This window comes from Bradyrhizobium sp. 33ap4 (assembly GCF_032654765.1).
Taxonomy (GTDB): Bacteria; Pseudomonadota; Alphaproteobacteria; order Rhizobiales; family Xanthobacteraceae; genus Bradyrhizobium; species Bradyrhizobium australafricanum.
Genome location: NZ_JAUMTJ010000055.1, coordinates 1 through 54,445, shown reverse-complemented (window position 1 = coordinate 54,445; position 54,445 = coordinate 1). Strand labels below are relative to the sequence as shown.

At 64.8% G+C, this 54,445-nt stretch carries 54 protein-coding genes, 2 tRNA genes and 3 pseudogenes (1 of these 59 cut by a window edge); 19 read left to right on the top strand and 40 right to left on the bottom strand.

From position 1 onward, the window contains the following. Together Q2M23_RS33190 and pdhA are read right to left on the bottom strand one after the other, a co-directional pair. Positions 1 to 666: the 5' portion of an alpha-ketoacid dehydrogenase subunit beta gene (locus Q2M23_RS33190; protein ID WP_316398310.1), read on the bottom strand. It extends 315 nt beyond the left edge of the window; 666 of the gene's 981 nt are visible here — the first part of the coding sequence; its start codon is at positions 664 to 666; the stop codon falls past the left edge of the window. Beyond that, positions 659 to 1,705: a pyruvate dehydrogenase (acetyl-transferring) E1 component subunit alpha gene (pdhA, locus tag Q2M23_RS33185; RefSeq protein WP_082653940.1), complete on the bottom strand. Its 1,047-nt coding sequence runs from the start codon at positions 1,703 to 1,705 to the stop codon at positions 659 to 661. Before pdhA ends, Q2M23_RS33190 begins: the two co-directional genes overlap by 8 nt. Before the next feature lie 221 nt (positions 1,706 to 1,926). Here pdhA and Q2M23_RS33180 point away from each other — a divergent pair, with 221 nt between their 5' ends. Together Q2M23_RS33180 and Q2M23_RS33175 are read left to right on the top strand one after the other, a co-directional pair. After that, the gene (locus Q2M23_RS33180; RefSeq protein ID WP_057019099.1) at positions 1,927 to 2,145 is read left to right on the top strand and encodes a hypothetical protein; all 219 of its coding nucleotides are present in this window, start codon (positions 1,927 to 1,929) and stop codon (positions 2,143 to 2,145) included. 352 nt (positions 2,146 to 2,497) lie between these two features. After that, the gene (locus tag Q2M23_RS33175) at positions 2,498 to 2,791 is read left to right on the top strand and encodes a GYD domain-containing protein (RefSeq protein WP_026192964.1); all 294 of its coding nucleotides are present in this window, start codon (positions 2,498 to 2,500) and stop codon (positions 2,789 to 2,791) included. A gap of 188 nt (positions 2,792 to 2,979) precedes the next feature. Here the strand turns inward: Q2M23_RS33175 and Q2M23_RS33170 are convergent, their stop codons facing one another. Next, positions 2,980 to 4,506: an ABC transporter substrate-binding protein gene (locus tag Q2M23_RS33170; RefSeq protein WP_316398309.1), complete on the bottom strand. Its 1,527-nt coding sequence runs from the start codon at positions 4,504 to 4,506 to the stop codon at positions 2,980 to 2,982. A 369-nt stretch (positions 4,507 to 4,875) separates the two neighbouring features. Here Q2M23_RS33170 and Q2M23_RS33165 point away from each other — a divergent pair, with 369 nt between their 5' ends. After that, on the top strand, positions 4,876 to 5,637 hold the full coding sequence (locus tag Q2M23_RS33165) for a hypothetical protein (protein ID WP_057019101.1): 762 nt from the start codon (positions 4,876 to 4,878) through the stop codon (positions 5,635 to 5,637). A 12-nt stretch (positions 5,638 to 5,649) separates the two neighbouring features. Continuing rightward, positions 5,650 to 6,411, top strand: coding sequence for an SDR family oxidoreductase (locus Q2M23_RS33160; protein ID WP_316398308.1), 762 nt, complete (start codon positions 5,650 to 5,652; stop codon positions 6,409 to 6,411). 345 nt (positions 6,412 to 6,756) lie between these two features. On the opposite strand, the gene Q2M23_RS33155 is transcribed toward Q2M23_RS33160, so the two are convergent. Continuing rightward, positions 6,757 to 7,980: an MFS transporter gene (locus Q2M23_RS33155; RefSeq protein WP_316398307.1), complete on the bottom strand. Its 1,224-nt coding sequence runs from the start codon at positions 7,978 to 7,980 to the stop codon at positions 6,757 to 6,759. 116 nt (positions 7,981 to 8,096) lie between these two features. On the opposite strand from Q2M23_RS33155, the gene Q2M23_RS33150 reads away from it, so the two are divergent. Beyond that, positions 8,097 to 9,353, top strand: coding sequence for a NupC/NupG family nucleoside CNT transporter (locus Q2M23_RS33150; protein ID WP_316398311.1), 1,257 nt, complete (start codon positions 8,097 to 8,099; stop codon positions 9,351 to 9,353). A gap of 107 nt (positions 9,354 to 9,460) precedes the next feature. Here Q2M23_RS33150 and Q2M23_RS44170 read toward each other — a convergent pair whose 3' ends face one another. Then, positions 9,461 to 9,691 carry an MGMT family protein gene (locus Q2M23_RS44170; RefSeq protein ID WP_076830218.1) on the bottom strand — a complete coding sequence of 77 codons (231 nt, stop codon included), beginning with the start codon at positions 9,689 to 9,691 and terminating at the stop codon, positions 9,461 to 9,463. Between the two features lie 348 nt (positions 9,692 to 10,039). Here Q2M23_RS44170 and Q2M23_RS33145 point away from each other — a divergent pair, with 348 nt between their 5' ends. Next, positions 10,040 to 10,312 carry a hypothetical protein gene (locus Q2M23_RS33145; RefSeq protein WP_316398306.1) on the top strand — a complete coding sequence of 91 codons (273 nt, stop codon included), beginning with the start codon at positions 10,040 to 10,042 and terminating at the stop codon, positions 10,310 to 10,312. A gap of 48 nt (positions 10,313 to 10,360) precedes the next feature. On the opposite strand, the gene Q2M23_RS33140 is transcribed toward Q2M23_RS33145, so the two are convergent. Next, positions 10,361 to 10,771, bottom strand: a complete 411-nt coding sequence (locus Q2M23_RS33140; RefSeq protein ID WP_316398305.1) for a response regulator — start codon at positions 10,769 to 10,771, stop codon at positions 10,361 to 10,363. Between the two features lie 5 nt (positions 10,772 to 10,776). Next, entirely contained in the window at positions 10,777 to 11,166 is a 390-nt protein-coding gene (locus Q2M23_RS33135) for a response regulator (RefSeq protein ID WP_316398304.1), read from the bottom strand. Positions 11,167 to 11,555: 389 nt separating this feature from the next. Between Q2M23_RS33135 and Q2M23_RS33130 the strand changes: the two genes are divergently transcribed. Continuing rightward, positions 11,556 to 12,518, top strand: coding sequence for an HWE histidine kinase domain-containing protein (locus Q2M23_RS33130; RefSeq protein ID WP_316398303.1), 963 nt, complete (start codon positions 11,556 to 11,558; stop codon positions 12,516 to 12,518). A 314-nt stretch (positions 12,519 to 12,832) separates the two neighbouring features. On the opposite strand, the gene Q2M23_RS33125 is transcribed toward Q2M23_RS33130, so the two are convergent. Together Q2M23_RS33125 and Q2M23_RS33120 are read right to left on the bottom strand one after the other, a co-directional pair. After that, the gene (locus tag Q2M23_RS33125) at positions 12,833 to 13,399 is read right to left on the bottom strand and encodes a cupin domain-containing protein (RefSeq protein WP_057019108.1); all 567 of its coding nucleotides are present in this window, start codon (positions 13,397 to 13,399) and stop codon (positions 12,833 to 12,835) included. A 99-nt stretch (positions 13,400 to 13,498) separates the two neighbouring features. Beyond that, positions 13,499 to 13,789: an usg protein gene (locus tag Q2M23_RS33120; RefSeq protein WP_026192965.1), complete on the bottom strand. Its 291-nt coding sequence runs from the start codon at positions 13,787 to 13,789 to the stop codon at positions 13,499 to 13,501. A gap of 395 nt (positions 13,790 to 14,184) precedes the next feature. On the opposite strand from Q2M23_RS33120, the gene groES reads away from it, so the two are divergent. Both groES and groL read left to right on the top strand, forming a co-directional pair. Further along, on the top strand, positions 14,185 to 14,499 hold the full coding sequence (gene groES, locus Q2M23_RS33115) for a co-chaperone GroES (protein ID WP_021077770.1): 315 nt from the start codon (positions 14,185 to 14,187) through the stop codon (positions 14,497 to 14,499). A 45-nt stretch (positions 14,500 to 14,544) separates the two neighbouring features. Continuing rightward, positions 14,545 to 16,185 (top strand): chaperonin GroEL, encoded by a 1,641-nt coding sequence (groL, locus tag Q2M23_RS33110; RefSeq protein ID WP_076830236.1) that lies wholly within the window; start codon positions 14,545 to 14,547, stop codon positions 16,183 to 16,185. Between the two features lie 135 nt (positions 16,186 to 16,320). Here groL and Q2M23_RS33105 read toward each other — a convergent pair whose 3' ends face one another. Further along, positions 16,321 to 16,746 carry a hypothetical protein gene (locus Q2M23_RS33105; RefSeq protein WP_316398302.1) on the bottom strand — a complete coding sequence of 142 codons (426 nt, stop codon included), beginning with the start codon at positions 16,744 to 16,746 and terminating at the stop codon, positions 16,321 to 16,323. Between the two features lie 151 nt (positions 16,747 to 16,897). Between Q2M23_RS33105 and Q2M23_RS33100 the strand changes: the two genes are divergently transcribed. Continuing rightward, complete coding sequence (locus tag Q2M23_RS33100) at positions 16,898 to 17,113, top strand: hypothetical protein (RefSeq protein ID WP_028352345.1); 216 nt, start codon at positions 16,898 to 16,900, stop codon at positions 17,111 to 17,113. Between the two features lie 39 nt (positions 17,114 to 17,152). Next, positions 17,153 to 17,350 carry a hypothetical protein gene (locus Q2M23_RS33095; protein WP_057018449.1) on the top strand — a complete coding sequence of 66 codons (198 nt, stop codon included), beginning with the start codon at positions 17,153 to 17,155 and terminating at the stop codon, positions 17,348 to 17,350. An 18-nt stretch (positions 17,351 to 17,368) separates the two neighbouring features. Here Q2M23_RS33095 and Q2M23_RS33090 read toward each other — a convergent pair whose 3' ends face one another. The 6 genes from Q2M23_RS33090 to Q2M23_RS33065 form a co-directional block, all read right to left on the bottom strand. Continuing rightward, complete coding sequence (locus Q2M23_RS33090) at positions 17,369 to 18,106, bottom strand: Crp/Fnr family transcriptional regulator (protein ID WP_410469802.1); 738 nt, start codon at positions 18,104 to 18,106, stop codon at positions 17,369 to 17,371. 337 nt (positions 18,107 to 18,443) lie between these two features. Next, positions 18,444 to 21,806 (bottom strand): adenylate/guanylate cyclase domain-containing protein, encoded by a 3,363-nt coding sequence (locus Q2M23_RS33085; protein WP_316398300.1) that lies wholly within the window; start codon positions 21,804 to 21,806, stop codon positions 18,444 to 18,446. Positions 21,807 to 22,031: 225 nt separating this feature from the next. Beyond that, on the bottom strand, positions 22,032 to 23,183 hold the full coding sequence (locus tag Q2M23_RS33080; RefSeq protein WP_076828543.1) for a slipin family protein: 1,152 nt from the start codon (positions 23,181 to 23,183) through the stop codon (positions 22,032 to 22,034). 338 nt (positions 23,184 to 23,521) lie between these two features. Then, a tRNA-Ile gene (locus tag Q2M23_RS33075) sits at positions 23,522 to 23,588 on the bottom strand. Positions 23,589 to 23,590: 2 nt separating this feature from the next. Beyond that, positions 23,591 to 23,662: transfer RNA gene (locus Q2M23_RS33070), tRNA-Phe, on the bottom strand. Between the two features lie 204 nt (positions 23,663 to 23,866). Continuing rightward, positions 23,867 to 24,706, bottom strand: coding sequence for a LysR family transcriptional regulator (locus Q2M23_RS33065; protein ID WP_316398299.1), 840 nt, complete (start codon positions 24,704 to 24,706; stop codon positions 23,867 to 23,869). 123 nt (positions 24,707 to 24,829) lie between these two features. On the opposite strand from Q2M23_RS33065, the gene Q2M23_RS33060 reads away from it, so the two are divergent. Beyond that, on the top strand, positions 24,830 to 25,423 hold the full coding sequence (locus Q2M23_RS33060) for a cysteine hydrolase family protein (RefSeq protein WP_316398298.1): 594 nt from the start codon (positions 24,830 to 24,832) through the stop codon (positions 25,421 to 25,423). A gap of 23 nt (positions 25,424 to 25,446) precedes the next feature. On the opposite strand, the pseudogene Q2M23_RS33055 reads toward Q2M23_RS33060, so the two are convergent. The 7 genes and pseudogenes from Q2M23_RS33055 to Q2M23_RS33025 all read right to left on the bottom strand — a co-directional run bounded on the left by Q2M23_RS33055 (position 25,447) and on the right by Q2M23_RS33025 (position 32,955). Continuing rightward, positions 25,447 to 26,951: pseudogene (locus tag Q2M23_RS33055) on the bottom strand (AMP nucleosidase). 123 nt (positions 26,952 to 27,074) lie between these two features. Further along, positions 27,075 to 28,217: a DUF2778 domain-containing protein gene (locus Q2M23_RS33050; RefSeq protein WP_316398297.1), complete on the bottom strand. Its 1,143-nt coding sequence runs from the start codon at positions 28,215 to 28,217 to the stop codon at positions 27,075 to 27,077. Between the two features lie 426 nt (positions 28,218 to 28,643). After that, positions 28,644 to 29,339: a DUF899 family protein gene (locus tag Q2M23_RS33045; protein WP_229160358.1), complete on the bottom strand. Its 696-nt coding sequence runs from the start codon at positions 29,337 to 29,339 to the stop codon at positions 28,644 to 28,646. Positions 29,340 to 29,417: 78 nt separating this feature from the next. Continuing rightward, a complete protein-coding gene (locus tag Q2M23_RS33040) occupies positions 29,418 to 30,920 on the bottom strand; it encodes a glycosyltransferase family 39 protein (protein ID WP_316398296.1) in 1,503 nt (500 codons plus the stop codon). 7 nt (positions 30,921 to 30,927) lie between these two features. After that, the gene (locus tag Q2M23_RS33035) at positions 30,928 to 32,061 is read right to left on the bottom strand and encodes a glycosyltransferase family 2 protein (RefSeq protein ID WP_316398295.1); all 1,134 of its coding nucleotides are present in this window, start codon (positions 32,059 to 32,061) and stop codon (positions 30,928 to 30,930) included. Between the two features lie 248 nt (positions 32,062 to 32,309). Beyond that, positions 32,310 to 32,516, bottom strand: a complete 207-nt coding sequence (locus Q2M23_RS33030) for a hypothetical protein (RefSeq protein ID WP_057018442.1) — start codon at positions 32,514 to 32,516, stop codon at positions 32,310 to 32,312. Positions 32,517 to 32,583: 67 nt separating this feature from the next. Further along, positions 32,584 to 32,955: a hypothetical protein gene (locus Q2M23_RS33025; protein WP_028339943.1), complete on the bottom strand. Its 372-nt coding sequence runs from the start codon at positions 32,953 to 32,955 to the stop codon at positions 32,584 to 32,586. A gap of 139 nt (positions 32,956 to 33,094) precedes the next feature. On the opposite strand from Q2M23_RS33025, the gene Q2M23_RS33020 reads away from it, so the two are divergent. Then, positions 33,095 to 33,943, top strand: a complete 849-nt coding sequence (locus Q2M23_RS33020; protein WP_316398294.1) for a DUF72 domain-containing protein — start codon at positions 33,095 to 33,097, stop codon at positions 33,941 to 33,943. Between the two features lie 10 nt (positions 33,944 to 33,953). After that, entirely contained in the window at positions 33,954 to 34,415 is a 462-nt protein-coding gene (locus tag Q2M23_RS33015; protein ID WP_316398293.1) for a DUF488 domain-containing protein, read from the top strand. Here Q2M23_RS33015 and Q2M23_RS33010 read toward each other — a convergent pair. From Q2M23_RS33010 to Q2M23_RS32980, 7 genes and pseudogenes are all read right to left on the bottom strand, one after another. Beyond that, a pseudogene (locus Q2M23_RS33010) lies at positions 34,412 to 34,645 on the bottom strand (PhzF family phenazine biosynthesis protein); the annotation flags it as partial. The gene Q2M23_RS33015 and the pseudogene Q2M23_RS33010 sit on opposite strands and share 4 nt — an antisense overlap. Positions 34,646 to 34,802: 157 nt before the next feature. Continuing rightward, a pseudogene (locus Q2M23_RS33005) lies at positions 34,803 to 35,349 on the bottom strand (PhzF family phenazine biosynthesis protein); the annotation flags it as partial. A gap of 164 nt (positions 35,350 to 35,513) precedes the next feature. Further along, the gene (locus Q2M23_RS33000) at positions 35,514 to 36,827 is read right to left on the bottom strand and encodes an adenylate/guanylate cyclase domain-containing protein (protein WP_316398292.1); all 1,314 of its coding nucleotides are present in this window, start codon (positions 36,825 to 36,827) and stop codon (positions 35,514 to 35,516) included. Positions 36,828 to 36,940: 113 nt separating this feature from the next. After that, the gene (locus Q2M23_RS32995; protein ID WP_316398291.1) at positions 36,941 to 38,104 is read right to left on the bottom strand and encodes an ABC transporter permease; all 1,164 of its coding nucleotides are present in this window, start codon (positions 38,102 to 38,104) and stop codon (positions 36,941 to 36,943) included. A 31-nt stretch (positions 38,105 to 38,135) separates the two neighbouring features. Further along, the gene (locus Q2M23_RS32990) at positions 38,136 to 39,095 is read right to left on the bottom strand and encodes an ABC transporter ATP-binding protein (protein ID WP_316398290.1); all 960 of its coding nucleotides are present in this window, start codon (positions 39,093 to 39,095) and stop codon (positions 38,136 to 38,138) included. Further along, the gene (locus tag Q2M23_RS32985) at positions 39,092 to 39,877 is read right to left on the bottom strand and encodes an HlyD family secretion protein (RefSeq protein WP_038388292.1); all 786 of its coding nucleotides are present in this window, start codon (positions 39,875 to 39,877) and stop codon (positions 39,092 to 39,094) included. Before Q2M23_RS32985 ends, Q2M23_RS32990 begins: the two co-directional genes overlap by 4 nt. Beyond that, complete coding sequence (locus Q2M23_RS32980) at positions 39,874 to 40,608, bottom strand: TetR/AcrR family transcriptional regulator (RefSeq protein WP_316398289.1); 735 nt, start codon at positions 40,606 to 40,608, stop codon at positions 39,874 to 39,876. The genes Q2M23_RS32985 and Q2M23_RS32980 overlap by 4 nt, the downstream gene beginning before the upstream one ends. A gap of 502 nt (positions 40,609 to 41,110) precedes the next feature. Between Q2M23_RS32980 and Q2M23_RS32975 the strand changes: the two genes are divergently transcribed. Further along, positions 41,111 to 41,749, top strand: coding sequence for a DUF4239 domain-containing protein (locus tag Q2M23_RS32975; RefSeq protein WP_316398288.1), 639 nt, complete (start codon positions 41,111 to 41,113; stop codon positions 41,747 to 41,749). Between the two features lie 28 nt (positions 41,750 to 41,777). On the opposite strand, the gene Q2M23_RS32970 is transcribed toward Q2M23_RS32975, so the two are convergent. Further along, positions 41,778 to 42,188, bottom strand: a complete 411-nt coding sequence (locus Q2M23_RS32970) for a DUF2000 family protein (protein ID WP_057018434.1) — start codon at positions 42,186 to 42,188, stop codon at positions 41,778 to 41,780. Positions 42,189 to 42,498: 310 nt separating this feature from the next. Here Q2M23_RS32970 and Q2M23_RS32965 point away from each other — a divergent pair, with 310 nt between their 5' ends. Next, positions 42,499 to 43,716: an FAD-binding oxidoreductase gene (locus tag Q2M23_RS32965; protein WP_316398287.1), complete on the top strand. Its 1,218-nt coding sequence runs from the start codon at positions 42,499 to 42,501 to the stop codon at positions 43,714 to 43,716. A gap of 45 nt (positions 43,717 to 43,761) precedes the next feature. Here Q2M23_RS32965 and Q2M23_RS32960 read toward each other — a convergent pair whose 3' ends face one another. The 9 genes from Q2M23_RS32960 to Q2M23_RS32920 form a co-directional block, all read right to left on the bottom strand. After that, the gene (locus tag Q2M23_RS32960; RefSeq protein ID WP_371852140.1) at positions 43,762 to 44,112 is read right to left on the bottom strand and encodes a DUF4189 domain-containing protein; all 351 of its coding nucleotides are present in this window, start codon (positions 44,110 to 44,112) and stop codon (positions 43,762 to 43,764) included. 278 nt (positions 44,113 to 44,390) lie between these two features. Next, entirely contained in the window at positions 44,391 to 45,995 is a 1,605-nt protein-coding gene (locus tag Q2M23_RS32955) for an NTP transferase domain-containing protein (protein ID WP_076828520.1), read from the bottom strand. Further along, complete coding sequence (locus tag Q2M23_RS32950) at positions 45,992 to 46,693, bottom strand: XdhC family protein (protein ID WP_316398286.1); 702 nt, start codon at positions 46,691 to 46,693, stop codon at positions 45,992 to 45,994. Before Q2M23_RS32950 ends, Q2M23_RS32955 begins: the two co-directional genes overlap by 4 nt. A gap of 2 nt (positions 46,694 to 46,695) precedes the next feature. Beyond that, positions 46,696 to 47,019 carry an XdhC family protein gene (locus Q2M23_RS32945; RefSeq protein ID WP_018272401.1) on the bottom strand — a complete coding sequence of 108 codons (324 nt, stop codon included), beginning with the start codon at positions 47,017 to 47,019 and terminating at the stop codon, positions 46,696 to 46,698. Positions 47,020 to 47,031: 12 nt separating this feature from the next. Continuing rightward, positions 47,032 to 48,234 carry a vWA domain-containing protein gene (locus tag Q2M23_RS32940; protein ID WP_028336802.1) on the bottom strand — a complete coding sequence of 401 codons (1,203 nt, stop codon included), beginning with the start codon at positions 48,232 to 48,234 and terminating at the stop codon, positions 47,032 to 47,034. 105 nt (positions 48,235 to 48,339) lie between these two features. After that, positions 48,340 to 49,245, bottom strand: coding sequence for an AAA family ATPase (locus tag Q2M23_RS32935; protein WP_076828515.1), 906 nt, complete (start codon positions 49,243 to 49,245; stop codon positions 48,340 to 48,342). A 48-nt stretch (positions 49,246 to 49,293) separates the two neighbouring features. Continuing rightward, entirely contained in the window at positions 49,294 to 50,100 is an 807-nt protein-coding gene (locus Q2M23_RS32930) for a xanthine dehydrogenase family protein subunit M (protein WP_316398285.1), read from the bottom strand. A 36-nt stretch (positions 50,101 to 50,136) separates the two neighbouring features. Then, positions 50,137 to 50,622, bottom strand: a complete 486-nt coding sequence (locus tag Q2M23_RS32925; RefSeq protein WP_028336799.1) for a (2Fe-2S)-binding protein — start codon at positions 50,620 to 50,622, stop codon at positions 50,137 to 50,139. A gap of 155 nt (positions 50,623 to 50,777) precedes the next feature. Further along, positions 50,778 to 51,224, bottom strand: coding sequence for an SRPBCC family protein (locus tag Q2M23_RS32920; RefSeq protein WP_016840413.1), 447 nt, complete (start codon positions 51,222 to 51,224; stop codon positions 50,778 to 50,780). A gap of 210 nt (positions 51,225 to 51,434) precedes the next feature. Between Q2M23_RS32920 and Q2M23_RS32915 the strand changes: the two genes are divergently transcribed. The 3 genes from Q2M23_RS32915 to Q2M23_RS32905 all read left to right on the top strand — a co-directional run bounded on the left by Q2M23_RS32915 (position 51,435) and on the right by Q2M23_RS32905 (position 54,293). After that, positions 51,435 to 52,790 (top strand): 3-carboxy-cis,cis-muconate cycloisomerase, encoded by a 1,356-nt coding sequence (locus Q2M23_RS32915; protein WP_316398284.1) that lies wholly within the window; start codon positions 51,435 to 51,437, stop codon positions 52,788 to 52,790. Positions 52,791 to 52,873: 83 nt separating this feature from the next. Then, on the top strand, positions 52,874 to 53,656 hold the full coding sequence (pcaD, locus tag Q2M23_RS32910) for a 3-oxoadipate enol-lactonase (protein WP_092090128.1): 783 nt from the start codon (positions 52,874 to 52,876) through the stop codon (positions 53,654 to 53,656). A gap of 253 nt (positions 53,657 to 53,909) precedes the next feature. Continuing rightward, complete coding sequence (locus Q2M23_RS32905; protein WP_028336796.1) at positions 53,910 to 54,293, top strand: carboxymuconolactone decarboxylase family protein; 384 nt, start codon at positions 53,910 to 53,912, stop codon at positions 54,291 to 54,293. Positions 54,294 to 54,445: the final 152 nt, after the last annotated feature.

Sequence of the window (54,445 nt, the reverse complement as noted above, 5' to 3'; positions counted from 1 at the left end):
GTCCGCTGCGGCCATCGTTTCCTTCAGCATCGCACCCCAGCTGATCAGCGTGACGTCGCGACCTTCCCTCTCGACAAAGGCGCGATCCATCGGCAAGGCTTCGCCGTTGTCCTCGACCTCGCCTTTCACGGCGCGGTACAACCGCGTCGGCTCCAGGAACACCACCGGATCGGGATCGCGGATCGCGGCGAGGAGAAGTCCATAGGCGCGCTCCGGCGACGAAGGCACCACGACACGCAAGCCCGGAATGTGGGCCAGCATCGCCTCGGTGCTTTCGGAATGATGCTCGGGCGCGCGAATGCCGGCACCATGCGGCGTCCGCAGGACCATCGGACAAGTGAGCCGTCCCTGGGTACGGTTGCGCAGCCGTGATGCGTGGTTCACCAGCTGATCGAGACAGGGATAAATAAATCCCATGAACTGGATTTCGCCCACGGGCTTCAGTCCCTGCGCGGCCATACCGACGCAAAGCCCGCTGATCAGGAGTTCGGCAAGCGGCGTATCGAGGACGCGCTCCGGACCGAAGCGCTCCTGCAAGCCGACGGTCGCGCGGAAGACGCCGCCATTGACGCCGACATCCTCGCCGAGCACGACCACATCGGGATCATCCGCCATCGCGCGGCCGAGCGCCAGATTGATGGCTTCGACCAACGTGAGTTCAAGCATCGTCCTCTCCTGCAAGTTCGCGACGCTGCGCGGCATACGCCTCGGGCAGATCGGCATAGAGGTTGTCGAACATGGTTTCTGCTCGGCGTGGCGGCGTCTTCAGATAGCGCTCCACCGCCGCCTCGATGCGCTCATGGCACTCGGCGGCAAGCCGCTCCTCATCCGCCTTGGTCCACATCTTCTGACCCACAAGATAGGACCGGAGGCGCGCGATCGGCTCTTCCTTCCAATGCGCCTGGACTTCTTCGGCCGAACGATAGCGCAATGCATCATCTGACGTCGTGTGATCGCCGAGCCGATAGGTGACCGCTTCGATGAAGTGAGGGCCCTTGCCGTCGCGGGCAGTGGCAATGGCCTCCTCGGCCGCGGCACGCATCGCCACCACGTCACTCCCGTCCACCTGCTCGCCGCTGAACCCGGCGCCGATGGCCTTCTGCGCCAGCGTCTCGGAACCCGTCTGCAGACGCAACGGCACCGATATGGCCCATTGATTGTTGGTGGCGACGAACACGAGCGGCAATTTGTGAACGCCGGCGAAATTCATGGCCTCGTAGACATCGCCTTTCGAGGTGGCGCCGTCGCCGAACATGCAGACGGCCACGCGCGGCTCCTTGCGCAACTTCAGGGCGTAGGCAACGCCGGCGGCATGCGGCGCCTGTGATCCGACGGGAACGCAGAACGGGAAATCGTGCACCGGACCGGAGAATTGATTGCCGCGTTCATCGCCGCCCCAGAACAGCAGGATCTCCTCCAGCGCGACGCCACGCCAGAGCAACGCGCCGTTGTCGCGATAGGAGGGCAACAGAACGTCATCCTCCCGCATCGCACTCGCAATCCCGACCGACACCGCCTCCTGGCCGAGCGAAATGGCATAGGTTCCCAGCCGACCGGTGCGCTGCAATGCAACAGCCTTTCGGTCGAACAGACGCAAGAGCACCATCGACCGGTAAAGTTCGACCAGCAGCTTGGCATCGGTGGCGAAGGCAGGAAGCGGCCGCTCTATCGAGCCATCGGGCGCGAGGTAATTGCGGCGGCGCACCTCAAAGCGCGCAATGACGGGGAGCTCTTCGTTTGCTCTTTTGCTGGCCACGCGCTCATTCCTGGAGCGGTTCTGCCTCCCACATTCAGTTATTTGGTGTTAGGGCCGCGACGATGCAATACCGTGGCAGCATCGCTCTTGGCGCACGCGTCAGCGGCCGGGTCGTGATGATCGATCGACAGGATCCGTGGAACGGCGCCGCGACTGCGGTATAAGAGAGCATGGCAAATGGTCAGGTTGTCCTCGTAACAACTGCGCCGTTGGACGGCGGCCCGCCTGTTCGCTCGGTCTTCTTCGTGGCTGAAGGAGACGCGGCAAAGGCCACGGCAATTATTGCGGACATGATGGCCCCGAATGAAACGGTCGAAGCGTGGGGGCCGCTTCCCGAAGCAGCTGTCAAGGCGCTCGGGTTGAAACCCGGTGACTACACCCACAGCTGACTTGCATCGGATAGCTGCCCGGCGCGCGAAGGTCTGCGGCCGCATCCTTGCGCAGAGGGTGTGATCTTGACGCGGCGCCCTCGCTTACGCGAGGCCACCGCGGTCCCGATCACAACGCGGGGAGCCCTCTTTCTCGAGCAAGGGACATGGCGTAATCTGCAGCGAGCTGCCCTTGGACGGGACGGGCCGACGTCGCCGTTTGAAGGAACGGGCAGCGGTCAGGCCGTCGGCAGGCATCGCAGTCTGAAAGCAGCGCCTGCCTTATGTGGCGCTCCCTCAACTTCAACATGAAGCAGGTTGGCCTGCCGCGCGCGCGGCAGACAAGGGCAGTGCTCAACCCTTGGAGGACGACATGGCGACATTCATATTGAGGATCGACTGGACCGACCAGGGAATTCGTAATGTCAAGGAAGCTCCCAAGCGCAGCCGAGCGGCGAAAGAACTCGCCAAGACTCTCGGTGTCGAAATCAAGGAGGTCTATCTCACCTCCGGCGAGCATGACATCCTTCTCCTCGCCGAAGCACCGCTCGGCGACAACATCACAAAGCTCGCGCTTGCCCTCAGCTCTCTGGGAAACATACGCACTTGCACCTCACGGGCCTGGCCGGAGGCGGAGTGGACCAAGCTGATATCCGAGCTCCCGTAGCTACGTCGGATATCCCGATGGATCTCTGCGCGGCCTGACTGACGGGCGCCGTCGCAGACTTGCCCCGGCGATCGGCGCGGGAGTGCGCGCATGCGCAGGACCAGCCGCGGCTTTGGTCGTGTGAATAAATAAGGATACGAAGCGCACGAGGGCAACGGCACACGTCGTCGCCGGCGGGCCACCACGCGCTACTTATCCAGCCAGACATCCTCGAAGCGCAGATTGTTGTACTGGCTGTTGTCGTGCGGATGGAAATTCTTCACGTAGGGCTGCCAGCAATTGCCGGCCGATGAGTGCAGGATAACCGGCCGCGCGGCGTCGTCGACCAGCAGGTGCTCGATGTCGAACACGATCTTGCGGCGCTTGTCCTTGTCGACCTCGCGCGACTGCGCCGCCAGCAGCTTGTCGACCTCGGCGTTGCAATACTGGGTGTAGTTGCGCTCGGAGTTGCAGGAATAGTTCTCGACCAGATTGCCGTCGGGATCGTCGACGCTGACGCCGGTGACATTGAGGCCGATGGTGTAGTCCTTGCGCTGCAGCCGCGAGTACCAGCGCGGCGTGTCCAGAATGTCGAGCTCGGCCGTGATATAGATCTTCTTGAGCTGGTCGGCGAGGATCACCGCCGGGTCGCGATAGGTCGGCAGGTTCCGGGTCTGGATCTTGATCGACAGCGGCTTGGCGTCGCTGTAGCCGAGCTTCTGCATGATCGCCTGCGCCTCGGCGAGGTTCTTCCCGGTATCGGGACCGTAACCCATCAGCGTCGACAGGATCTCCGGCGGCATGCCCCACTCGCCTTCGGGCTTGGCCTGCATCGCGCCCCCGAGCCGCCCGCTGCCTTCGAACAGGATGCTGTTGAAGGCCTTCCGATCCAGCGCCAGCGACATCGCCTTGCGGATATCCGGATTGTCGAACGGCGGATTGACGCGGTTGACCAGAAGATTGATCTGCAGATTGGTCGACGTCATCTCGCAGATCGCGTTCGGCGCCCGCGCCTTGACGTCCTTCATCAGGGGAATGCTGACGTCGGACGGAAACGTGATGTCGTAGTCGCCGGTCGCGAACGCCAGCATGCGGGTGGCGCGGCTATCGATCGAGCGCACCGTGATCTCGTCGAGATACGGCCGGTCCTTCTTGAAGTAATCGGGGTTACGGACCAGACGGATAGAGTCGCCGCGCCGGAACTCGACGAACTTGAACGGCCCGGTGCCGACCGGCTTGGTGCGCATCACCTGCTGCGGCACGTGGCAGGGATAGACAACCGAGAAGGCGCTGGCGAGCAGCGCCAGCAGGCCGGGCTGCGGCTCGGTCAGCTCGAAGGTCGCCTCATCGTCGCCATTGATGCTGACATCCCTCAGCTTCGAGTACCAGACCTTGCGCGGATTGCGCTTGAAGTCCGGTGTTTTGACGTCTTGGGTCTCGCTCTTGCCGATCAGCATCCGCCAGGTGCACTGCACGTCCCTGGCCGTGAACGGCTGACCGTCATGCCACTTCACGCCGTGCCGCAGCTTGAAGGTAAGCTTTGTGTTGGTCTGGTCCCACGACCAGCTCTCGGCGAGATCGGGGATCACGGTGTCGATGCTTTCGTGCACCTTGGCCGGATCGAACACCACGAGGTTGTTGAAGACGGCCGCGAACGGCATCACCGAGGCGATGGTGGATTCCTCGAGCAGCGAGGTCGAGGGCGGGTTGTCGTTGTGAAGTCGGATCGTAGCCATGTCGTTCTGTGAGCCAAGGAGTTGAGTGTTATAGTTGTCTTCCTAAGACCGCTTGGCCTCCGACTTCATTCCCGCCTCCCGAAATTTCTTGTTGTCGTCGGTTGCAGGCAGTCGAGCACAACACCCCGCCCCCCGCAACGACGCAAGGCGAAGATCATTGCCGGCTGCGCGCCACGCAGAGCGAGACCGGAATGCTCGCGACCTCGATGGCCGGAACAGGGCACCCGGACGGACCACCGCCGGGACCGGCGGCCCCGACCCGTGCGACCGGCCATCGCACGTCCCGTCACGGGGAATTGGGGTTGGATGCATCCCCGAAATTGGCTACTAGTTTCCCGCCGAGAAACTCGGACCGTCTGAGGGCTTTAAATGACCTATTGCTGCGGAATTCTGGTGCGCGACGGGCTCGTCATGATCGCCGATACCCGCACCAATGCCGGCCTCGACAACGTCTCGACCTTCCGCAAGCTGCACATCTTCGAAAAGCCTGGCGACCGCATCATGGCGATCGCCAGCGCCGGGAATCTCGCGATCAGCCAGTCGGTGCTGTCGACCCTGACCGAGGGCATGGAAAATCCGGACACCGGCGAGCTCGAGACGCTGATGAACGCCCCGACCATGTTCCAGGCGGCGCAGCGGATCGGCCGCGCCATCCGCTCCGTGCACGCCACCGAGGGCGACGCGCTGCGCGCCGAGGACATCTCCTTCGACGTCTCGTTCCTGTTCGGCGGCCAGATCAAGGGCTCGCGGATGCGCCTGTTCATGGTCTACACCGCCGGCAACTTCATCGAGTGCACCACCGACACGCCGTACCTGCAGATCGGCGAGCACAAATACGGCAAGCCGGTGCTCGACCGCGCCATGCATTACGACGTCGAGCTCTACGAGGCGCTGAAGACCGGGCTGATCTCGATGGATTCGACGATGCGCTCCAACCTCGGCGTCGGCCTGCCGATCGACGTGCTGGTGGTGCGCACGGACGCCTGCGAGGCCGACCTCAACCACCGCATCGAGGCCGGCGAGCCCTATTTCCACGACCTGCGCTCACGCTGGTCGGCGGCGCTGCGCGCGGCGCACCAGAACATTCCACGGCCCCCCTACAAGAACGAAACCGAAGCAAAAACCAAGTAAGAGGAAACTCGGATGACTGAGGCAACCAGCAAGATCGCACTCGTGACCGGCGCCGGCACCGGCGTCGGACGCGCCGCGTCGCTCGCTTTGATGGACAAGGGCTACACCGTGGTGCTCGCCGGGCGCCGCATGGAGATGCTGGAAGAGACCGCCAAGCTCGGCCCCGCCGGCAAGAGCCTGTGCGTTTCGGCCGACATGGCCCATCCGGCCGCGATCGCAGCCCTGTTCGACAAGGTGAAGGCGACCTATGGCCGGCTCGACGTTCTCTTCAACAACGCCGGCATGGGCGCGCCGCCGGTGAACTTCGAGGATCTGCCGCTCGAGCAGTGGCAGGCGGTGGTCAACACCAACCTCACCGCGCCGTTCCTGTGCACCCAGCACGCCTTCCGCATCATGAAGGACCAGAAGCCGCGCGGCGGCCGCATCATCAACAACGGCTCGATCTCGGCGCATGCGCCGCGGCCGTTCTCGGCCGCCTACACCTCGACCAAGCACGCCATCACCGGCCTCACCAAGTCGTCCAACCTCGACGGCCGCATGTATGACATCGCGGTCGGCCAGGTCGATATCGGCAATGCCGCGACCCCGATGACCGACCGCATGGTCAACGGCCCCGGCGTGCTGCAGCCGGACGGCACCACCAAGCACGAGCCGCGCATGGACGCCAAGGCGGTCGGCGACGCCGTGGCCTACATGGCCGGCCTGCCGCTCGACGCCAACGTGTTGTTCATGACGGTCATGGCGACCAAGATGCCGTTCGTCGGCCGGGGCTGATCTTCTCCTCCCTGCTTGCGGCAGGACCCTCACGACGCCCGGCCGGGCTTGTCCCGGCCGGCCGTCGCCGGGCGCGCCGCCAAATTATCGAAAACAACCCCATGCAAAGGAGCCGGCAGCTGCCGGCGTTCGACACGGCAACTTGACACGTCGGGCAAATCAGCGATACTTTTCCATTATTCCGAAATCCTGCAAGTGGCCTCGCTCCGGGGGCTATCACATCCGTTGCAGCCGGAGCCGATTCCGTCATTGCGAGGAGCGTCAGCGACGAAGCAATCCATATCTCGGCATGCGGTGAGATGGATTGCTTCGCTTCGCTCGCAATGACGGGTGGAGCGAAAGCCCCTACTCCAGCTTCTCGACGTCCCGCAGCGTCGGGAACAGCTTCATCCAGAGCAGCGCGACCGCGACCGTGGCGACGCCGCCAAGCACGGCCGACGGCACGGTGCCGAGCAGCGCCGCGGTGACGCCGCTCTCGAACTGCCCGAGCTGGTTGGACGCGTTGATGAACAGGAAGTTCACCGCGCCGACGCGGCCGCGCATCTCATCGGGGGTGGCGAGCTGCACCAGCGAGAAGCGGATCACGACGCTGATCGTGTCCGCAGCGCCGAGCACCGCGAGCGCCAGCGCCGACAGCCACAGCCAGTGCGACAGCGCGAACACCACCGTCGCGACGCCGAACACGATCACCGCCTGGAACATGCGCATGCCGACGCGGCGGTTGATGGTGTGCCGCGCCAGCACCATCGTCATGAGCAGCGCACCGACCGCGGGCGCGGCGCGCAGGATGCCGAGGCCGAGCGGGCCGGCTTGCAGGATATCGCGCGCATAGATCGGCAGCAGCGCGGTGACGCCGCCGAACAGCACCGCGAACAGGTCGAGCGAGATGGTGCCGAGGATCGCCGGATTGCTGCGAACGAAGGTAACGCCGGCAAACAGGTCGTCCGACGCCCCGCCGTTCTTCACCGGCGCCTGCTGCAGCCGGCCGATGCCGCCGGTGAGCAGCGCGCCGAACAGCCAGAACACCATCATGATGCCGTAGGGCGCGCCCGGCATCAGGGCATAGGCGAAGCCGCCGAGCGCGGGTCCGGTGATGGTCGCGACCTGCGCCGCGCCGCTCGAGATCGCGGTCGCCCGCTGCAGCGAGCCTTGCGGCGCGATCAGCGGCAACAGCGCGGCGGTGGCCGGACTCTCGAACGCGCCGGCGATCCCGAGCACAAAGGTCGCGACGAAGATCTGGATCTCGGAGATGGTACCGGCAAAGGTGCTTCCGGCGAGAAACAATGCGGTCAGCGCCTCCGCGATCCGGCAGGCCTGCACCACGCGCTTGCGCTCGAAGCGGTCGGCGGCGTGGCCGGCGACGAACACCAAGAGTGCCGTCGGCAGAAACTGCACCAGTCCGACCATGCCGAGGTCGAACGCGCTGCCGGTCAGATCATAGATCTGCCAGCCGATCGCCACCGCGCCGATCTGGCTGGAGAAGCGCGACAGGCTGCGCGACGACAAGAAGAACAGGAAGGGTCTGTGGCCGAGCAGATCGCGGGCGCCGGCCGGCGTGGCGGAGGACATGGATGATTGCGTGGCCGAGCGCCTGCAACTTGTCAATGGATACGAGATGAACGCGCAACAGCATTGCGCTGCGCGAGGCCCCTGCCCATAATCCCGCGAGAGTTCTTGGGGGCATGATGCTGCAGTTGCAATCGGCGTTCGGCGTGGTGGCGTTGCTCTTGATCGCCTGGGCGCTGAGCGAGAATCGCCTGAAGGTGTCGCTGCGCCAGGCGGCGATCGGGCTTGTCGTCACGATCGTCACGGCTCTGGTGCTGATCAAGGTGCCGCTGGTGACGCAGGCCTTCGGCGCGATCAATGACGCCGTCGGCACCATCGCCGCCGCGACGCGCGCCGGCACTGCCTTCGTGTTCGGCTATGTCGGCGGCGGCCCGGCGCCGTTCGATCCCAAGGCGCCCGGCTCGGATTTCATCCTCGCCTTCCAGGCGCTGCCGATCGTGCTTGTGATGAGCGTGCTGACGACGCTGTTGTTCTATTGGCGCGTGCTGCCGCCTGTCGTGCGCGGCATGGCCTGGATCCTGGAGCGCACGCTCGGCGTCGGCGGCGCGGTCGGGCTCTCGACCGCGGCCAATATCTTCCTCGGCATGGTGGAAGCGCCGCTCTTCATCCGCCCCTATCTCGCACAGCTGACGCGCTCCGAATTGTTTCTGGTGATGACCGGCGGCATGGCCGGGATCGCCGGCACGGTGCTGGTGCTGTATGCCACGCTGCTCGCGCCGCTGATCCCGGATGCGGCCGCGCATTTCGTCATCGCCTCGGTGCTCGGCGCGCCGGCCGCAATTTTGGTGAGCCTGATCATGGTGCCGGAGACGTTGGACAAGCGCACCGGCGGATCGCTCGACAATCCCGATATCCAGGTGTCGTCGACGATGGACGCCATCGTGAAGGGCACGGCCGCCGGGCTCGAGCTCTTGATGAACATCATCGCGATGCTGCTGGTGCTGGTCGCGCTGGTGTATCTGGCGAACGCGATCATCGGCCTGCTGCCGGAGATCGGCGGCGCGAAAATCTCGCTGCAGCGCCTGCTCGGCTACGTCATGGCGCCGGTGTGCTGGCTGATGGGCCTGCCCTGGCCGCAGGCGATCACGGCGGGAAGCCTGATGGGCACCAAGACCGTGCTGAACGAGCTGATCGCCTATGTCGACCTGTCGAAGCTCGGCCCCGACGCGCTCGATCCGCGCTCGCGGCTGATCATGCTCTACGCGATGTGCGGCTTTGCCAACTTCGCGAGCCTCGGCATCATGATCGGCGGCCTCGGCATCATGGCGCCCGAGCGGCGCGACGAGATCAACGCGCTCGGGCTGAAGTCGATCGTCTCGGGCACGCTGACGACCTGCCTGATGGGCGCGATCGTGGGGATGCTGACGCAGCCGTAGTCGCAGTAGCCCGGATGGAGCCAACGGGTCGCGCGAACGCGCGCCCGATGACAGGCTCCGCGCAATCCGAGGCGGTGCTGACGCGGTGAAGCTTCCTGTCAAGCGGATTATTGTTGGGCCGGCCGGCGGCGCGGACGCACGTAGCCGCGCATTGAGCCGTCGCTTGCAATAACGCGATGACAGGGGATCGATGGGTCGTCATTCGTGCGCATTATGGCACCAACCGCGCGTGCAGCCTTCGGATTGCCGGCTTTAGCAGCGACAGCTTTGTACGTCATAGCCTTCCCCTTTGGGATCTTGCGCACGATGTCGCGGACCTTATCTGAAAAGGTTTTCATAGATCGAGTGTAGCAGATTTCTCAGAGGGTTTTCGCCATTTTACTTGCGGTTGGACGAGCGCGTCGCGTTGGCACGGAAGATTCGACCGGACGTGCCGGTGTTTAGTTTCGAAGTGCGCGCCGCCGTCTTAACATTGCGGGGCAGCTATTGGCCCCTAGCGTCGTTTGCCGCGCAGTGCCGGCGTGGACGCAAACGGAGCATTGCGGACATCGACCGGCGGCTCCGCCCGATGCGATTCGACGTGAATGACCCGCTGTGGACATTGCCATACTTCTGAGGTGACTTTATCCGCTGACCCCCATAGTTCAGCCGAGGAGAATTGTCGGGTCTCGCGAGGACCGGAATGGATGTCAGAGTTCGCCTTAGCCGAAACCAGATATGCTCTGAGCGGCGAGGTCAATATCGCCTGTCAAGTGATGGGTGAAGGACCTATCGACATCATCATGGTTCTTGGTGGGTTCTCGCGCGTCGATTTTCAGCCAGCCTTTGCGCGTGTCACTACATTCGACAAAAGGGGCGACGGACTATCCGACCGGATTCCGATGCTCCTTCCCTTGAGCAACGTATGGACGACGTTCGCGCCATCATGGATACAACAATTGGCGCATCACAAGCGGTGATCATGGGAATTCCGAAGGCAGCGCGATGAGCGCACTGTTTGCAGCCACCTATCCTGCGCGGGTATCGCGGCTGGTGATTTTCGGCGGCTTCCGGGTCGCGAGCAGTTGGCGAATGTGATCCAACACGGGGCGATAATTCAGCTTCTTCGCTGCCTGCGGGCCTTCCTCGCAAAGGTCACCCGCGAGCGCGAGGACCTTGCCGACCGTCGCGCCCAGCATTGTCTTCACAGTTGGGTAGTTGCTCCGTATCCACGCAGAAAGAGCAAACCCAGAGCCGGTGGGGCCGCCTACGTCGATCAGGGCGACTTCGATACAGTGATTCCCGCCTTCGAGGCATTCACGTGCCTCATCGTGTTGAGTTGCTTCCATCACGCGATAGCCGCACTCACGAAGGTACTCCGCCAGCGGATGGCGCACGAGCACGTCCTGCTCGACGATCAATACAGTTGTTGCTTGCATGCTTACTACAGCGCCGGGCCGAGCATCTCCGCGATCAGCATCGCGATCTGCTTGGGATCGTGGGGCTTGCTGATGAACCTACCTACGCGGCTCGCTGCGCTCTCCAATTCTGTGCTTCCAGAGGCAACGAGGATAAGGAGCATCGGTTGCATGACGCGGATCTTCCCAGCCAACTCCAGACCATCAAGGGTTCCGGGCATCCGGATATCGGTTATCAGCGCGTCAATCCGCTCGCCTGATGAGATGTAGTCCATCGCGTCATCGGCGGTCCTCGCCTCAATAACCTCAAACCCCGCGCCTCGAAGCTGCTCAGCTACGTCAAATCGGATGAACCATTCGTCCTCCACGAACAAAACCCTGATCCGTTCGCTCTTTTGCTGCGCTTGGGGGACCATCGTTGGCTCCTCGGATGCTGGTCAGCCAATTACAGAGGGGCACAACGTTCCAAGCCATTGAGTTCTTTTGCTAATTTGGCGTCATGGCGGGAACATTCTCGGCCGACCGCCGACCTACAGCGGCGGTTGATGACTGCTTATGGCCCGTTGCGACAGCTCGTTATGCCCATCTCGTCGTTGCTCTGTTGACATCAGGGTTTCGTGGGCCATTGTTCCCGATTCCAATGTTTGCTTTGTTGATCGCCATGGGCACTGTTCGAGAAGTAAAAGGCGATTTTCCGCGGGCTGAGGGCGAAGCTGCCGCACTCATCCGGTCTTTCGACTGGTCCAGCACCAGCTTGGGACCAATCGTTGGGTGGCCAACGCACCTCAGGAGCGCGGTGAGCCTTATGCTGCCCGCCAAAGCACAAATCGTGCTGTTTTGGGGAGCCGAATTTGTCGCTCTCTACAACGACGCCTATGCTCCTACGATAGGTCAAAAGCATCCAAAGGCACTTGGGCGACCAGCACGCGATAATTGGGCCGAGCTGTGGGACGATTTAGGACCGCTTCTCAGGCGCGTCCTCGACACCGGCGAAACAGTCTTCGCGAAGGACCGCCCCTTCTACATTGAGCGGCACGGCTACCCAGAGACAGTTTATTTCGACATCTCGTATTCTCCAGTTCAGAACGAGGCTGGCGAAACTGGCGGTGTACTCTGCATCGTTAGTGAGACGACCGAACGTGTAATTGCGCAAGAACGCCAACGGTTGCTCGCTCGGGAAGCAAACCATCGCGTAAAGAACATGTTTGCCGTTTTCCACGGCATCATAAGTCTGAGCGCTCGGTCAGCCAGAACTCCGCAAGAGATGGCTCAATCGTTACGAGGCCGTCTCGACGCTCTAATGCAGGCCAAGGACCTAATCCGTCCTGGAATCATGGGTACGGAGGCGCATAGCGAGCGAACGACGGTGGGAGACGTGGTGCGAACGGTCTTGCGGCCGTATGAAGATGACGCGTCCAGCGAACGCATCATGGTAAGAGGACCAACTGTCCCCGTGGGTGCTATGGCCGTTACAAGCCTCGCACTCGCGCTGCATGAAACCACTACGAATGCGGCCAAGTATGGGGCGTTGTCGGAACCAACCGGTTCAATAAACATCGCATGGGACACGCAAGGTGGGGACTTGCATCTTGAATGGGAGGAGACAGGCGGCCCAGTGATTGTTGCTGCGCCTTCGGCAAAGGGTTTTGGGAGTGTGCTTGCGGAGCGCAGCATTGCCGCTCAACTGGGCGGCAAGGTGGAATATGATTGGTTACCGAGCGGGCTCAGGTTAAGGGTTTCGATTCCTTTGGATCGTCTTGCAGTCTGATTGCGGGGATAGTCTGTTTCGGGCTACTTGACGCCGCTCCTCCAATAGCGCCGACAGAATAACTGTTGGTGGTCTCATTCACTTTGGAACGTCGGCAGTTGGCCCATCGCGACATCTTGCGTTGCCGCACGAACTTGGTCGCTATCGGGACAAAGCGGACGAAGAGAGTCACGCCGACGGTTTTATGGGTACACGGCCTACCTACTAGGAAATCGCCATGCCCGGGCTCGACCCGGACATCCATCGACCAGGAGAATCTTTCGAAGCGAGCTGGATGGCCGGGTCAAGCCCGGCCATGACGGCCGCGAAAAAGCCTAAGCCTTCAACTCCACCGTCTTGAACTCGGCCGGCAGGATCACCTCCAGCAGTTCGACGTCGTCGGAATAGTCCAGGATCATGTGCCGGATGCGTGGCGGCTGGGTCCAGGCGCTGCCTTGCTGCATCAGCGTCTCGCCCTCGCCTTCCATGTAGGTCTTCACCCAGCCCTTGAGCACATAGACCATCTGGAAGTCGACATCGTGGAAGTGCAGCTTCGACACTTCATCGGGATTGCACGGTCCCTGCAGCCGGATGACGTGCGCCTGGGCGAGACCATGCGACGCGGCTGATATGCCGAGGTCGCGGTACTTGGCGTAGGCGCGCAGCCCGTCGGCCTTGAAGTCCTCTTCGCGGTGATGGCTGATCGCGACGCGCTGCTTCGGCCGCGCCTTGGTCGCAGCTTTCGGCGCGCTCTTCTTGGCCGCCGAGACGCGGCCTTTCGACTTGATGGTCTTGCGCGCGGACGATTTCGCGGACGTCTTCTTGGCGCCTGCGCCAAGCCCCGACCATTTCTTCTTCACCGCGGTCTTGGCTGCCGATCTTGATGCCGTCTTCTTGGCCATTGTTTCGCCTCCCGTCTTTTTGTGAGGAGAGAGGCTAACACAAGTCGCGCGCCGCGAGGCGAGCAAAGGCGCAGAGCCGCGCCCTGCTACGTTTGCTGATCAATGCAGCCGGAACACGCCGTCGACGGCACGCAGCTCGGCCGGCTTAACCAGCTTGGAATGCGCCACCGTCACCGAAAACAGCGGGCCTTCGAGCTTCGCCTGCCAGAACGCGAGGAAATCCTGCAGCGCCGGAAATTTCGGAAACAGGTCGTAGTTCTGCCAGACATAGGTCTGCAGCAACGAGGGGTGATCCGGCATCCGATAGAGGATTTGCGCCGTCGTCAGCCCGTACCCCAGCAACTGCTTCCGGAAATCGTCGGAAACAACCCCACCAACTCGCGAGACCATGCCAACCTCCTGTGACGGAGCGCATTCACGTGGTGGCCGACCTCCCCCGCCGGACCACCGGCAATGGATGCGCTCACATGAGAGAAATGTGACGCACGCGACTAACCCATCTCAAGCCTAAATGTTTAATAGGTTGTTGAAATTTCTTGCGTTGGCAGCAGCTTACCGCATCTGCTAATAGCCCCGGCAACCCCTCTTGGGCGGCATTAAGGATGCCGAAATGATCTCGGCATCCTCTTGGCAGGCGGCACTCACGAGTGCCAATTTTTCTGCTAGAGGCACTTGCCCGCCGCCAAGGCTTGGCCTATCTCCTGCCCAACCAGTCTGGCACTCGCTGGACTGGACTGCTAACTCTCCAAAAATCTACAGTATCTACAAATGTTTAGGAGGACTGCATGAAATTCCGTCCGCTTCACGACCGCGTCGTGGTTAAGCGTATCGACGCCGAAGAGAAGACTGCTGGCGGCATCATCATTCCGGACAGTGCCAAGGAAAAGCCCTCCCAGGGCGAAGTCATCGCCGTTGGCCCGGGCGGCCGCGATGAAGCTGGCAAGCTGATCCCGATCGACGTCAAGGTCGGCGACCGCGTCCTGTTCGGCAAGTGGTCGGGCACCGAGGTCAAGATCGACGGCGAAGACCTGCTGATCATGAAGGAAAGCGACATCATGGGCGTGCTCGACGTCCCCGCTTCCAAGAAGAAGGCGGCCTAAGCGCCTCCCTCCCTCCCAGGTTAAATCTCTCAAGGAAAAACTCAGATGGCAGCTAAAGAAGTCAAATTCTCCGTCGAGGCGCGCGACAAGATGCTGCGCGGCGTCGACGTTCTCGCCAACGCGGTGAAGGTCACCCTCGGTCCGAAGGGCCGCAACGTGGTGCTCGAGAAGTCGTTCGGCGCGCCCCGCATCACCAAGGACGGCGTCACCGTCGCCAAGGAGATCGAGCTCGACGACAAGTTCGAGAACATGGGCGCCCAGATGGTGCGCGAAGTCGCCTCCAAGTCCGCTGACGCGGCCGGCGACGGCACCACCACGGCGACCGTGCTCGCCCAGGCGATCGTGAAGGAAGGCGCCAAGTCGGTCGCCGCCGGCATGAACCCGATGGATCTGAAGCGCGGTATCGACCTCGCGGTCGAAGCCGTCGTTGCGGACCTCCAGAAGAACTCGAAGAAGGTCACCTCGAACGAGGAGATCGCCCAGGTCGGCACCATTTCGGCCAACGGCGATGCCGAGATCGGCAAGTTCCTCGCCGACGCCATGAAGAAGGTCGGCAACGAGGGCGTGATCACGGTCGAGGAAGCCAAGTCTCTCGAGACCGAGCTCGACGTCGTCGAGGGCATGCAGTTCGACCGCGGCTACATCTCGCCCTACTTCGTCACCAACGCCGACAAGATGCGCGTTGAGATGGACGACGCCTACATCCTGATCAACGAGAAGAAGCTCTCCTCGCTGAACGAGCTGCTGCCGCTGCTCGAGGCCGTGGTGCAGACCGGCAAGCCGCTGGTCATCGTCGCCGAGGACGTCGAAGGCGAAGCTCTCGCCACTCTCGTCGTCAACCGCCTGCGTGGCGGCCTGAAGGTCGCGGCCGTCAAGGCTCCGGGCTTCGGCGATCGCCGCAAGGCCATGCTGCAGGACATCGCGATCCTGACCGGCGGCCAGGCCATCTCGGAAGACCTCGGCATCAAGCTCGAGAACGTCACGCTGCAGATGCTCGGTCGCGCCAAGAAGGTGATGATCGACAAGGAGAACACCACGATCGTCAACGGCGCCGGCAAGAAGGCCGACATCGACGCCCGCGTTGCCCAGATCAAGGCGCAGATCGAGGAAACCACCTCGGACTACGACCGTGAGAAGCTGCAGGAGCGTCTCGCCAAGCTCGCAGGCGGCGTCGCGGTGATCCGCGTCGGCGGCGCGACCGAAGTCGAGGTGAAGGAGCGCAAGGATCGCGTTGATGACGCGATGCATGCGACCCGTGCGGCTGTCGAGGAAGGCATCGTCCCGGGCGGCGGCGTCGCCCTGCTCCGTGCCTCCGAGCAGCTCAAGGGCCTGCGCACTAAGAACGACGACCAGAAGACCGGCGTCGAGATCGTGCGCAAGGCGCTGTCGGCTCCCGCTCGCCAGATCGCGATCAACGCCGGTGAAGACGGTTCGGTCATCGTCGGCAAGATCCTGGAGAACAAGACCTACAACTACGGCTTCGACTCCCAGACCGGCGACTATGCCGACCTCGTCAAGAAGGGCATCATCGACCCGACCAAGGTCGTGCGCACCGCGATCCAGAACGCTGCCTCGGTTGCCGCGCTCCTGATCACCACGGAAGCGATGGTTGCCGAGCTGCCGAAGAAGAACGCCGGCGGCCCCGCGATGCCTCCGGGCGGCGGCATGGGCGGCATGGACTTCTAAGCGACGAAGTCGTCCCGGACGCGGTGCAGCGCGAAGCGGTGCACCGCAGAGCCGGGATCTCGCTCAACGACAACGAAACGCAAAACCCCGGCAGCGATGCCGGGGTTTTTGTTTGGGGCAGGCTCGCCGGGCGACTTACCGCAGCGCGGCCAATGCGAATACTTCCACAACCTCGCGCTGATGCAGGCGCCTCACACTGCTCACGGCATGCAGGTTATGCACAACACTCTCCGTAAACATACGTTGGTCTGAGTTGACAATCTCAAAAAAATTTCGTGCGAGAGTCGCAAACCGAACCGACAGCGTCATCTTCGTCCCCCACAGTAGCTTCGGGACAAGATCGAAGTTCACTCCAACAATCTGAATTGAGCACGGAGCGTCAGCTCCCGTGACGCGGGCAAGCGTTGCGGAGAATGCTTTCACTTGCGAGGGAGGCAGTGCAGTGAGCGAAAGCGACAAGGTTTTCAGCCGAGCCGCCTGAAGAAGCGGCGTTGAAGTCACATCGAGGATTCGTTCAAGGAGGGACCTGGCCGGTTGGAAGAAGCCCAGTGACGAGAGCATGCAGCCCCCACTGCCCGATGCTCCGTCAACCGCCGCAGGTGCGCGATGCCCCCCCAACTACCCCGCGCACCGATCAGGCCAATCCAACCGGCCGGACTATTCTGCAAGGCAACAGGCAAAAAGCAAAAGGCAATATGGGAGGGAGGCGCTCATGGGCATGGTGATGGTCAGATGTCCGCAAACCGGGCACGCGATTTCCACCGGAATCAAGACCGATCGCGAGAGCTTTCGACGCAGTACCGTGTTCTTCTCGCGCACGCCCTGTCCATTTTGCCGCGCGGATCACGCCTGGTTTGCGCGGGACGCCTGGGTCGATGAGCCGAGCATCCGCGTGCGGCGGCGCCGCGGCGGCGGTTCACCGGCCTGAAATGGCCACCACTTTTGACGACCGCGATGGAGGGACACCATGGCGCAGGTACAGATCTCGACCGAAACGTCTGCCTGGCTGCTGCAGGCCAAGGACTTTCTCGATGAAGCACGACGGCTGAAGCCCGGTCCGAAGCGCAATGAGTTGCGCGAGACCGCAAAGGTGCTGCGTGAGATTGCGGAGCTCGAAAGGGTATCCTCCCCGACACGGGAGCTTGATCGGCGGCCGGGAAGCTGATCGCAGCAGGGAACGCGCTCACACGGCGTCGTCAGCCTCGATTTCCGGGATACCCGGATCGTTAGCCGGCGCCATTCCTCGCGTTCGAACCCTGTCGCCCGAGAAGATCTCCTCGGCCTCGATACGCATGACGCGATGGCATTCGCACGCCGCCGCCAATAGCCGCGCCCGGTCGATCTCGATCTGGCCTCGTTGATCTGACCTGATCGCACCGCGCTTGCGCAGATTGCCCATCAGCAAGGTCACCGTCGTTCGTCGCACGCCGAGGATTTGCGACAGCGCTTGCTGGGTCAGCGGGAGGACGTCGCTGTCGACGCGGTCGCGAAGCTGAAGCAGCCAGCGCGCCATCCGCGCCTCGACCGGGTGGAGCGCATTGCAAGCGGAGCCGAGCTGAAACTGGATCAGCATCGATCTGACGTGCTTCTGGATTGCCTGCCGAGTCCCCGGACTGCGCCCGAAAGCGGCGTGAAAGCGCGCCGCCGGAACCCGCGAGGCGGTACCAGCCGCACGAACGACGGCGGTAATGCCTGACGGCGAGGCTCCGAGAACCGAAAGACTGCCCACGGCCCCTTCGCATCCGACCACGCCGGTTGCGACCGTCTGCCCATCCGCCATGTCGATCATCAACAGGATCGCGCCGCTGTGAGGAAAGAAGACGTAGTCGATCTCGTCACCGGCGCGCGCCAGGACTGCATCCTGTTCGAGCGCAACGGTCTCAAGTTCGGGTCTCAGGAGGTCCAGATCCGCCGGCGACAATGTCGCGAGAAGGCGATTACAAGTTCCACCGGAAATGCTCACCTGCGGGAACGTCAAGGGTCGCACAGCATACTCACTCGAACACGGGATCAAAAACATATTCCAAACGTTTGACCGCAAGGCGGAATTCTCCGCGGCGGCGTCCTTAAAGTTAGATGCAAATGCGCCGCCGGACGCAATAGCAAAATGCGCATCGTTACACCGTAGAACTTCGGGAACCCAACAGTTCCAGTTTCACATCGCTCGCGCCGCGCGCGACATCCGAACCTGCTCTTTCACCACCCGCGCGGGCGCGGGAAGGTGGCGGACCCGGTGTGACCGCTCGCTGCGGCACCCGTCAAGACGCGTGCGAGTGGCGGTCCGGCCACCGATGCGCCTGCGTGAGCAGTTCCTGCGCGTCCTTGATCTCGGCAAGATCGAGCGCCGGATCGAAACCGGCGAGCACCGGCGCCAGCAATTGCGATATCTCCTCTGCCCGGCCGCTGCGGCTGTAAAGACGTGCAAGTCCCAGCGCGCTGCGCAGCTCGAACGTCCTGGTCTGCTGCCTTCGAGCAATCTCGAGGGCACGGCGGAAGGCATCCTCGGCGCCGGACATGTCGGGGCTGTGACGATGCGACAGCAGCCCAGCCTGCACGCGGTACAGCTCGGCATCCAGCCAGTGCTGCCCGGACTGCTCCGTCGCCTCGATCAACTCATTGATGATGTCGAGCCCGGCATCGACATGCCCGGCCTCCGCATTCGCCACGGCAATCTGCAATCCCCAGAACGGTTCACAGAGGTAGCAGTCGTTCTCGTGAAGCAACGACCAGCCACGCTGCATCTCCGCGAGACCTGCGGCGCGGTCGCCGGCACGCCACTTCTCCAGACCATTGAGATAGGTGCCGGCGGCGACGTACAACGGCATCGTGTGGTCGCGCGCCAGGCCGAGGGCCAGGATCGTGTCGGTCTGGCGCAACCTGCTGCCGCACAGCCCGTCGAAGACGGCCTTGTGAACCAGCGCATTGGCGCGCGCGAGCGCGCGCTGCTTCCCGGCCACGTCCATCGCGGCGCCCGCGAGCTGCCGGGCCCGATCGATCTCGCCACGCGGCCAAAGCACCAGGGCGAGAAATCTCATGATGACGAACGGCAAGTCGAGCGTCGACGCCTTGAAGGTTGCCGGATCCGGCTCGGTCGCATAGGCCGCGAAGGCCTGCTCGAGATGGATGCCCGCGTTCAGGTACTCGCCCGCGAACCAGCAGGTTACCCCGCTGGTCCAGCGCGCGACGATGGTCGCCACCGGCGACTGCGGGTGCCGCTCCGCTGCGCCCATGATCGCCTCCGCCAACTCCCGCATCGGCGCGAGCTCGCCGTGGGTCAAGCAGGCGTTGAAGAGGCCCGACTGGATCGGCGCCATTTCGATCGGATCATCGATATCGGAGGCGAACTGCCGGGCGCGGGTCCAGGCGGCGACCGTCTCGGGGGCGCTGTGCCCGAGACTGCCCCGCAGCGCGCGGCCGTAGGCGATTTGCAGATGGAGCCGGCCGATCATCCGATCCGGCTCGTCGGGCAGTTCATCGGCGATGGCGACCGCCTTGCCGAGATGCGCGATCGCCTCGCAATAGGCGGAGCGCTTCAGCGCCTGCTGACCGGCCTTGCGCCACCACGCCAGCGCGGTCTCGCCGAGCCCTGCCTCGGTGAAATGGTAGGCGACGACTTCCGGCTCGATCTCGGCCATCTCGGCAAACTTGTCGCGCAACACATCGCCGATATGCTTGTGAAGCAATTGCCGGCGGCTCTTGAGCAAGCTCTCGTAAGCCGCTTCCTGGACCAACGCGTGCTTGAAGCTGTAGCTTGCGTCCGGCGGCACGCCCCGGCGCAGCAGCAGCTCGGCCTCTTCGAGCTGGGCAAGCGCCGCGGCAAGCGTCAGATCGTCGCGCCCTGCCACGCTGCGCAGCAGCGCATATGAGAACTCACGGCCGATCGCGGCACCGATCTGCGCCACCTCCTTGACCGGCGCCAGCCGGTCGAGCCGTGCCATCAGCGAGTCCTGCAGCGTTGCCGGGATCGCCAGCGGCGGCAGCGGATTGTCGAGGCGATAGCGCCCGGCATTCTCGACCAGCAGCCCCGACTCCATGACCATCTTGGTCAGCTCCTCGACGAACAGCGGGACACCGTCCGTCCGCTCGACGATCTGCGCCATCATCTCGCCGGGCAGCAACCGGCCGACGGTCACCTGCTCGATCAGCGCGCGCGTATCCTGCCGGTCGAGCCGATCGAGCCGCAGCAGGCTGACATTGGCGAGCCCCGCCCATGGCGGCTCGAACTCCGGCCTGAACGTCATGAGCATCAGGATCGGCAGCCCCCTGATCCGGTCGACCGCGAGGTCGAGCAGCTCGAGCGACGTGGCATCGGCCCAATGCACGTCTTCGCAGACGACAAGCACCGGCTGCTGCCGGGCGAGGCCCTCGAGCTGGTCGAGCAGCGCTGCGAATGTCTGCCGCCGCTGCTGCGCCGGGCTGAGGCCGGGCGGCGGATAGCGCTCGCCGGTCGGGATCGACAGCAGCGCTGCGATCAGCGGTGTCACGGTGGGCACGTGCTGCGTGCCGAGCGCCAGCATGGCTTCGAGCTTGTCCAGCTTCTGCTCCGGCGCATCCTCCGACCTGATGCCGGCGGCACGCTCGAGCTGGCCGACAAAGGGGTGCAGCGCGCTGTTGGTGTGATAGGGCGAGCATTGATACCGCACACGGCGGTGTGTTCCGGGCGCCAGGCTGTCGGAGAGCATCGCCACGATGCGCGATTTGCCGATACCCGCTTCGCCCGATATCAGCACGGCCTGGCCCTGGCCCTGCCACGCCAGTTGCTGGCGCGACAGCGCAAATTCGATCTCCGCCTTGCGGCCGACGAAGCCGATCGAGCGCGCGGTGCGCACCGCCTCGAAACGGCTTTCCGATGCCGGCTCGCCTTCGACGGCCCACACCGCGATCGGCTCGGAGATGCCCTTGACCTCGCGGCGGCCGAGGTTGCGCAGCGTGAACAAATTGCCGAGCAGCCGGCGGGTCGAGGCCGCCACGACGACCACGCCCGGCTCCGCCAGGCTTTGCAGCCGCGCGGCGATGTTCGGCGCATCGCCGACCAGCGCCTGCTCCTCCGACGCGCCGCCGGAGACGAGGTCGCCGACCACGACGAGCCCGCTCGCGATTGCGATCCGCACCGCAACCCCCTCGTCCGCGCGGGTCTCGAGCTTGCCGATGGCGGCGATGACGTCGAGGCCGGCGCGCACCGCGCGCTCCGCATCATCCTCGTGGGCGCGGGGATAGCCGAAATAGGCAAGGATCCCATCGCCGATAAATCTGGCAACGGCGCCGTCATATGTCGTGATCACCTGCGCGCAGGCCGCGCGATAGGCGCGGATCACCTCCCACATGTCCTCGGGATCGAGACGTGCCGATAACGCCGTCGAGCCGACCAGGTCGCAGAACATCACGGTGAGGTGGCGGCGCTCGGCATCGTGCGGTGAAACCGGCGCGGCGATCAGTTCGGCTTGATTGAGATCGGCGATCGCGCGCAGCATCTTGCGGCGATGGCCGAGCAGGACGCCGAGCCTGTCGAAGTCTTCATCCGTCAATTCGGGAAGAACGCCGAGGTCGATCCCGTTCTCGGCAAAACGCAGCGCGTATTGCCCAAGTCCCAGCTTCTCGAGCCATTCCGCAATCTGCTGCACTGGCTTCACCGACGGGTTGACGGCTGGCCGAATGGACCACGGTGCATGAACGTTATCGCAATCTGACCGGAGTGGCACCTCTGTTTTGCGGCGTGACGCAGGGGATGCGAATTGTGCAGTGGCGGTGCCCGGTTACAGCCGTCTGCACGCTAACATTCGTACGGGTGCCGGCGGTCCGTCCCGGCGAAGAAAATCGAAGGGCCGCCCGTGGGCGGCCCTTCTCTCTTAGGCGCTCTCGGGCGCCTTGAGACGCACCAGCTTGGTCAGCAGCGCATCGAGGCCCTGGCCCTCGCCCGCATGCAGGTCGATGCGGCCGACCTTCTCGACCAGACGCTCGAGCGACTCCAGCTCCTTGAGCCGCAGCAGCAGAGGGTTCTCCTCCATCAGCCTGGCGGTATTCAGGAGCGAACGCGTCGCCGCGGTCTCCTCCTGGCGGCGGATCAGGTTGGCCTTCGCCACCCGCTCCGCCTCCACCACCTTGTTGACCAGCTCGCGGATCTCGCCGGGCAGGATCACGTCCTTCACGCCGAGCTCGGTGACCTCGACGCCGCTGTCCGCGACACGATCGCGGACGAAGTCGCGAAGCTCCGTATCGAGCGCCGTCTTCGCGGACAGCACCTCGTCCAGCGTGCGGCCGGCCACCGCCTCGCGGATCGCGAACTGCACCAGGCGGTACAGCCACGCATCCACGTCGGGCACCGTTGCCACGACCCGCTCGGGATCGACGATCCGGCGGAACGCGGTCAGCGTTACGCGCAGCGCGATGCGATCCTTGGTCAGCATCTCCTGCGCCGTGATCTCGACCGCCTGGGGACGCAAATCGAGGCGCTTGACCTCGATCTTGCGGCCCGCGATCCAGAACGCGTGCCGACCGGGCGCGAGCCGCTCGACCAGCTTGCCCTCGACCGTGAGCAGACCGGCCTCGTGGTTCTCGACCACCGCCTCGGTGATGACGCCGGCCCGGTTGGGCTGGATCATCGCGAGGTGGCGTGCCGTGACCCTGGGATCGCTGGTGACGTCGATGCGCTCGACCTCGACCGACGTCGCGATCTTCCAGTACACGCGCGTCTGCCAAGGCGTCATCAGTTGCACGGGACGGCCGTCGAGGCTGACGATCGCGATCTCGTTCGCGCGGGTTTCCACCGCCTCGAACAGCTCGTCGGCGAGATCAGGCCGCGCGGCCTTGATCACCGCGAAGCGATCCGCGGGGAATTCGGTCCGCACGACGCTGAACAGCTCGGCCTTGAGCTGATGCAGGGGATCGAACAGGCGGTGACGTCCGGGCGCGAGCACCTGCTCGAGCCGGCCGTTGCGCGTCAGCAACGCGCGCTCGCCATCCTTCACCGTCAAATTGGTCGTCAGGAAGTGCCAGGTCATGAGACGCCTCCATCGTTTGCCATCAGGCCCATGGGCCTGAGAGCGGGTTGCATTTGGCAAAGGACGTGAGGACGCGAACGCGGCTTCCTGTCAGCCAAGCGGGCCGTGGCTTAAGGCTTGCGCGATGACGGGCGCACGCGCGCGTTCGCGCGACGAATGTCGCGCGGCCGAGCGGAGCCACCCGGCATCAGCGCAAGCGGTATCCACCGCGGCGCAAAGCCGGTCTCACAGTGTCGATGTTCGGACGAAATGCCTTGCGGCAGGACGGCCGGACTGCGACTGAAGCGCGCGTCCGGTCCCCTTCAGAGGTATCAGCTTTACAGGCTGAAACGGAGCGCTTGGAGCGGGAATCGAACCCGCGACCCGATGAGTATCATTCACCTGCTCTAACCAACTGAGCTATCCTTTGTGAGAGACCGGATTCGAACCGATGCCTTCGGGATTTCATCCCCGACGCTCGACCATGAGCTTCATCTCGCGATCTTCATTTCGGCGGAACACGACACCGCAAAGCGGCTCGCGCCAGTCGGGATCTCAACGAGCCCGAACCCGTGGCCGAAGCGAAGGAGCGGGCTAATAGACGAAGCACGTCCGGGTTGCAAGGGGGCTGCGTGTGATTTTTTCATGACGGGGCGCTGCTGTGACTCAGGCGTCGCGGCACGTCCCGCCATTGCGAGCGCACCTCACCGCCTCTGCGCGGCATCCTGGAAGCAGGCGCGCAGCCAGTCGATGGTGACGCGCGTCGCCGCGTCGCGCTTGAGATGGTTTTGCACCAGGAGCCAGACGTCGCGTCGCTTCGGCAGCAGCGTGGCGCGCAGACGGCGGTCGGTCAGCAGGTCGGCACAGCTGTGCTCCGGCAACACGCCGACCGCGTGATGCGACTGAATCAGCGTGTGGATGATCCGCACATTGTCGGTGACGCAGCGCGCGCGAAGCCGCTTCGTGCGCAGGAACTGCATTTCCGGAATCCCTCCAAGCTCGTCGGGATAGGCGCACAGCATCGCTTCGCCCGCTGTCGTCGCGGCCGGCTCGAAGAAATACGACCTGACCTCGGCAAGCTTCGAGATCGCAAAGTCGCCCTTGTCCGGCTTGCGCAAGCGGATCGCGAGATCGGCCTCCCAGCGCGAGAATTTTACATTGTCGCTCGACGTCAGAAACTGCAGCGTCAGGCCCGGATGGGCGCGCAGGAATTCACTTGTGCGCGGCGCCAGCACCTCCTCGGCGATCGCGCTGGTGGAGGCGATGCGCAGCCGCCCGACCGGACCAGGCAGGCTTTCGCCGATCCGGCCGATCTCCTCGGCATGCGCGGCCATCGCCTCAATATGCGCGAGCACCATGTCGCACTGCCGGGTCGGCTTGCGGACGCCATCGACGGCCTCGAACAGGCGGAGGCCGAGCGCGCGCTCGATCCGCGCCAGCCTGCGCCCGACCGTGGTCTCGTCGATGCGCAGCCGCGCGCTGGCGCCCGCGTAAGTGCCCTCATCCCTGACGGCCGCGATGATGCGAAGATCGTCCCAGTTCATGGCGGCAGGCTACATCCTGCGGCCGCCACCTGCAATAACGCAGCCACCGGCTGCAATATCCCTGCATAACGGCAGGCCGATCCCGGGCTATGTTTTCGGCGATACATCCGCTGGAGAACGACCATGACGTCAGCCAAGACATTGATGCAGCTTGCCGGTATCGACCTCACCCCGCCCCGCCTCGGCGACAGCTGCCTGGTGCTGATCGATATCCAGAACGAATATCTTGCAGGTCCATTGGCGCTGCCCGACGCCAACCCGGCGATTGCGCGCGCCGCCAATTTGCTCGCGCGCGCCCGGGAAAGCGGCGCCGCGATCATCCACATCGCGCACAAGGGCCAGCCGGGCAGCCTGTTCGACCGCAGCGCGGAGCGTGGCGCGATCGTCGCGCCGCTGGCGCCGCGGCCGGGTGAGACCGTGATCGAGAAGCAATTGCCGAACGCGTTCGCCGGCACCGACCTCAACGCGCAGCTTGCCGCGACCGGCCGCAAGGAGCTGGTGCTGGCCGGCTTCATGACGCACATGTGCGTGAGCTCGACGGCCCGCGCCGCGCTCGATCTCGGCTTCCGCACCACGATCGACGCCGACAGCTGCGCCACCCGCGATCTGCCCGACGGCGTCGGCGGCACGATCGCCGCAAGGCTGATTCACGACGTCGCGCTCGCCGAACTGTCCGACCGCTTCGCGATCATCGCCCGCGGCAACGCGCTCGCCTGAGCGCCGCTCCGCTCTGCGTTGTGCTACTGAAACGCGACCTCGGCGAAGCTGCGCAGCTTGCGCGAATGCAGGCGTTCGGATTCCTGCTGCTTGAGCCGCTCCAGCGCCTTGAGACCGATCTCAAGGTGCTGGCCGACGCGCTGACGGTAGAATTCGCTGGCCATGCCTGCGAGCTTGATCTCGCCGTGCAGCGGCTTGTCGGAGACGCACAGCAGCGTGCCGTAGGGTACGCGGAAGCGGTAGCCGTTGGCGGCGATCGCCGCCGATTCCATGTCGAGCGCGACCGCGCGCGACTGCGACATGCGCCGGATCACCTGCGGTCCGCTGATCTCCCAGTTGCGGTTGTCGACGCTGGCGACCGTGCCGGTGCGCATCAGCCGCTTGAGCTCGAAGCCGGTGAGCCCGGTCACCTCGCCGACGGCTTCCTCGAGCGCGACCTGCATTTCCGCAAGCGCCGGGATCGGCACCCAGAGCGGCAGCTCGTGGTCGAGCACGTGGTCCTCGCGCACATAGCCGTGGGCGAGCACATAATCGCCGAGCCGCTGCGTGTTGCGTAAGCCAGCACAGTGCCCGATCATCAGCCAGGCATGCGGCCGCAGCACCGCGACGTGATCGGTGATGTTGCGCGCATTGGACGGACCGATTCCGATATTGATCAGGGTGATGCCGCGATAGCCGGGCCGGACCAGATGGAAGGCCGGCATTTGCGGGACGCGTTCGGACGGGGTCCCGGTGGTGCCGCCGAGCCGCGCATTGTGCGTCATCACATTGCCGGGCGCGACGAAGGCCTCGAGACCGGCCTCGCCCGACGCAAGCCGCTGCTGCGAGAGCTGCACGAAGGCATCGACATAGAACTGGTAGTTCGTGAAGATCACGAAATTCTGGAAGTGCTCCGGGTCGGTGCCGGTGTAGTGGTAGAGCCGGCGCAGCGAGTAATCGACCCGCGCCGCGCGGAACAGCGCCAGCGGCTCCGGCACGCCCGGCGTCAGCTCAAAGGTCCCGTCGGCGATCGTATCGTCCATCGCGGCGAGATCGGGCGTATCGAAGATGTCGCGCAGCGACCTTGTGAACGCCGAACTGTCGGCGATGGTCAGTGCCGCCTCGATATTGATGTCCCTGCGGTAGGCGAAATGGATCGGGATCGGTTCGTTCGACTCGCCGATCTCGACCGCCACGCCATGGTTCTTGATCAGGAGCCCGATCTGCTCGGTGAGATAGGTAAGTCGGATCGTAGCCATGTCGTTCTGTGAGCCAAGGAGTTGAGTGTTATAGTTGTCTTCCTAAGACCGCTTGGCCTCCGACTTGAGTCGAGCCGCGCATGTGACGAGGTCGTGATACGGACGAACGGGTAATGTGCCCGCACCCGCGTCGTGAACGGCACGCCGTTGACATAGGCCTCAAAGCGATTGCGAAGGAAGCCGGTGTTGCGCTCGTAGATCTCTTCGAGACGGACAACGGCGGCTGCGGCATCGACGAACGCTTCGGTCGTGATCGGCGGCGGGATTTCGATGGAGGGTGTGGGAGACATGTTCGCGTTGCACCAGATCCGTTGCCGAGCTTGGACTCGCTCTGGATCAGTGCAGTATAGCGACTATGGCATCCAGTTCCAGACGTCGATCAGGCCGCAGCGGTGGGCCGCTGCCCGCTCTGACTACTGAATCCGCGCGAGCACCGCGAGACGGCGGATGCCCTTGTTACGGTAGGCGTCGAGGAACGCGTAATAATCCTTGAACGAGACGCAGCCGTTGGAGTCGCCGTTCGGACCGAGCATGAAGGTGTGCGCGAGCAGGCCGTCGCGGTTGAAGATCTTGCCTTCGCCGCCGATTGGATTGAGCCGCAGCGCCGGCACGCCGTGGAACAGCGCCTCGCGCGGCTTGAGCTCGTAAATGTGCGGCGGCGTCACGCCGACCATCTTCAGATGCGAGGACCTGGGGTCGTCGAGCCTGGAGCCGAGGCCCGAATGCGCCTCGAGGCGCGTGCCGTCGGGCAGGTACACGGTCTTGGCTGAGATGTCGTAGACCGCGGTCTGACGGTCATAGGGCGGCGAGCCGCCGAGCATCGGGTTCTGGTCCAACGTCGAGGGGATGCTGCCGGTCACGTTCGCATCGGCTGAAGCGAAGGAGAGCAGTCCGCCGCTCGACTCCCGCTTGCCCCACAGTTTTTCGACCATGGTCTGCCGGTCGTTCGATGCGATCGACATCACCGCGGCCTTGGCGCGCGCGGCCATGTCGCGAACGCCGCCGGATTTCGCAGCCTGCTTGGCCTCGGCAGGCTTCGCCTCGGACGCCTTATCGGCCCCCTTGGGCTGAACGTCCGCAGCGGGATCGTTGAGCGCCACCTTCAGATTGGCGGCGGCCTGCTTCTTGGCGGTCTCGACCGACTTCGGCGCCGGCAACGCCTTCGATGTCTCGGCAAGCTCCGCGGAGGCGACCGCCCTCGCCGCTTCGGCGACCTTGGGCGCAGCGGCCTGCTTGATCGGGTCGATCTGCGATGCGGCGTCAGCCACGACGCTGGACGCGACGCCCTCGGGCGAGGCGGCCGCAAACCGATCGTTAAACATAAGCGACGATGCCGGGACTTCCGACTTCGCGACCTCGGTCTTCGCGGGCGCCGCCGGTGCGGGCGTCAAGGACGCGAACACCTCGTTGAAGGCCGGCGTCGGCCGCGCAGCGACCGCGCCGGGCCGCTTCACCACCGGCGCATCGAACGACGCATTGCCCACGGAGGGATAGACGCTCGCTGCAAAAATGTTGGCGTAGACGGTCCAGGCGCAGCCAAGCACCAGCCCCGCCACCGCGGCGCTGCCGAGGAAATGCTGTGGGAGAATTTTTCGGGAGGATTTCTTGCGGCTTGGCGCCCCAAGAACATACGCACTCGCACTCGTACCCATACGCCCGGCGCTCAAAACAGGTCCACCTTTGTCCCTCACTCGACGCGGGGTCGAACGGGTGTTCGGCTCAACGTCGCGCGGGGGCACAGACGGCCATTAAGGCGACTTTTAGTTAAATGCGACTTAACCGGATGCGATCCCCTGCAGCGCGGGAAGTGCCTGTGGCCTAGGGCTTTTTTAAGATGACATTGGACCGCCAAAGCGGCTTTTCTGTCCCATCATGGGACATTCCGGCATGCCGCTCCAGCGCGGCATACCGGAATATATTCAGGGGAGAATTTCCTTGCCGATCGCCCCGTAATCGCGCGGGGATCGAGCAAAAACCATCTCTCAGTAGCTGAGCTTCGGATACCAGTCCTTGCCGCGCCCTTCAGGCGTCGTGTCGAGCAAGGTCCACAGCGGATCCATGTCCGGCGCGCCGCGCGGGTCCTGGCCGGGGTCCATCGTGCCCGCCCCCATTTCGCCGGCCCAGAAATGACGGATCGTGCCGTTGTGGCGTGTGAAGACATTGTAGCCCGGCAGGTCGCTGTCATCCTTGTTGACATAGTCGCGCGTGTAATCGCCCGATGCATCCGAGTAGATCCTGTGACGCGTCCAGCCGCGCGCCTTCTTCGCCTCGATCAGCCGTGCGATCGGCGAGCGCGCCACGAACACGAACGACACGCGCTGCTCGATATCGGGCAGCTTCTCCTCCCACGTGCTCATAAACGACGTGCACATCGGACACGGCTTCTCGCGCTGCGGGCCGTACATGTAGCTGTAGATGATGAGTGTCGGCTTGTTGCCGAACAGATCGGCGAGCGATGCCGCGCCGGACTCGCCGGTGAACTCATAGGGCTTGGTCACCTCGCCGCCCGGCGGCAATGCGCGGCGCAGCGCGGCGACGCGCTCGATATGCCGGCGCAACTCGATCTCTTCGACGAGCAATTCCTGGCGGGCGCGGCGATACTCGGCGCTCTCATTGGGAAAGCGCCTGACATTGGTCGTGGCGAGCTCGGTGGCGGGCTTGAGGACGGAACTGGTCATGGTTGGAACCTCGCGTGGTTGACGGGCTGTCTGGAAGACGAGCCGGCCCCGGACGATCCGACACTCAACGGCGAGGATTTATTGCAGTTCCGGCGGCGAGGAACGGTCGAGGATCTCGCCCTTTGCGCCTTCCAGCAGGTCGAGCGCGTAGGTCTCGATGGTCAGCGGCCCCCGCATGCGCTTGGCTTCGGCCACCCTTTCGATATGGGCGAAATTGTCGCGCAGCGAGGCCGGCATCGCCTGCTCGACCTCGTGCATATAGAGCAGCTTGCCAGCCAGTTGCGCCGGGCTCGGCTCTTGCATGTTGACCCAGCGAATGCGCTGGCCCTGCTGGGCAACGCAGGTGCCCTTCGGGAGATAGAAGGCGAGCCAGCCGGTGGTGCCGTAATCCGCCGCCAGCACGCAGCTCGCGCCGGTCCGCACGCGGGTCGCCTCGATCTCGTCCGCAAGCTCCTGCCAGCCGACACCGACGCTGCGCACGGTGGCGTCACGGCGGTAGCCCGAGAGCAAACCGGTGTTGGCCTGCACGATCAGCAGCGCGAACAGCACGACGCCGACGGGCGCGGCCCAGCGGCGGCAGAAATCGACCGTGCGCTGCTCGCGCGGCGCCCACTGCACCTGGACTGCCGCGACCGCGGCCGCTACGGCAAAGGCGGGATAGACCGGCGCGAACCAGTTGGCCTCGACCCGCGCATGCAATGCGTGCCAGGTGAAGTAGACCACGATGGTCCAGAACATCGTGTTGACCAGCACGCGCGCCTCCAGCGCGCCGGCGCGGCGCCGATAGAGCGCGTAGAGGCCCATCACGCCGAGAATGAAGACCAATGGCGTTGCGAACGCAAACTGGGTCGGGATCAGCTCGGCGATGTAGGTCGGCCGGAAATCCTCGATCCGCGCCCGGCCCATCTGCTTGATGAACGACACCCAGTGGTGATCGGCATTCCAGCGGATGACCGGGCTGAACAGGCCGAGGGCGACCAGACCGCCGAGATAGAGCCAGGACGAGAGAAACCAGCGCCGCAGCTTCGGCACCGTCGCAAGCCAGATCAGGATCGCCGGACCAAAGAACAGCGCCGAGTATTTCGACAGCAGCGCCGCGCCGGCGCTGGCGCCGACCGCAAGCCACCATTCGCCGCGACCGCTCTCCAGCACCTTTGCCAGCGCGTACAGCAGGAGGCTGGCAGCGACCAGCAGCGGCGCATCCGGCGTCACGATCAACGTGCCGACGGCGGCCATCAGCGTGACATTGAGCAGGATCGTTGCGCTCGCGGCGATGCGCCGGCCGCCGAACAGGATGCCGGCCGCCCGGTAGATCGCCCAGCTCATCGGCAGTGCGAGCAGGATCGACACCAGCCGCACGCCGAACGGCGTATCGCCCGCGATCATGGTGCCGAGCCGGATCACCACCGCCACCATCGGCGGATGGTCGTAATAGCCGCCGGCGAGCGACTTCGACCACATCCAGTAATAGGCTTCGTCGAAAGTCAGCGGCGTCCATGCCGCGGCGGCCAGCCGCAACACGACCAGCGCGCACACCGCAAGCGCGGTGTTTCGGGCCAGCCGCGCCTCGCTCGCGTTCATGCCACCGTCATCGCTTGCGCCAGACGAACAGCCCGGACATCGCGTAATTCCACACCACGCCCATCAGTGCGCCGGCCGCGCCCGCCAGCCACCAGATCGGCTCCTGGTCGTAGACCGAGAACGCGACGCCGACATTGGCGAGCAGGCCGACGCTGCAGACCAGATAGAACAGCAGCAGGCCGCGCAGGATGCCAAAGCCCTTCAGCCGCTGATCGCGATAGGTCAGGAAATTGTTGAGGATGAAATTGCTGGTCATGGCGACGATCGCACCGGTGGCCTGGGCCTCCGGGAATGGCGCCTTGAACAGTTCGAGCGCGATGAACAGCACGGTGAGGTGCACCACCAGGCCGAGCCCGCCGACCGCCGCGAACAGAATGAAGCGCAGCGAGATCAGATCATTGGTCAGCTTCGCCAGCACCAGGCCGAGGAAGTCGAGCGCGACCATGGAGTCGAGCTTGCTCTCGCCATGCTGGCGGGCACCGAAGGTGTAGGGGATTTCGACCGCGCGCAGCTCGCCCTCCGCGGTCGCTACGACGTCGAGCAGAATCTTGAAACCCTGCGTCGACAGCTGCGGCGCGAGCTGCTCGAAACGGTCGCGGCGGACCATGAAGAAGCCGCTCATGGGGTCGGCGATCTCGACCTTCAGCGCGCGGCGCGCGATCTCGGTGGCAAACGCGCTGGCGCCGGCGCGCTGCTTGTTGAAGCCGTCGGCCTTGTAGCCCTCGATATAGCGGCTGCCGACCACGAGCTCGGCCTCGCCGCTCTGCAGCAGCGCCACCATCTTCGGCAGCTGGGTCTCGTCATGCTGCAGGTCGGCGTCCATCACCGCGGCATAGGGCGCGCTCGAGGCCAGGATGCCCTCGATGCAGGCGCCGGACAGGCCGCGCCGGCCGATCCGACGGATGCAGCGCACGCGGGAATCCTTCCGCGCCAGCGCGCGCACCACGTCCCAGGTTCCGTCGGGCGAATTGTCGTCGACGAAGATGACTTCCCAGGACACGTCCTTCAGGATCGCGTCGAGCCGGCGGTACAGCACCGTGACATTGTCGCGTTCGTTGAAGGTCGGGACGACCACCGAAAGCAGCGGCAAGCTTGCTGCCAGCGATGAGGTTTCGGGGCTCGGCTTGATGGCTTCGTTCATGAGCGCCAGCGTATAGCCGCAGCCTCTCCCGCTGCCAAGGCAGGCCGACCCAAACGCACGCTCGGAAAGCGGGAAAACGGGGCAAAACACCCCTGAAAATGCCAACGACCACGAACAAGGGGCGCGCGTACATCCGGCGCAGCCAATCAATGTCGTGGTCGTCCGGCGCCGGAGCCCTGAAGCTGCAACGTCGCCGTTGGAAGCAAGATAGGAAGGCCCCAGGCGGTCCGCAAGGGGCGCAGGAGGCGCTAGTTGTTCGGGACTTCCCGGATCACCGGGCCGCGTGGCGCCGGGGCTGCCGGCGCGGCCTCGGCAGCTGGAGCCGCCTGCGGCTGTGCGGCGGACCGGGTCGGGTTACGGAGCTGGCTCGGCGACGGCCCGTAGATGAACGCCGCCGCCAGCGCGACGGCCGCGACCAGTGCGCCCAAGAAACCTGCCGTCGATTGTGATCTCATGCCGATGATCCCCTCGCCTGCGCGGATTGATATCAAAAATCGGCCGGCCGCAACAGGATTTGGGAACCTATTTGGCCGCGGCTCTGCGCCGGGTGAAGGCGGTCACGATGTCCTTCTGCGCGAGCTCGATCGCACGGTTGGCGGTCGTCAGATTCGCGTCGGCGTCCTGCTTCGGAAATTGCAGCGACAGGAAGTCGATCAGCGACACACGGAAGTTCTGCCGCTCCGACGGACAGACATTGGCGATCAGCGAGGTGAACTCCTGGTCGGACATCGCCTTGTTGCTGTCGCGGGGATATTCGCGGGCGAGACAATTCCAGTAGGCGTCGCGGCCGGTGATCGCGAGCTTGTGCGCATCGTCGACCTCATCGGCCATTGCAGCGGAGGATATGGCGGCGGAGGACATGATCAAGAGGGCGGCCGCAACCAGCATGCGCATTGTTGTTCTCCATTTTGGCGCATCGTAGCGAAGAGCGACAGCGACGATAAGCGCCGCCGTGCCGATCTGGCAAACTGGCCAATCACAATTATTTTGATTAGTCTTGCTTCCTGTTCCCTCCCTCACGATGAGTGCAGTCGTGGCCAAAGCTCCCACCAAGGCGACCCAGACAGACACCAAGGCAACCAAGACAGACGCAGGCAACATCTATATCGGCATCGGCGGCTGGACCTTCGAGCCGTGGCGCGGGGTGTTCTATCCGGAGAAGCTCGCGCAAGCGAAGGAGCTGTCCTACGCCGCCTCCAAGCTGACCTCGATCGAGATCAACGGCACCTATTACGGCTCGCAGAAGCCGGAGAGCTTTCGCAAATGGGCCAGCGAAGTGCCCGACGGCTTCATCTTCTCGCTGAAGGGACCACGCTTCGCCACCAACCGCCGCGTGCTCGCCGAGGCCGGCGATTCGGTGAAGCGGTTCTATGATTCGGGCGTGCTGGAGCTGAAGGACCGGCTCGGGCCGGTGCTCTGGCAGTTCGCGCCGACCAAGAAGTTCGACGGCGCCGATTTCGGCAAGTTCCTCGAGTTGCTGCCGCGCAAGCTCGACGGCCGCGCGCTGCGCCACGTCGTCGAGGTCCGCCACGACAGTTTTTGCGTGCCCGAATTCGTCGCCCTGATTCGCGAACACGAGGTGCCGGTGGTGTTCGCCGAGCACGGCAAATATCCGGCGATCGCCGACGTCGCGAGCGACTTCGTCTATGCGCGGCTGCAGAAGGGCAATGACGAATTGAAGACCTGCTATCCGCCGAAGCAGCTCGACGCCTGGGCCAAGCGGTTTCAGGACTGGGCCGCCGGCAGCGAGCCTGACGATCTGCCGAAGGTCGAGAAGACCGCGCCCAAGAAGGCGCCGCGCGACGTGTTCGCCTATGTGATCCACGAGGGCAAGGTCCGCGCGCCGGCCGGCGCGATGGAGCTGATCGAACGGGTGAAGTGAGCGAGAACCGATGGCGAAGGCCAGGAAGCTGTTCACCATCGGCTACGAGCAGACGCCGTCGAAGGCGGTGCTCGACGAGCTCGAGCAGGCCGGCGTCAAGCTGCTGGTCGACGTCCGCGCCATCGCCTCCTCGCGCCGGCCCGGCTTCTCCAAGACCCAGCTCGCCGCCGGTCTCGACGAGCGCGGCATCGGCTACGTCCATCTGCGCGGTCTCGGCACCCCGAAAAGCGGACGGGAAGCGGCACGCAGCGGGCAATATGCGCTGCTGCACAAGATCTATTCGGCGCACCTGAAGACGGCGCAGGCCAAGGAAGAGCTCGACGAGCTGTCGGCGCTGGTCAAGCAGTCCGGCCCGGTCTGCTTCCTCTGCTGCGAGCGCGACCACCAGCACTGCCACCGTCGATGGATCGCCGAGATCATCGAAGAGCGCGACGGCGTCAGGATCGAGAACCTGGCGGCACCGCAGCTCTAGCCTGCCTCGCCCGGCACGTTCAGCGTTCCCTCCATCATCGTCACGCAGCCGCCGCCGACATGCACCGAAGTGATCGCGCCGCCTTGCTTGCGCACGCGCGTCAGCAACAGGCTCGGCCGGCCCATGTCGACGCCCTGCCCGATCCGCAGCCGCAATTCGCCATCGCGCGCGGGATCAATATCGGCGAGCAGCGCCGCGCAAGCCGCGGTCGCGCTGCCGGTGGCGGGATCCAAGTCGGATCGTAGCCATGTCGTTCTGTGAGCCAAGGAGTTGAGTGTTATAGTTGTCTTCCTAAGACCGCTTGGCCTCCGACTTTTCGTAAAGCGTCGTCATCTGCGCAAGCCGCGTCTTCGACAGCTTGAGCTGCGCCGTGATCGCCTTGACCTGCGCGTCATCGGGCGCGCCTCAGCGCCTCGCGCGAGGCGATCTCGACCACCAGGAACGGCAGCCCGACCGAGACGACCTGCGGCGCGTGCCGATCGGTCTTCACATCAGCCGCCGTCAGCGACAGGCACGCGGCGGCGGCGGCCGCGCTGACCTCATTGGTCCGCTGCAGCGCCTGCGGCGCGGTCAGCTCGGCCCCGACCACATTGCCGCCGTCGGACAGGATCTCGACCGGCACGAGGCCCGCCTTCTCCTCGAACCTCAAGCGCGCCGGCGCCTTCGCGGCCCGGCTTGCCAGCACGAAGGCAGTGCCGACATTGGGATGGCCGGCGAACGGAATTTCCGAGCGCACCGTGAAGATGCGAACCTGGGCGTCGTTGACCTTGTCCTGCGGCGGCAGCACGAAGGTCGTCTCGGAATAGTTGAACTCGGTCGCGATCGCCTGCATCGCTTCGGTCGAGAGCCCTTCGGCGTCGAGCACCACGCCGAGCGGGTTGCCGCCGAAGGCGCGGTCGGTGAAAACGTCGACGGTGATATAGCGCCGCTGCATCCTGCTTGTCCTCGTGCTCCGGTCATTCCGATGACGTCACCGTACCACGGCCCGAGCGATGCCCTTCAGAGCACTCGGTACAATCGCGGGCAAGTCACATGCAGACAGCTCGCGCGGCTTGAAGAGACGTGCGTGATTGCCTCGGATCATGTGAGCGTTGCCGCCTACCCCAGCTGCCAGACGTGCACCGGGTGCTCGTAGCCCCGCACCGGGATCTCGCCGCGCGACACCGCGTCCTTGCAGTCGTCGCCGAGCGCATCACGCACCGCGGAGGAAATCAAAAACTGCGAGCCAAGATCCTTGTTCAGTGCCTCGAGCCGCGCCGCAAAATTCACGGTGTCACCGATCACGGTGTATTCCTTGCGCCGGGGCGAGCCGATATTGCCGGCGACGACCTCGCCGATGTGGATGCCGATGCCGATGCGCAGCGGCCAGCTCGTCGCCGCGTTGGTGCGCTCGTTCGCCGCGAGCATTTCACGCGCGGCGGCGACCGCCTGATGCGCGGCGTCGCCGGTCTCGAACGGGGCACCGAACAGCGCGAGAAAGCCGTCGCCCAAAAACTTGTTCACGATGCCGCCATGGCGATCGAGGATATCGACCAGCACGGCAAAGGCGCCATCGAGCCTGTCGACCACCTCTTGCGGCGAGCGGGTGCGCGCACCGGCCGTGAAGCTACGGAAATCCACGAACATCACCGCAACACGGCGGATGTCGCTGCCGGTGCCGGCACCCTCCGTCATCAGACGTTCGACCACCTGCGGCGAGACGTGCTGGCCGAACAGATTGGTGATGCGATCGCGCGCGGTGGCGGCCGCGATGCTGGCCGCGAACTGCCGGCGCAGCTGCATGCCGACCGCGCCGGCCAGCATGCCGCAGATCAGGATGATCGAGCTCCGCGCGCCGTGATAGTAGATGCTGGTCTCGGCCGCGCCGCCGCCCGAGGGATGGAAGAACACCGCCATGTAGAACAGCTCGGCCGCCGCGACGAAGCCGGTGAAGGTCGAGAGCCAGAAGTCGAGCCGCAGCGTCGACAGGATGATGAAGACGAAATAGATCAGCGGCGCCACGAAGCCGAGCGCCTCCTGCGGCCCCATACTGTTCATGTGCAGCGCCAGCACGACGGTCGGCAGCGACGTCTCGACCAGCACGCCGATGTAGCGCCGGACCACCGGCAGGTCGCGCCCCTTGCGCATGTGCCAGCTGATTGCCCCGTGCACCCAGAGCTCGAACAGGATCAGCGGAATGGTGACGTAGAAGACGTAGACGGGGCTGAGGTTGCCGTGCCAGACGCGGCTGACCGCGTCGGGCGCAAAGAAATACACCAGCAGACTGATCGCCGCGAGGGCAGCGGCGGTAGCGATCAGCACCCTGATGCGGAGCAGCTCGGTGGTCATCACCTCGCGCATCAGGGCGTGATGGAAATCGGCGGATACGGTTGTGTCTGCCGCTGCGCCGCTTTTGTCCGAAGATTCCGCCATGCCTCCCACCCCGTCATCCCGGGGCGCGAAGCGAACCCGGAATCTCGAGATTCCGGGTTCGATGCTTCGCATCGCCCCCGGAATGACGATCATTGATGGCATCCATCATAGCCTCAATCGAGCGTGCGGCGGAAGCGCGTCACCGCGATCGTCATGGCGAACAGCATCAGGGCGACCAATGCGACGGTGTCGTATTGCAGGTTCTTCATCGCCGCCCCCTTCAGCATGATGGCCCGGACGATGCGCACGAAATGGGTCAGCGGCAGCCCCTCGCCGATATATTGCGCCCAGACCGGCATGCCCGCGAACGGAAACATGAAGCCGGACAGCAGGATGCTCGGCAGGAAGAACATCATCGAGAGCTGCATCGCCTGCAGCTGGTTCTGGACGATGGTCGAGAAGGTGTAGCCGATCGACAGATTGGTGGTGATGAACAGTGTGGTGAGCAGCGCCAGCAGCGTCAGGCTGCCGAGGACCGGCACACCGAACAGCACAATGCCGATGGCGATGATCAGCGTGGCCTGGATGAAGCCGACCAGCACATAGGGGATGATCTTGCCGAACATCACCTCGACCGGTTTGATCGGCATCGACAGCAGGCTCTCCATGGTGCCGCGCTCGATCTCGCGCGTCACCGAGAGCGCGGTGAAGATCAGCATGGTCATGGTCAGGATGGTCCCGACCAGGCCGGGCACGATATTGAGGCGCGAATCCGCCGCCGGGTTGTAGCGGGCGTGGGCGCGGATTTCGAACGGCATGTCCGGGGGATCGCCGACGTGCAGATCATGCGCCAGCGCCGATTGCACCAGCGGCCCGAGTGCGCCGAGCGCCGAGCCCGACGCGACCGGGTCGGTGGCATCGGCGGCGACCAGCAGCGCCGGTCTGTCGCCGCGCCGCACCGCGCGCTCGAAGCCGCGCGGGATTTCGACGCCGAACAGCACCTTGCCGGATTGCAGCAGCTCGTCGAATTCCTCGACGGTGTGGACCTCGCGGACAAAATGGAAATAGGCGGTGTTCTCCATCGCCTTCAGGATCGAACGGCCGAGATCGCTGTCTTCCTGGGTCAGCACCGCGGTCGGCAGATTGCGCGGCGTGGTGTTGATGGCGTAGCCAAACAACGTCAGCTGCATGACCGGCAGCATGATGATCATGGCGAAAGAGACGCGGTCGCGGCGAAGCTGGATGAACTCCTTGACCAGCATCGCGTAGCTGCGCCGCCAGAAGCCGAATGCCGGCTCCCTCGCCTCGCTGTTCTGGATCGTTTCCGTTGCGCTCATCGCAATTATCCCTGGAGATTATCCTTGAAAGTTATCCTTGGAAATTATCCTTGGAGCGCCCCATCAGATCGATGAAGACGTCTTCGAGCGACGGCTCGCTGGCCTGCCAATGCCACTTCGAATTGTCCCGATAGGGCGCGATCGCGGCCTCGAGCGCCGCCTTGTCGCGGCCGGAGACGTGCAGGCTGGTGCCGAACGGCGCCACCATGTCGACGCCGGGCTTGTCCGTGAGCTCGGCCATCAGGCCGTTGAAATCCTCGCCCGTCACCGTCCAGGTCGACAGCGCGGACGCCGCGATCACCTCGTCCACCGTGCCATGGGCCAAGAGATGACCGTAGGCGATGTAGGCGATCTCGTGACAGCGCTCGGCCTCGTCCATGTAATGGGTCGAGACCAGCACGGTGAGGCCTTCGGCGGCGAGCGCGTGGATCTCGTTCCAGAAATCGCGCCGCGCCTTGGGATCGACGCCGGCGGTCGGCTCGTCGAGCAGCAGCAATTGCGGATTGGGCAGCGTGCAGGCGCCGAGCGCGAGCCGCTGCTTCCAGCCGCCGGAAAGGTCGGCGGCGAGCTGCTCCTCGCGGCCCTTCAGCCCGATCCGCGCGATCATGTCGGCCGCGGCGCCGCGCGCGTCCGGCATGCCATAGAGCCGCGCCACGAATTCGAGATTCTCGCGCACCGACAGATCCTGGTAGAGGCTGAAGCGCTGCGTCATGTAGCCGACCTTGCGCTTGATCTTGTCGGCATCGCGCCGGATGTCGTAGCCGAGGCAGGTGCCCTCGCCGCTGTCGGGCGTCAGCAGGCCGCACAGGATGCGGATGGTCGTGGTCTTGCCGCTGCCGTTGGGACCGAGGAAGCCGTAGATCGAGCCGCGCTTGACCTGCATCGACAGGTCATGGACGACCTCGCGTCCGCCAAACGACTTGGTCAGGCCCTTCACATCGATCGCGATGGAGGGTGCGTTGGACCGCGCGCTGGTGGAGCCGCCGTTCATCTGCGCTCCGCCACCGGCGTCTTGGGATTGAGGTAGATGCTGATCGGCTGACCGACGCGCAGCACATCGGGCCGGCTCGGCCGCGCCTGGATCAGATAGACCAGCTTGTTGCGCTCATCGAGGCTGTAGATGACCGGCGGCGTGTACTCCGCCGTGGTGGCGATGAAGTAGATCTTTGCCGTGAGGTCGGCGGCGCAATTATCGCAGGTCACCCTCACCTCGTCGCCGAGCGCAAGCTTCGGCAGCTCGGCCTCCGGCACGAAGAAGCGCAGCTTCATGTTGCCGGGCGGCATGATCGACAGCACCGGGCGCTGCGCCTGCACCATCTCGCCCTCGCGGAAATAGATCTGCTGGATCGAGCCCGCGATCGGCGCAAAGCCCTTGCGACGGTCGAGCCGGGTCTGCGAGGTGTTGACCCGCGCCTCCGCGACGCGCAGCGCCGAGACCGCGGAATCCAGATTGGCCTGGGTGCCGGCGCCGGTGCCGCGCAGCGAGGCCGCGCGGTCATAGCTCTGCCGCGCATTGGCGAGGGTCGCATTGTTCTGGTTGAGATCGGCGCGCTGCAAATCGTCGTCGACCGAATAGAGCAGATCGCCGGGCTTGACCTCGTCGCCTTCGCGCACATTGAGCTTGATGACGCGGCCGGATTCATCGGGGCTGACGAAGATCATGTCGGCCTCGACCCAGCCCTGGAAGCCGGGATCACGCTTCTCCTGGCAACCGGCCAGCGCCGCCGCCAGCACGACTGCGGTCACGAGCTTCATCATGCGCGAGCCGGTCATGGCTTGCTCCGTTCGCCGAAGATCAGATCGAGATGAACCTTGAACATCGCGAGGGCATCGAGCGGCGCGTGCCGGGCAAACAGGCCCTGCCAGATCACCGCGACGATCGCGGGCGCCACGACGAGTTGCGGAAACTGCGCGAGTTGGCGCTGCCTGATCTCGCCGCGCGTGATCGCAAGCTGGATCAGCGCCTGCATCGCGGCCATCCCCTTCGACACCACCTCGCGGAAATAGAAGTCGGCGATCGTCGGGAAGCGCGGCCCTTCGGAGACGATCAAACGGACGATGTCGCCGCGCCGGGTCGACACGATCTCGCGGATGAAGGTCTCGGCAAACCTCTCCACCGCATCGCGCACCGGGCCGGTGATGGTGGGCGGCGCGGCCATGCGATTGACCAAGGGCACGACTGCGGTGCGGATCAACTCCTCGAACATCGACTCCTTGTCCTTGAAGTACAGATAGAGCGTGCCCTTCGCGACGCCCGCCCGCCTGGCGACATCGTCGAGCCGCGTTGCGGCAAAGCCGCGCGCAATGAACTCGTCCATCGCCGCCTCGACGATCGCAGCGCGCCGCTCCGCCGATTTCTCGGCGCGGTTCGCAGCAGGCTTGGCCTCGGGCAGCTTTGCCGAGGCCACCTTCGGGATCCTCGCCGCGGCAGCCCGGATCGCGGTGGCCCGGCGCCTGGCGGGCCGGGAGCGGGTCGTCTTTTCGATGCGCTCTGTCATGGTCATAATATGACTGACCAGTCAGTCATTGTCAATGTGTTCAGAGAAAACGCCTGCCGGCCGGAAGCGTTCCTGTCGGCCTTCCCGGCCCCTCAGGGTGCGCATAGATTCGCGATCTCGCGGCGCAAATGCCCGAATTTGCTGCTTATTTCCGCCCCTCTGGGGAACAGTGGGCGCTGGGAAAGCCGGGTGCCGATCGCACCCGCGGGCCCTGTGCAACAAAAAGGCACAGGGGTGGCACCACAGGTGTAACCGGAGCAATCCGGCTTTGCCTGCGCGATGCGCTACGGCTCACTTCGTGCTCTCCCCGGCGAGATTGGGGGGAATTTGATACAAGCGGTCCGCTGGGGGAACACCAATGAGCGATTGGTTACACAACCTTTCTGTGCCGTGGATGGCCTTCATCGTCTTCGGCTTCACCTATCTTGTTGCCGTTCTCATTTTCGCAGGCGTTGCGATCCTGTCGACCAAGGAGCGCGCAACGTCTTTCAAATCGATCTCTCCCGGCATGTTGCCGGTGCTCGGCATCCTTTTCGGCCTGTTTGTCGCGTTCACCGCGGCACAGGTCTGGAGTGACAGTGATCGCGCCACCGCGGCGGTGAGCCGCGAAGCCAGTTCGCTGCGCGCCGTCACCCTGCTCGCCAGCGGCCTGCCGCCGGAGCAGGAGACGCGCCTGCGCGGCCTCGTTCGCGACTACGTCGAGGAAACGGTCGCCGTGGAATGGCCGATGATGGCGCGCCAGGCTGCATCGCTCAAGGCAGCGCCCCCCGCGCTGACCGCGGCGCTGCGGCTTGTCGTATCAACGCCCGCGCAAAACCCGGGCCAGCAGACGACGCAGCACGAGATCATCACCAATCTGAATTCGGCACTCGATGCGCGACGACAACGGATCATCGTCAGCCAGACGGAGGTCGACTCGATCAAATGGTGGTGCCTCTACCTTCAGGCCATCTGCGAGCTATTGGTCATTGCCCTTGTTCACTGCGACAACCGGTTGGGATCCGCCATCGCGATGGGACTGTTCGCGACCGGCGTGGCCACATCGGTTCTGCTGATTGCCGCGCACGATCGACCATTCACCGGCCAGATATCGATTGCGCCGACGCCGTTGCTGCAGATCATGCCGGACAAGGAGGCTAGCCGATAAGCGCCGGACCGCACACGCGCGCTGTCCGCTAGGTGTGAAACTTCAACCCATCGAGGATCTTGTCGACCACCTTGCGCTCGGCGCGAATGGCGAGGCCGACCAGGTTGAGCTCGCTGCGCACGACCGCCTTCACCACCTCGCGGTTGGCGGCGTCATGCGTCGTCTTGAACATGTCCTCGGTGTAGAGCGCCGGCTGCACGTTGCGCGCCAGCGCGCGTTCCAGAGCCCGCGACAGCGCAGGCCCGTCGGCGCCGTAGATCAGGATCGGCTGGCCGATCAAAGAGAGATATCTGGTCCCCGAGCCGTCCTCGTAATTCTCGCCGATGCATTCGGGAAAGGAAGCCGCGATGCCGCCGGCAAGAAACGACGCCACGTTGAGCTTCTGCCAGACTTCCAGGTCGGTGCGGATCACGACCGCGATCTTGGTGTCGAACTGCATGGCGATAAATCTATCCGCAGGTTGACGACAAACGCCAGTTCTGACCGCGCATCCCTCATCTGCCCGCCAGGCGCTGACGTTAGTTTCTTGAGCAACCCACGGGCGGACCCTGCCCGCCCGAAGGGCGACGTCGCGGCTGGCGAAGCTGATATCGCTGCGGCGAAGAAGCTCAACCCACACGTCGACCGCTAGCCGTGCGACGTCGCAAAGGCCAGATCCGTGCCGGGACGGAAAGCGATAGTCAGCTCCTGCGCCGCGTAGTAGGCTTCGGGCGTTCGATGACCATCAGCATATTTCAGGGCATTGCATCATGATCAGCAAGGCCGATGTTGTTGTTATTGGTTCGGGCGGATTGGGCGCGGCCACAGCCTATTACCTGAGCAAGCGTGGAGGTCTCAGCGTCGCCCTTGTCGACAAGCATGAGATCGGATCGCAAACCTCGCCCCGCGCGGCAGGCATGGTGAGTTGTGCGCGCAAGAGCGACTTGATGATTGGCCTCATCAAGGACGCATGCCGCAAGATCGAGGCGTTCACGGAAGAAACCGGCCAGCCGCTCGACTGGGTGCATTCGGGCAGCCTCAAGGTTGCGCGCCGGCCGCAGGACGCCGAAGTGATCGAGGACGACTTCGAGCGCGGACGCAGCACCGGCCTCGACGTCGAGCTGATCTCTCCGGAACAGGCGAGCGCTCTCAATCCGTTCTTGCAGCCGACGGGCGTCGTTGCGGCGATGCGGATCGGCGACGACCGGTATTTCGACCCGGCGCAGGTTGCCGTCGGTTTCGCCACAGCCGCCGCGGCCAACGGTGCAACCTTGCTGCCGAAGACTGACGTGCGCGCCGTCAACATCGTCGGCGGCACCGTGATCGGCTTGACCACCGCGAACGGCGTCATTGAAAGTCCGGTTGTCGTCGATGCGGCCGGCGCGTGGACACGGCAGGTCGCGGAGGCGAGCGGGATCCGCGTGCCGCTGGTGCCGACCCGGCAGCAGTTGATCGTGACCGAGCCTTTGGATGGCGCGCGGGCCGACCTGCCGATGATCCGCATCATGGATGCTGCGGTGTATGCCCGCCCATGTCAGGGCGGCTTCCTGTGGGGTGTCTACGAGGAAACGCCGCGCTTCTTCGATATGCAGTCGCTTGGGGCCGGCTTCGACGTCAAGGACATGCCGCTCGACATCGGCGTGCTTCATGCCGCCGCCGATGAGGTCAAGGACCAGCTCCCGTTCCTGCAAACCGCCAAGGTGCGGGAGTTTCGCGGCGGCATTCCGACCATGACCGCCGACGGCCATCATATTCTCGGCCCGGCCGCCGGCGTGACCGGCTTCTATTTTGCGAGCGGGTGCAACGTCGCCGGTCTGTCGATCTCGCCGACCGTCGGCGAGGCGCTTGCGGCCTGGATCGTGGACGGCAAGCCGCCCGTCGATCTATCGCCGATGTCGGTCATGCGGTTCAAAGACCAATCGTGGTCCGAAGACCAATTGGAGCGCGACGCCGCCTGGCAATACCGGCACTTTTATGGCGCCGTCTGAGCGCGGCAGCGCGCTTTGCCCACCAGGCGGATTGCGGCGACTGCCCTACCCCTTGGCGTCGCAGGCCCAGGCGCGGATCACGCATTCCTTGCCGCCATAGTCGTAGCACTTCCTGGTCGCGGCATTGAGCGAGCTCGAGATCTTCGGCGCCACGGCATAGCCATGGGCGCCGCAGGGATTCTTCATGTCGATCGAGAGCGCGGCGCAGGCCCGCTTCATGGTCACGGTGGTGCAATCGCCCTTGCACTGCTTCAGCGCGGCGGCGCGCGCCGCGCCTTCCGCCGGATAGTCGTAGGCCTGGCCATAGGCCCCGCACTTGCCGACCGCGAACGCGCCGGCCGCGCGCGCCTTGGGCACGAAGGTTTCCACGGAGAAACGCGTGGCGCCGAGCAGCAATGTCAGGACGAGAATCGTCAACGCGCGACGCTGCGCGACGGCGGTCGAAATGATCAAGCGGAAATCCCCCAAAGCCCGGCGCGGACTGTACGCAGGGGTCGTTTCCAGATGGTGAATGACGGGTTGAGAGCGAATTCTATCCACTCGTCGTCCCGGCGAAGGCCGGGACCCATAGCCACCGATGGTGATGATTGCGCGAGGCTCTGGCCGCTATCCCACCAACAACAACGATTGGTGGTAATGGGTCCCGGCCTTCGCCGGGACGACGCGGAGAATGTTCAGCCCTGTCTTGCCGCTTCCAGCGCCTGCGGCGTGTCGATGTCGAGGAAGGCGCTGTCGCCGTCGACCGGGACCTCGGCGACTACCTCGGCATGCTTGGTGATCAAGTGACGCGCGCCGATGTCGCCGTCGAGCGTCATCAGCTCCTTGAAAAAGCGCCGCGACCACAGCACCGGATTGCCGCGGCGGCCCTCACTGACCGGGACCGCGATCAGATGGCCGCGGTCCGGCGCGAAGGTCTCGATCAGGCGATCGATCAGCTTCGCATCGATCAGCGGCATGTCGCCGAGGCAGACGATCGCGCCGTCGGCGCTGTCGGACACCGCCGCAATGCCCGCCTTCACCGAGCTGGCGAGGCCGCCGGCGAAATCCGGGTTGCGGACGAATTTGACCTTGAGGCCATCGAGCGCCTGCTCGACCAGCTCGGCCTGATGCCCGGTGACGACGATGACCTCGGAAGCCTTCGAGGCCAGCGCTTGCTCGGCGACGATGCGCGCGAGCTTCTTGCCGTCGAGCTCGGCGAGCAGCTTGTTCGGGCCGCCCATCCGGGTCGAGCGGCCGGCGGCAAGCACGATCGCGGCGACGTTGCGGTTGCCTTCGGTGTCCGGCACGGTGCGCGGCTGCGGCCGCGTCACGATCTCCATCAACAGGCCGCCGACGCCCATGCCGGTGAGATCCGATCGCGTCACCTTGATGCCGGCGAGCAGCCGCATCAAGACCCAGTCAAAGCCGTTCTCGACCGGCGAGCGCGCGCAGCCCGGCGCGCCCAGCACCGGCACGCCGCCGGCGCTGCCGATCAGCAGCAGATTGCCGGGATCGACCGGCATGCCGAAATGCTCGACCGCGCCGCCGATCTCAGTGATTGCAGCGGGAATGACATCGCGGCGATCGGCGATCGCGGACGCGCCGAACACGATGACGAGCTCGGCGCCGAGCCCGAGCAATTCCTTGATCGAGGCCGCCAGCACCGTCTCGTCATGCGGCACGCGGCGCTCGGCGATGATGGTGGCGCCGGCCGGCGCGAGCCGTTCGGCGGTGACGCGCAGCGTCTTATCGATCACCTTCGGCGCAAGGCCCGGCAGCAGCGTCGAGACCACGCCGACCTTCTGGATCACATAGGGCGCGATCCGCAGCGTATCCTTGCCGGCGACCGCGACGGCGGCATCGCGTAAGCGCCCCTCGACGCCGAACGGGATCAGCTTGACGGTCGCGATCATCTCGCCCTCGACCACCGGCTTGAACGCGGCGAGAGTTGCGAAGGTGATAGCCTCGTCGACGTCGTTGATACGGTCGACCGCGGCGCGATCGATCACCAGCACGCCGGGGCGCGCCGCGAACAGATTGGCGCGGCCGGTGAAGGCGCGCTCGACGTTGACGCCGTCGCCGGCCACCGCCTGCGCGATGCTGGCGGCCGCGGCGTCCTCGGAGACGTCGCCCTCGTCGAGCCGCACCACGACGATCTCGTCGACGCCGGCCTTGGTCAGCGCCTCGACCTCGGCGAGGCCGATCGTGGTGCCCTTCTTGAGCACCAGCGCGCCCTGGCGGAGGGTATGCACGGTGACGCCGCCAATCGCGTCGGCCGGACTGGCGGGACCGAATTTCATGCCGCTTCTTCTTTTTCTTTGGGGGGCAAGCGCAGCTGCGCGGTGATCTCGGCCATGATCGCGACCGCGATCTCCGACGGCGACACCGCGCCGATATCGAGGCCGATCGGCGCGTGGATGCGCGCGATGTCGCTGTCCCTGGCGCCCTGCGCGCGCAGCCGCTCGGCGCGCTTGGCGTGGGTCTTTCGCGATCCGAGCGCGCCGATATAGAAGCAGTTGCGGTCGAAGGCGTGCAGCAGCGCCGGATCGTCGATCTTCGGATCATGCGTCACCGCGACGAAGGCGGTGTAGTGATCGACGTTGAGCGGCGGCAGCGCGACGTCGGGCCATTCGGCGACCAGCGGCACGTCGGGGAAGCGCTCCGGGCTCGCAAACGCGGTGCGCGGATCGACCACCGTGACGTCATAGTCGAGCGAGCGCGCCAGCGCCGCCAGCGCCTGGCTGATATGGACCGCGCCGATGATCACGAGCTTTGCGGTCGGCGCGTAGACGTTGAGGAACAGTTTTTTGCCTGATACCTCGACATTGCCGCTCTTGCCCATCCTGAGCTGCTTTGCGAGCTCGGCGCGCAGCGGATCGGCGGCGATGTCCGCGGCCTTGACCAGGCGCTGATCGCCATTGGCGGTGTCGGTAACGATGATCACCGGGCGGCGCGCGGCGCGCTCGGCGTTCAGCTCTTTCAGGATCTCGAGTTTCACGGCTAACCGACCTTCTCGACGAAGACGCGGATGGTGCCGCCGCAGGACAGGCCGACATTCCAGGCGGTCTCGTCGGCAACGCCGAATTCGAGCATTTTTGGCTGGCCGCTCGCGATGACGTCGAGCGCTTCCGTCACGACCGCGCCCTCGACGCAGCCGCCGGAGACCGAGCCGAGGAAGGTGCCGTCGTCATTGATGACGAGGCTCGAGCCGGCCGGGCGCGGCGCCGAGCCCCAGGTCTCGACCACGGTGGCGAGCGCCACGCCATGGCCCTCTTTCTGCCAGGTCTCGGCGGCCTGCAGAATGTCTTCGTCGCGGTTGAGCATGAGAGCGTCTCCTCAAGCAACAGAACGGATCAGGCTGCGGTGGTGCGCCGGCGGCGGGGATGACAGCGCCCCGATCAAGCCCTTGATGGACGTCAAGTTATGCACCGGGCGAAATTCGTCAACGTGGGGCAGCATCATTTTGATGCCCTGCGCCTTGGCCTCGAAGCCGGAGTAGCGCAGCAGCGGATTGAGCCAGATCAGGCGGCGGCAGGAACGGTGCAATCGGTCCATCTCGAAGGCCAGTTTGGCATCAGCCTCCCGTTCTAGTCCATCGGATATAAGGAGGACGATGGCGCCCTGCCCGAGCACCCGGCGGGCCCAGAGCTGGTTGAAGCTGTGCAGCGAGGTCGCGATCCGCGTCCCGCCGGCCCAGTCCTCGACCGAGGACGAGCAGCTCGCCAGCGCCTCGTCGGGGTCACGGGCCCGTAACGCCCGCGTCACATTGGTCAGGCGGGTGCCGAACAGGAATACCGAGACCCGCTTGCGGTAGTCGGTGATGGCATGCAGGAAATGCAGGAACAGGCGGGTGTACTCGCTCATCGAGCCCGAGATATCGAGCAGCGCCACGATCGGCGCCGGCTTCTCGATCCGGCCGAGCTTTCGGATGTCGATGATCTCGCCGCCGGTGCGCAGCGAGTTGCGCACGGTGCGGCGCATGTCGAGCCGCAGGCCCCGCGCATCCGGCTGGTAGCGGCGGGTCACGAGCTCGGCCTGCGGCAGCCGCATCTTGGCGATCTCGCGCGTCACCTCGGCGATCTCCGCCGCGGTCATCTGCGCAAAATCCTTCTTCTGCAGGATCTCCTTGTCGGAGACCGAGAGCTTCAGCTCCTGCTCCTGGGCCTGCGGCCGCTCCTCGCTCCGCGCCGGCTGCGCCATCGCCTCCTGGACGCGGCGCGAGGCCGGCGGCGGCTTCTTCCTGGCGTGGTCCGGCAGCGGCACCGAATCCAGCATGCTCTTCCACTCCTCGGCGGCGCGGAAGAACAGCATAAAGGCCTGGCGGAAGATCAGCGCGTGCTCGTGGCGCTTGACGAAGATCGCTTCCAGCGTGGCGTAGAAATCGGAGCGATGGCCGACCTCGATCAGCTGCAGCGCGTCGAGCGCATCGATCACCGAGCCCGGCCCGACGGGAAGCCCGGCCGCCCGCAGCGCGCGGGCAAAGCCGATCACGTTGTCGGCCATGTGGCCGGTCGGAGGCGCGAGGTGGTTGATCGCCATTGTTATTTGGCCTCGTCATTCCGGACCGCACGAAGTGCGGATCCGGAATCTGGAGATTGCGGCGCGAGATTCCGGGTTCACGCTTCGCGTGCCCCGGAATGACGGCTAGTCGCTCGTCGCTTCCTTCAATGTCTTCTGCAACGCATCGCCCTGCATGCGCGCGATGTCGTCCTGATACTTCAAGAGCGCGCCCAGCGTGTCGCCGACGACCTGCGGGGTCAGAGAGCGGGCGTCGAGCTCGGACAGCGCGGTGGCCCAGTCGATGGTCTCGGCGACGCCCGGCGACTTGTAGAAATCCTGGTTGCGCAGCGCCTGCACGAAGCGGACGACCTGCTGCGACAGCTTGGCGGAGATGTTCGGCACCCGCGACTTGACGATCGCAAGCTCGCGCTCGGCTGTGGGATAATCCACCCAGTGATAGAGACAGCGCCGCTTCAGCGCGTCATGAATCTCGCGCGTGCGGTTCGAGGTGATGATCACGATCGGCGGCGCCGGCGCCTTCACGGTGCCGAGCTCGGGAATCGTGACCTGGAAGTCGCTGAGGATTTCCAGCAGATACGCCTCGAACGCCTCGTCGGCGCGGTCGAGCTCGTCGATCAGCAGCACCGGAGGACCCGCGACATCAGGCTCGAGCGCCTGCAGCAGCGGCCGCTTGATCAGGAAGCGTTCGGCGAAAATGTCGCTGGCGAGCTGGTCGCGATCGGTATCGCCGGAAGCCTCCGCAAGGCGGATCGCGATCATCTGCGCCGCACTGCTCCACTCGTAGACCGCGGAGGCGACGTCGAGGCCTTCATAGCATTGCAGGCGGATCAGCTTGCGCCCGAGCGCCGCCGACAGCACTTTTGCGATCTCGGTCTTGCCGACACCGGCCTCGCCTTCGAGGAACAGCGGCCGGCCCATCCGCAGCGCGAGATAGGTCACGGTCGCGAGCGACCGCTCGGCGAGGTAGCCGCGCGAGGTCAGGAGATCCTCGAGCGCATCGACGGAAGTGGGTAACGCCGATGCACTCATGGAACAGCCAGTCTTCGAACAGAGGTCAGCAAAGTCACGCCTTGGTACTTAGTCCTTGGCGTTCGCGGCTTCTACCGCCCTGCGCGTCAAAACGCCGATCAGATGCGCGCGGTATTCTGCACTGCCGTGCAGGTCGCTGTTCAGCCCGTCAGCCGAAACCGCGATGCCGTCGAGCACCTTGTGCGAGAAGCGCTTCTTCAGCGCGTCCTCGAACGCGGTGACGCGGAAGACGCCGTCGGAGCCCGCGCCGGTGACCGCGACGCGCACGTCGGACGGACGCTTGGCCACGAACACCCCGACCAACGCATAACGCGAGGCCTGGTTGCGGAACTTGACGTAGGCCGCCTTCTTCGGCAGGGGGAACATCACCTTGGTGATGATCTCGTCGGCCTCCAGCGCGGTCGAGAACAGGCCCTGGAAATACTCCTCGGCCTTGAGGCGGCGCTTGTTGGTGACGATGGTCGCGCCCAGCGCCAGTACCGCGGCCGGATAGTCGGCGGTCGGGTCGTTGTTGGCGAGCGAGCCGCCGATGGTGCCGCGGTGGCGCACGGCGGGATCGCCGATCAGGCCGGCAAGCTCGGCCAGCGCCGGGATCGCCTCGCCCACGACCGCGGAGTTCGCGACTTCGGCATGCTTGGCGGTGGCGCCGATGACCAGCGAGCGGCCCTTCATCTCGATCGTGTCGAGACCTTCGATGTGGGAGAGATCGACCAGATGCGGCGGGCTGGCGAGCCGCTGCTTCATGACCGGCACCAGCGTGTGGCCGCCGGCGATCAGCTTGGCGTCCTCGTTCTTCATCAGCAGGTTGGCGGCCTGCCGCACGGTGCCGGGACGGTGATATTTGAATTCGTACATTGGAATGTCCTGATCGCGCTCGCGATGAATTGCTGACTAGGCGAGGTCCGACTTCGCCATCGCCTTGGCGCCGGCGGCGATCGAAGCAACGATGTTCTGGTAGCCGGTGCAGCGGCACAGATTGCCTTCCAGCTCCTCGCGGATCACCTCGTCGGAGAGCTCGTGGCCCTTGCGATGGACCAGGTCGACCGCGGTCATGATCATGCCCGGCGTGCAGAAGCCGCACTGCAGGCCGTGATGCTCGCGGAAGGCCTCCTGCATTGGATGCAGCGGCGCACCGTCGGCTGCAAGCCCCTCGATGGTCTTGACCTCGTGACCGTCGGCCATCACCGCAAGCGTCGTGCAGGACTTCACCGCCCTGCCGTCCAGATGCACGACGCAGGCGCCGCACTGCGAGGTGTCGCAGCCGACGTGGGTGCCTGTCAGCCGCAGGTTTTCGCGCAGAAACTGGACCAGAAGGGTACGGGGATCGACATTCGCGTTCACGGGGTTGCCGTTCACGATCATTGAAATCTTGGCCATCAGCACTCTCTTATCTGCGCCACCGCATATCGGCGAAGCAGGCGGTTTTAAATCATTCCAGACGGCATAATATGGGCGCGCCCCGCGATGGGCAACCTTTCGAGCCACCCCTCCAGGACATGGCCGGACCTGAATAATCCAGCCGAAAGGCGGGGCTAACCCTGCACCGCCTTGGCGAAATTTGCAAAGAATTCATCGGCCAGCTTCTTGGCGGCGCCGTTGATCAGGCGCTGGCCGAGCTGGGCGAGCTTGCCGCCGATCTGCGCCTCCACATTGTAGCTCAGAAGCGTACCGCCATCCTTGTCTGCAAGGCCCACGGTGGCGCCGCCCTTGGCAAAGCCGGCGACCCCGCCCTCGCCTTCGCCTGAGATCTTGTAGCCGTTCGGCGGGTCGAGATCGCTCAAGGTGACCTTGCCCTTGAAGCGGGCGGAGACCGGGCCGACCTTCATCTTGGCGGTGGCGCGGAAGCCGCCCTCGTCGGTCTTCTCCAGCTCTTCGCAGCCGGGAATGCAGGCCTTCAACACTTCGGGATCGTTGAGCTTGTCCCACACAGCCTGGCGCGGCGCTGCAAGCTGGACTTCGCCGGTCATTGTCATGGCCATGGGGGACCTCCTCGATCGCTAGAACCTTTTCCCCCAAGTAAAGCAGGCGGGACACAAAGGAAAGGGCACCTTCGGAGGATGAGCGATGCATATTCGCAACCGCAGCAAGCCAAGCCGATCGTTCACGAAATCGCGCAATCCCCGTTGTTGAAAATGCAGGCAGCCCCGGGGCATTGGCAGCGACGCGCGACAGTGGTTAGGTCGCCGGCCATGAGCACAGCCCTCTCCCCCCTGCTTGCGCCGATGCTGTCGAGCGCCGCGATGCGCGCGGTGTGCAACGACGCCGCTACGCTGCAGAACATGCTGGATTTCGAGGCCGCGCTGGCCCGCGCCGAGGTGGCCTGCGGGGTGATTCCCGCAGCTGGCGCGGGACCGATCGGCGCCGCCTGCAAGGCCGAATCATTCGACCTGGCCGCGCTGGCCGACGCCGCGACGCGGTCCGGCAATCTGGCGATCCCGCTGGTGAAGGCCCTGACCGCCAATGTCGCCAGGGCGGACGCCGAGGCGGCGCGCTACGTGCATTGGGGCGCGACCAGCCAGGACGTCATCGACACCGCGACGATGCTGTCGTTGCGTGCGGGGATCGACGCGCTGCTGGCCGACCTCGACCGCGCCGTCGCCGGCTTCGCCGGGCTTGTGCGCGCCCATCGCGACACCGCCGTGGTGGCGCGGACCTGGCTGCAGCACGCGCTGCCGATGCCGTTCGCCCTCAAACTCGCCGAATATGCCGCGGCGCTGCATCGCTCCCGCAAGCGCTTGCTGCGCCTGCGCCGCGAGACGCTGGCGCTGCAATTCGGCGGCGCCGCCGGGACGCTCGCCGCGCTCGGCGATAAGGGCCTTGCGGTCGCCGCCGCCCTTGCGCAAGAGCTCGATCTGCCCCTGCCGGATGCGCCCTGGCATACCCATCGCGACCGCATCGCCGAGGCCGCGTCGGTGTTCGCCATCCTCGCCGGCAGCTGCGGCAAGATCGCGCGCGACGTTTCGCTGATGATGCAGACCGATGTCGGCGAGGCCTTCGAGCCTGCCGGCGCTGGCCGCGGCGGCTCCTCCACCATGCCGCACAAGCGCAATCCGGTCGCCGCCGCGAGCGCGCTGGGGGCTGCGACCATGGCGCCGAATCTCGCCGCGACGATCTTCGCCGCGCAGGTGCAGGATCATGAGCGCAGCGCCGGTCCGTGGCATGCGGAATGGCCGACCTTGCCGGGCCTGATGCTGGTGACCTCGGGCGCGCTTGCTGCCATCGTCGATCTCGCCGAAGGGCTTGAGGTCGATGCGGCGCGGATGCGCGTCAATCTCGATGCGACTCAAGGGTTGATCATGGCGGAAGCCGTCACCTTTGCGCTCGCCGACAAGATCGGAAAGAGCGACGCCCATCATCTGATCGAGGCCGCCAGCAAGCGCGCGGTCGCGGAGAAGAAGCACCTGCGCGAGGTGCTGTCGGCGGACGCCAAGGTCACCGCGCATCTCGACGCGAAACGAATCGCGGAGCTGTTCGAGCCGATGGCCTATCAGGGCGCCTCGCAAGCGCTGATCGACCGCCTGCTGGCTTCACTGGATGACAAATAGCGACGATGTCATTGCCGGGCAACAGCGCGAAGCGCATGTTCGCGCAGATGACCCGGCAAGCGCATGACGAGAGGGACAAGACGATGCCGATGATCAACGCCGACGGGTGCCTGCTCAACGTCCAGGTGGACGGCCGCGACGGCGGACCGACCTTGATGCTGTCGAACTCGCTCGGCTGCACCTTACAGATGTGGGAGCCGCAGATGCGGGCGCTGACGCAGCTGTTCCGCGTCATCCGCTACGACCGCCGCGGTCACGGCAAATCCGGCGTGCCGGCGGGCCCCTACTCCATGGAGCGGTTCGGCCGCGACGTGCTGGCGATCCTCGACGACCTCAACATCGAGAAGGTGCACTGGTGCGGCCTGTCAATGGGCGGCATGGTCGGACAGTGGCTGGGAGCGAATGCCCCGGAAAGATTCGGCAAGATCATCCTCGCCAACACCGCCTGCTACTATCCCGATCCGACCAACTGGCTGAACCGCATCAAGGCGGTGAAGGAAGGCGGCATCGCCGCCGTCGCCGACGCCGTGATCGCCGGCTGGCTGACCGCCGATTTCCGCGAGCGCGAGCCGGAAACCGCGGCGCGCATGAAGGCGATGCTGATTGCCTCGCCGGTCGAAGGCTATCTCGCCTGCTGCGAGGCGCTATCGACACTCGACCAACGCGCCCTGCTGCCGAAGATCAAGAGCCCGACCCTGGTGATCGCGGGAAAGCAGGACATGGCAACGCCGGTGTCGGCAGGCGAAATGATCCGCAGCGGCATTCCCGGCGCCAGCATGACGCTGCTCGATGCCGCGCACATTTCCAACGTCGAGCAGTCGCACGCCTTCACCGAGGCCGTGGTCGGCTTCCTGACGCAACGGTAACGGTCATCGTCATTCCGGGGCGATGCGAAGCATCGAACCCGGAATCTCGATCCGCATCCATAACTTCGAGATTCCGGGTTCGGTCCTGCGGACCGCCCCGGAATGACGTAACCGGGAAAGATGCTCTATGGGCGACAATCAGCACGCAGCCCGGATGCAGCGAAGCGAAATCCGGGACAAGTCTTTCGGCCAACGCTGAAGCCCCGGATTGCGCTGCGCTCCATCCGGGCTACGATTTCATGAGGAGACATCCATGGACGACAATCAGCGCCGCGACGACGGCATGACGCAGCGCCGCAAGGTGCTCGGCAATGAATGGGTCGACAAGTCGATCAAGAACCGCAACGCGTTCAACACCGACTTCCAGGACCTGATCACGCGCTATGCGTGGGGCGACATCTGGACCCGGCCGCATTTCGATCACCGCACCCGGCGCGTGCTTGTGATCGGCACCATGGTCGCGCTCGGCCAGTGGGACGAATTCCGCCTGCATGTGCGCGCCGCGCTCGCCGAGGGCGGCTTCACGCCCGAGGACATCAAGGAGATCCTGCTGCAGCAGGCGATCTATTGCGGCGTGCCCGCGGCCAATCACGCCGTCAAGGAAGCCGGCGCGATCATTGCCGAGCTAGGAGCATGATCCGGAAAAGTGCGAAGCGGTTTTCCGAAAAGATCATGCGAAAAAAACGACTAAAGCGCGAAGACTATCGCGCTTTAGGTGGTGTGGACACTAGCGCATCCATAGAACAATGGCAGCGAGAGTGACGACGGCCCGGTAATTCCGGGCCGTTT

What these genes read in the sequence shown, in the direction of transcription:
- Q2M23_RS44170 (WP_076830218.1), bottom strand. Translation starts at nt 9,691, where the DNA reads ATGAAAACCTTTTCAGATAAGGTCCGCGACATCGTGCGCAAGATCCCA.
- Q2M23_RS33030 (WP_057018442.1), bottom strand. Translation starts at nt 32,516, where the DNA reads ATGAGATCACAATCGACGGCAGGTTTCTTGGGCGCACTGGTCGCGGCC.
- Q2M23_RS32975 (WP_316398288.1), top strand. Translation starts at nt 41,111, where the DNA reads ATGTTGCCGGTGCTCGGCATCCTTTTCGGCCTGTTTGTCGCGTTCACC.
- Q2M23_RS33060 (WP_316398298.1), top strand. Translation starts at nt 24,830, where the DNA reads ATGACGTCAGCCAAGACATTGATGCAGCTTGCCGGTATCGACCTCACC.
- groL (WP_076830236.1), top strand. Translation starts at nt 14,545, where the DNA reads ATGGCAGCTAAAGAAGTCAAATTCTCCGTCGAGGCGCGCGACAAGATG.
- Q2M23_RS33180 (WP_057019099.1), top strand. Translation starts at nt 1,927, where the DNA reads ATGGCAAATGGTCAGGTTGTCCTCGTAACAACTGCGCCGTTGGACGGC.
- groES (WP_021077770.1), top strand. Translation starts at nt 14,185, where the DNA reads ATGAAATTCCGTCCGCTTCACGACCGCGTCGTGGTTAAGCGTATCGAC.
- Q2M23_RS33025 (WP_028339943.1), bottom strand. Translation starts at nt 32,955, where the DNA reads ATGCGCATGCTGGTTGCGGCCGCCCTCTTGATCATGTCCTCCGCCGCC.
- Q2M23_RS33035 (WP_316398295.1), bottom strand. Translation starts at nt 32,061, where the DNA reads ATGAACGAAGCCATCAAGCCGAGCCCCGAAACCTCATCGCTGGCAGCA.
- Q2M23_RS32940 (WP_028336802.1), bottom strand. Translation starts at nt 48,234, where the DNA reads ATGGCGATCAACCACCTCGCGCCTCCGACCGGCCACATGGCCGACAAC.
- Q2M23_RS32965 (WP_316398287.1), top strand. Translation starts at nt 42,499, where the DNA reads ATGATCAGCAAGGCCGATGTTGTTGTTATTGGTTCGGGCGGATTGGGC.
- Q2M23_RS33140 (WP_316398305.1), bottom strand. Translation starts at nt 10,771, where the DNA reads ATGCAAGCAACAACTGTATTGATCGTCGAGCAGGACGTGCTCGTGCGC.
- Q2M23_RS33130 (WP_316398303.1), top strand. Translation starts at nt 11,556, where the DNA reads ATGCTGCCCGCCAAAGCACAAATCGTGCTGTTTTGGGGAGCCGAATTT.
- Q2M23_RS33105 (WP_316398302.1), bottom strand. Translation starts at nt 16,746, where the DNA reads ATGCTCTCGTCACTGGGCTTCTTCCAACCGGCCAGGTCCCTCCTTGAA.
- Q2M23_RS32915 (WP_316398284.1), top strand. Translation starts at nt 51,435, where the DNA reads ATGAGCACAGCCCTCTCCCCCCTGCTTGCGCCGATGCTGTCGAGCGCC.
- pcaD (WP_092090128.1), top strand. Translation starts at nt 52,874, where the DNA reads ATGCCGATGATCAACGCCGACGGGTGCCTGCTCAACGTCCAGGTGGAC.
- Q2M23_RS32980 (WP_316398289.1), bottom strand. Translation starts at nt 40,608, where the DNA reads ATGACCATGACAGAGCGCATCGAAAAGACGACCCGCTCCCGGCCCGCC.
- Q2M23_RS33165 (WP_057019101.1), top strand. Translation starts at nt 4,876, where the DNA reads ATGACCTATTGCTGCGGAATTCTGGTGCGCGACGGGCTCGTCATGATC.
- Q2M23_RS32925 (WP_028336799.1), bottom strand. Translation starts at nt 50,622, where the DNA reads ATGGCCAAGATTTCAATGATCGTGAACGGCAACCCCGTGAACGCGAAT.
- Q2M23_RS33150 (WP_316398311.1), top strand. Translation starts at nt 8,097, where the DNA reads ATGCTGCAGTTGCAATCGGCGTTCGGCGTGGTGGCGTTGCTCTTGATC.
- Q2M23_RS32935 (WP_076828515.1), bottom strand. Translation starts at nt 49,245, where the DNA reads ATGAGTGCATCGGCGTTACCCACTTCCGTCGATGCGCTCGAGGATCTC.
- Q2M23_RS33170 (WP_316398309.1), bottom strand. Translation starts at nt 4,506, where the DNA reads ATGGCTACGATCCGACTTCACAACGACAACCCGCCCTCGACCTCGCTG.
- Q2M23_RS32905 (WP_028336796.1), top strand. Translation starts at nt 53,910, where the DNA reads ATGGACGACAATCAGCGCCGCGACGACGGCATGACGCAGCGCCGCAAG.
- Q2M23_RS32920 (WP_016840413.1), bottom strand. Translation starts at nt 51,224, where the DNA reads ATGGCCATGACAATGACCGGCGAAGTCCAGCTTGCAGCGCCGCGCCAG.
- Q2M23_RS32970 (WP_057018434.1), bottom strand. Translation starts at nt 42,188, where the DNA reads ATGCAGTTCGACACCAAGATCGCGGTCGTGATCCGCACCGACCTGGAA.
- Q2M23_RS32985 (WP_038388292.1), bottom strand. Translation starts at nt 39,877, where the DNA reads ATGACCGGCTCGCGCATGATGAAGCTCGTGACCGCAGTCGTGCTGGCG.
- Q2M23_RS33080 (WP_076828543.1), bottom strand. Translation starts at nt 23,183, where the DNA reads ATGACCTGGCACTTCCTGACGACCAATTTGACGGTGAAGGATGGCGAG.
- Q2M23_RS33015 (WP_316398293.1), top strand. Translation starts at nt 33,954, where the DNA reads ATGGCGAAGGCCAGGAAGCTGTTCACCATCGGCTACGAGCAGACGCCG.
- Q2M23_RS32945 (WP_018272401.1), bottom strand. Translation starts at nt 47,019, where the DNA reads ATGCTCAACCGCGACGAAGACATTCTGCAGGCCGCCGAGACCTGGCAG.
- Q2M23_RS33065 (WP_316398299.1), bottom strand. Translation starts at nt 24,706, where the DNA reads ATGAACTGGGACGATCTTCGCATCATCGCGGCCGTCAGGGATGAGGGC.
- Q2M23_RS33120 (WP_026192965.1), bottom strand. Translation starts at nt 13,789, where the DNA reads ATGGTCTCGCGAGTTGGTGGGGTTGTTTCCGACGATTTCCGGAAGCAG.
- Q2M23_RS32955 (WP_076828520.1), bottom strand. Translation starts at nt 45,995, where the DNA reads ATGAAATTCGGTCCCGCCAGTCCGGCCGACGCGATTGGCGGCGTCACC.
- Q2M23_RS32990 (WP_316398290.1), bottom strand. Translation starts at nt 39,095, where the DNA reads ATGAACGGCGGCTCCACCAGCGCGCGGTCCAACGCACCCTCCATCGCG.
- Q2M23_RS33135 (WP_316398304.1), bottom strand. Translation starts at nt 11,166, where the DNA reads ATGGTCCCCCAAGCGCAGCAAAAGAGCGAACGGATCAGGGTTTTGTTC.
- Q2M23_RS33175 (WP_026192964.1), top strand. Translation starts at nt 2,498, where the DNA reads ATGGCGACATTCATATTGAGGATCGACTGGACCGACCAGGGAATTCGT.
- Q2M23_RS32995 (WP_316398291.1), bottom strand. Translation starts at nt 38,104, where the DNA reads ATGAGCGCAACGGAAACGATCCAGAACAGCGAGGCGAGGGAGCCGGCA.
- Q2M23_RS33160 (WP_316398308.1), top strand. Translation starts at nt 5,650, where the DNA reads ATGACTGAGGCAACCAGCAAGATCGCACTCGTGACCGGCGCCGGCACC.
- Q2M23_RS33125 (WP_057019108.1), bottom strand. Translation starts at nt 13,399, where the DNA reads ATGGCCAAGAAGACGGCATCAAGATCGGCAGCCAAGACCGCGGTGAAG.
- Q2M23_RS33145 (WP_316398306.1), top strand. Translation starts at nt 10,040, where the DNA reads ATGTCAGAGTTCGCCTTAGCCGAAACCAGATATGCTCTGAGCGGCGAG.
- Q2M23_RS33040 (WP_316398296.1), bottom strand. Translation starts at nt 30,920, where the DNA reads ATGAACGCGAGCGAGGCGCGGCTGGCCCGAAACACCGCGCTTGCGGTG.
- Q2M23_RS32930 (WP_316398285.1), bottom strand. Translation starts at nt 50,100, where the DNA reads ATGTACGAATTCAAATATCACCGTCCCGGCACCGTGCGGCAGGCCGCC.
- Q2M23_RS33155 (WP_316398307.1), bottom strand. Translation starts at nt 7,980, where the DNA reads ATGTCCTCCGCCACGCCGGCCGGCGCCCGCGATCTGCTCGGCCACAGA.
- Q2M23_RS33095 (WP_057018449.1), top strand. Translation starts at nt 17,153, where the DNA reads ATGGCGCAGGTACAGATCTCGACCGAAACGTCTGCCTGGCTGCTGCAG.
- Q2M23_RS33000 (WP_316398292.1), bottom strand. Translation starts at nt 36,827, where the DNA reads ATGGCGGAATCTTCGGACAAAAGCGGCGCAGCGGCAGACACAACCGTA.
- Q2M23_RS33045 (WP_229160358.1), bottom strand. Translation starts at nt 29,339, where the DNA reads ATGACCAGTTCCGTCCTCAAGCCCGCCACCGAGCTCGCCACGACCAAT.
- Q2M23_RS33100 (WP_028352345.1), top strand. Translation starts at nt 16,898, where the DNA reads ATGGGCATGGTGATGGTCAGATGTCCGCAAACCGGGCACGCGATTTCC.